The organism is Pseudoalteromonas sp. CF6-2, assembly GCF_021729425.1.
Taxonomy (GTDB): Bacteria; Pseudomonadota; Gammaproteobacteria; order Enterobacterales; family Alteromonadaceae; genus Pseudoalteromonas; species Pseudoalteromonas arabiensis.
Window position 1 is genome coordinate 461,371 of the sequence record NZ_CP091443.1, and the last position, 57,671, is coordinate 519,041.

The window sequence follows — 57,671 nt, forward strand, 5'->3', positions numbered from 1 at the left end:
GTGTGTTCTTTAGCGACTTGCAAGGCTATTAACTCACAAAAGCGTGCCCTAACAACACAAAGCCGAGTTAACTCGGCTGGTTTTGATTGCGCACTATGGGCGGTAATTATAAGACTTACAAACTTTTTCAGTCGTTCATTACCCAAATAAACAAGTGCCTGTTTCAAAGACCCTATTTTGCTTTTTATTGGAAAAACACCACTGTTGATCAGTCGCAATAGTTTATAGGCAAGGGCTGTATCAAGAGAAAACAAACCTGCCACTTCGTTAATATCGGGTGAAGGTCGCATAACTTCAGCGTAAATCGACAACACTAAGGCGTAGTTATAGTTAATGTCACGCTGTTGAATCATGGTTGGTTTTGCAAAAAAATAGCCTTGGAAAAAATCAAAGCCCATTTCATAGGCTTTTTTGTAATCTTCTTCTGTTTCAAGCTTTTCAGCGAGTAGTTTTATTTTTTTGTGCTTTTTTAGCTTATTGACGACAGGAGAAATTTCTTCGAAAGGCGTTTGTTTTACATCAAACTTTATTAATCGTACTAATTTTAAAAAACGATCCCATTCTGGTTGATAAACGAAATCATCCAGAGCAAGCTTAAAGTTATTATGAAAAAGTTCACGACAAAAAGCGTAGTTTTCGTCTGTTGGCTCCATGGTTTCCAACAGTTCGATAACAACATCTTGGTTAGGCAAAAAAGCGCATAAATCCAGTTTCAAAGACTCTGGACCAATATTAATTAACGCTTTTTTCCCCGATGTAATATGACGTGTACCTAAGTTGAGCTGATTTTCCATAATGAGTCGTGCTGTCGCAGTACTTTCAGCAACATTCGGAAAACAGTTTTTCTCACTATCACGAAATAGTAACTCATAGGCGACAACTTGTTGACGACGATTAAAGACAGCTTGCCTAGCAACAAATACAGCCACTTTACCTACTTTTTATTTATTATGTAACACTAAGTAATTAATAACTGAAATTGAAACAAAAGTCACCCTATTCCCAATAATAGTCCATTTTTTATTGATATAAGTCCGATAAATAATTTGTGGCGACTTGCTGCCAAGTAAAACGAGCTCTTTTCGCTCGCTCGCAAATTGTACACCACAGCTCAGAATCTGTTTCCCTTAACGCTAATACCTCACTAAAACGATTAATGAGTGCACTACTTTGCTCGCTAAGATTAGCGCCTTCAAAACTAAAACCATTTTCTGAATCAACGACTGTATCTTTAAGCCCCCCCACACTATGAACAAGACATGGTTGGCCTGCTCGCATCGCTAGCATCTGGCTTATACCACATGGTTCAAACGAGCTAGGCATTAAGAATAAATCACCTAAGTGATACAGGTATTCGCCTGTTAAGTGTGCATACCCTTTTAAATATAATAAGTTAGCATTTCGTGCCATCGCCGCGGTCATTAATTGCTCAAGCGAGTCATCACCGGAGCCCAATATAATCATATAGCCATGGTATGTACTTAAACGAGCACACAATTCATCAATAACACGATGTTGATTATAAGGTTGCCGCAACAGCAAGGCTTTTTGATCCGTTAAACGGCCGACACTGGTTACTAATGGGCCTGAAAAGGAACGTGTTTTAAACTGTAAAAGCCGTTGATGCGCAATGTAGTGGGTTGAGTCAAGTATCGGACTTTTTGCCATCCATTGAAACAATGCCAACTCGGCATGCTGATACAGGCTAGCCAGTGTGCAATTATCAGGCTCTGCGACTGAGTATTCACAGCCATTGAGTATGCCAACTACTCGCCCTTCTTTATTAGCCGCCTGTAAGTCTTGCTCTAATCCTTCGCCACCAAAAAAACCATTGTCAGCATCGCTTGCTTTAAGGACCTCTTGGCAATAAGTTGGAGACACCAAGTGAACTTTATCAACTAAATTAATCGCTGTGCGCATCGGGTTAAAACAATCTGGGTAGCGAGGATCACACAATGTTTGACCATCGTAGCCTAAACTTGGAAACCATGCTTCTAAGCTCGAGCTATCCCCCTTAAATGGGCGAATACCTTGTAGCGCTAAATTATGAACCGTGTAGGCTAAAAAGAGGTTTGAAAACCGATTAAATCGCTTATCTGTTTTTAATAACAATGCGACACACGCACTATGCCAATCATGTAGGTGTAATACATCTGGGGTATTAATAACCCCTTGTAATAAAGCCTCACAGACTGCCGCATTGAACAGAGCAAACTTACTGGCATCTGTTGCAAATGGGCGGCCTATTTCATCATTACAATACACAGCACCGTGATGTCGGCTAAATTCCCAATGCGAAATAACAAGTTGCTTTATGCCCTGTTCCGACTGAGCTAGCTGCCACACTTCTAATTGCTCTATTTTGCCTGCAAATGAAACCGAGATACTGCCTAAGTGCTGACGCTCCAAATAATGGAAACCATAGTCAGGTATAACAACATCAACCGTTAAGCCTTTTTCAATCAAAGCCTTTGGGCAGTCTCTCACAACATCAGCAACGCCACCTACTTTGGCATTGGGTAACGCATCATTCTCTGCAGCCACCATCAACACATGCATGTTTGCAGTACTCCTTTTGAATATGTTTAAATCATGCAGCCACGGCAATACGCGCTAACTGCATGAGCACGGCATTAAGCAAGACGTTTGTTATCCTGCTCTTGTTGCTTTAGTTTCTTGGCAAGTTCATGCAACATGTCGCGGGTAACAAGCACAATGCCTTTTTTGGATACCCTAAAGCCATTTTCTTTGTCGACCTTATGATCGTAGCCAATTTCCAGTCCTGCCGGAATTTCACAGCTACGGTCGATAATTGCGCGTTTAATTCGACAATTACGCTGAATTTTTGCACCGGGTAGAATCACCGACTGTTCTATTTCACAATAAGAGTGTACATGCACATTCGAAAACAGCAGTGACTTTCTCACTAACGAGCCCGAAATAATACACCCACCTGAAACAGTGGAATCCACTGCCATACCGCGCCTGTCATCATTATCGAAAATAAATTTAGCAGGTGGAAGTTGCTCTTGGTATGTCCAAATAGGCCAACTTGGGTCATATAAATCAAGTTGCGGTTCAGGCATTACTAGCTCCATATTGGCTTCCCAAAACGAGTCTAGGGTGCCAACATCGCGCCAATACGGCTGACCTTCAAAGCCTGGATCTCTAAATGGATACGCATACACATTATGCTCTTCGATTATGGCAGGAATAATATCGTGGCCAAAGTCTCGGCCAGAGCCTTCTGTTTCAGCATCTTTTTTTAGCTGTTCAAATAAAAACTCGGTGTTAAAAACATAATTCCCCATTGATGCCAAACATGTGCCTGGTTTGCCAGGCACAGAGCTCGGGTTTGCTGGCTTTTCATCAAAGCGGCGAACCCGTTTAGTATCATCAACTGTCATCACACCAAAAGTATTTGCGGCTTCTTCACAAGGTACTTCAATGCAGCATACTGTCATATCAGCCCCTGTTTCCACGTGCTTAGCTAACAGGCCGCCATAGTCCATACGGTAAACATGATCCCCAGACAAAATCATTACATACTTAGGTAGTTCATGGCGAATAATATCCATATTCTGAAAAACAGCATCCGCAGTACCACAATACCACTCATCACCATAACGCTGAGATGCGGGCAGTATTTCAACTGATTCTCCCAGCTCTTTCTTAAAGTGCCCCCAAGCACGATTTACATGACGAATTAATGAGTGTGATTTGTACTGAGTAGCAATCCCCACTCGACGAATTCCTGAGTTTATACAGTTGGACAATGGGAAGTCGATAATTCGATGCTTACCACCAAAGTACACAGCCGGTTTCGCTCGCCAATCTGTTAATTCGTGTAAACGTGAACCTCGCCCACCCGCTAAAATTAGGGCATACGTTTCTCTTGTTAAACTACTTATATATCGATTTGCATAACTTGGCATAACTCTCTCCGTCTTAAGTTAGCTACTTTTTTCTGTGTGTTGCTGTGTGCGAGTATCCAAAAGTGGTTCCAAATGCCATATGTCGTCACTGTATTGGCTTATGGTTCTATCGCTCGAAAACATACCACTGGCGGCCGTATTCAAAATGCTCATTTTGGTCCAATGTGATGTGTCTAAATAGGCTTGCTCAACATGTTCTTGCGCTTGTACAAAGCTGGCAAAATCATGGGCGACTAACCAAGGATCGTGTGGGCTTTTAATCGCGGCAATGATGTCGTCAAATAAATTGGGTTCAAAAAGATTAAAATGACCACTTTCAATGAGCTGCATCACCTTATATAAGCTGTCAGTTTGTTGAATAATTTGCTCAGGGTTATAATGGGCTTTAATATCGTCAATTTGTTCTGCGCGGGCACCAAATAAGAAAAAGTTGTCTGCACCAACCGCATCTCGAATCTCAATGTTTGCACCATCTAATGTGCCAATAGTCAGTGCACCATTCATCATGAATTTCATATTACCCGTGCCTGATGCTTCTTTACCTGCTGTTGAAATTTGCTCTGATAAATCCGTTGCAGGGCAAATAGTTTCCATTGCGGTGACATTATAATTAGGCAAAAACGCAACACGTAAGTAGGGCTGAGCGAGTGGATCTTTATTGATAACCTCAGCGACGTTATTAATTAACTTAATGATCTTCTTCGCCATGTAATAGCCAGGTGCTGCTTTGCCACCAAGTAACACACAGCGTGGCACGATATTGTCTGTGTGGCCTTGACGAATTCGATCATATAAATGAATGATATGCAGTACATTCAAAAGCTGGCGTTTGTATTCATGAATACGCTTAACTTGCACATCGAACATCATTGAAGAATCAAACTCAACACCACAGCGAGCTTTAACTAAATCAACTAAACGCTGTTTGTTAGTGCATTTAACTGCTTGCCATTGTTTGTGGAAGGCTTCATCGTCGTAATAACGACGTAACTGGCTAATTTTGCTGAAATCAGCAACCCAATCATCACCGATTTTGCTGGTAATTAATGTGCTTAACGCAGGGTTACAATGAGCAAGCCAGCGACGAGGAGTTACACCATTTGTCTTGTTATTGAATTTGTTAGGCCATAACTGATAAAAGTCATTAAATAAGCCAGCTTTCAATAGTTCAGTATGCAGGGCTGCTACACCATTGACGGAGTAGCTACCAACAATCGCTAAATACGCCATACGAATTTGCGGCTCGCCACCTTCTTCAATTAACGACAAAGCTTGTTGTTTGCCAACATCGCCTGGCCACGCTTGTGCAACCTCAGCTAGAAAACGAGCATTAATCTCATAAATAATTTCTAAAACACGGGGCAGTAAACGAGAAAATAATGACACCGACCACTTTTCAAGTGCTTCAGGTAACAGTGTATGGTTTGTGTATGCCATTGTTTTTGTGGTAATTAGCCACGCTTCATCCCAATCAAGCTCATAATCATCGACAAGTAGTCTCATGAGCTCTGCTACAGCGATACTAGGGTGAGTGTCGTTTAACTGAAATACATGATGATCGGCAAAGTCAGAAAAGTCTTCACCGTACTGATTAACCCAAATATCAATGATGTCTTGAATACTGGCCGATGATAAAAAGTATTGTTGACGTAAGCGCAGCTCTTTACCGTTTTCGCTACTATCGTTGGGATATAGCACCATGGTAATTTGCTCTGCTAAGTTCTTACGTGCCACAGCCTCAGAGTAACTGCCTGCATTGAACTCACTTAAATCAAACTCATCGGTGGCTTCTGACTTCCACAAACGCAAGGTGTTAACTATGTCATTTTTATAGCCAGGAATTGGCACATCATAAGGTACGGCGAGTACGTCTTGGGTATCAAGCCACTGACGATGTACTCGTCCTTGTTTATCTGTATAGCTGTCTAGGTGACCAAAAAATTTAACCCGTTTTGACTGCTCTGGTGCGCTTAATTCCCACGGATGCCCTTCTCGTAGCCAGTTATCTGGTTGCTCAACTTGATGACCATTTTCAAGTGCCTGATTAAACATACCGTATTCGTAACGGATACCATAACCAATAACAGGCAGAGCAAGGCTGGCACAGCTATCCAAAAAACACGCTGCAAGACGCCCTAAACCGCCATTACCAAGCCCTGCATCGTGTTCAGCTTCTGCAACTTGTTCAAGCTCAGTACAATATTGCTGCAATGCTTTTTCAACTTGCTCATCTAAATCAAGATTCAAAATTGCATTGCCAAGTGCCCGTCCCATTAAAAACTCCAGTGATAAATAGGCAGTTTTTCGACGCTTTTGCTCATGTATTTGCTGCTTAGTAACACGGCAGCGAGCCACCAGTCTGTCACGTATTGTTAATGCTAACGCATGATATAAATACAGTTGTGACTTGCCGACTTTGTCACGCCCTAAGGTGTAGTAAAAATGGCGTGATAAATCATCCTCTAAGGTGCTTTCATCAATAATTGGCGCGTCTTGCCACCCTTTTACAACACATGCTTGCTCAGCATTTTTAGTCATGACTTTAGTCCTCTGAATTGGCGGTAAAAACCCAGCTACTCATTGCAGCTATTTGTTGTTTCATATCTTCATTGGCGGATATTGGATGAATACTGCTAACAGCGAGCTGCCACTTAGCTTTTTCTAAATGAGGAAGTTGACAGCTAACAGCCTCAGACCCTGCATTTAGAATGATTAAGAGTGCTTGGTGTGTATGTTTATCGGTTAAGCTATACATTAGGAACTGACGCTCAGCTTCATGCCAGTCGTCCTGTTGCATTGCGTTACCCTCTTCGGTAAACCATGCGACGTCATACCGCGTGTCATCATCGTGCACAAAGAAACGGTGCTTAAAGACACTAAATTGTTTGCGTAAACGCAGCACATCATCAATGAATCGAGTCAATGGGTGGCTTAATTGAGAATCTTTCCAAGCAAGCCAACTGGTGCGGTTATTTTGGCAATACGCATTATTATTACCGCCCTGTGAGTGAGCCATTTCACTGCCCGACGCAAGCATAGGCACGCCTTTGGAAAGCAATAAAGTTAGCAACATATTTTTTTGTTGTTGTAATCGTAATGAGCTTACTTTTGCATCGTTAGTAAAGCCTTCAACTCCACAGTTAAATGAATAATTAGCACTATGACCATCACGATTTTGTTCGCCATTAGCTTCATTATGCTTTTGTTCGTAACTGACTAAATCTGCCAGCGTAAATCCGTCATGGCTAGTGATAAAGTTAATACTGTTTAAAGGGCCTCGTAAGTTATGCTCAAATAGATCGAAAGAACCATGTAAGCGTTTTGCAAGTTCACCAATTAAGCCAGGCTCTTGTTTCCAAAAACGTCGAACGGTATCGCGGTATTGATCATTCCACTCACGCCAAGGCGCAGGGAAAGCACCAAGTTGATAGCCTCCAGGCCCAATATCCCAAGGCTCAGCAATTAACTTTACTTTATTAAGTACAGGGTCTTGGTTTATTGCCTGTAAAAATGAATGGGCTTGATTAAAACCGTTTGGGTTGCGCCCTAAGATAGTCGCAAGATCAAATCGAAAACCATCCACGCCCATTATTTCAACCCAATAGCGTAAACTGTCGAGTACCAATTGCAATGTGCGTGGAGAGTCAATGTTGAGCGTATTGCCACACCCCGTGTCATTAATATAATGTGATGGTTTTTCAGGCACTGTTCGGTAATAGCCTAGATTATCTAAGCCTCGCAGTGATAACAAAGGACCATCCGTGCCAGCCTCGGCAGTATGGTTGTAAACAACATCTAAAATAACTTCAATGTCTGCTTTATGAAGGGTTGCCACCATATCTTGAAATTCACTGACATCATCTTTAACCAAGTAATCTTTATGGGGAGTGAAAAAGTTTAAGGTGTTATAACCCCAATAATTTTGTAACCCTTTGGCAGTAAGAAACTGTTCACTGATAAAAGCTTGCACAGGCAATAACTCCAAGCAAGTTATGCCCAACGTACGTAAATGCTCAATGAAACGAGGATGGCTCAAGCCTAAAAACTTTCCTTGTAATGGCTTTGGAATGTCTGGGTGTCTACATGTTGCCCCTTTAACATGGCACTCATAAATCACGGTTTTGCCCCAGCTGTGATTTGGTCTTTTACCCGAATATGGCTTAACTTCTCCGACACGCGACTTAGGCATATCAATGGCATTATTCACTTCACTTAAGGTGCCTACCGGCATTTGCCCATAGTGGCGTTCACTCCAAGTAAATTCACCGTAAAAGTCCTGCGTATATGGGTCTAACAGGAGTTTGTGTTTATTAAAAAACACTCCTTTATCAGGTGCATATTCACCATCGGCACGAAAGCCATATAACGCTCCTTTTTTTAATGGGCTGACCAAAAGTGTCCACACACCTCCTTCGTTCATATTCATCGGTAGCGTTAATACTTCCGAGTGACCACTACTATCAAACAAGCACAGTGAGATATGCTTTGCCTGTGGCGCATAGACGGCAAAGTTAACCCCCTCTTCAACAACGGATGACCCCAGAGGCTGCGTAAAGCCGATTTCCAACCGCACACTATGACTCATGATTCACCTTTTTAAGGTAAATTGTGGCAAGGCCAGGTAAAGAAATACTCAAACTTTGTTTAAAGCCGTGACTTAGCGTCGTTTGCGTACTTATTGTTTGATTTGCCATGCCTGTCACTTCTACACCTGAGCCAAAATAATCTTGCTTATCGGTGTTAAAAACAACCTGATAATCACCCGCTTTAGGTACACCAACGATGAAGTCATGATAGACCTGCGGGGTTAAATTGCTGATCACAATTACAAAATCATCGGCTTGTTTTGCATAGCGAATGAAACTAAAAATACTTTGCTTTGCATTGTTGCTATCAAGCCAAGCAAACCCAGCAGGGCTGGTGTCTTGTTCGTACAGTGCGGGCGTATTGCGATAGACCTCATTTAACTCTTTAATGGTTTGCTGCACACCACAATGACTAATATGCTCAAGTAAGTGCCAATCTAACGATTGATCGTGATTCCACTCGTTACGTTGCGCTATTTCAGCCCCCATAAAAAGGAGCTTTTTGCCTGGATGCGCCCACATAAACGCATAATAGGCTCTTAAATTAGCGAATTTTTGCCAATCATCGCCGGGCATTTTTTCAATAAGCGACCTTTTGCCATGTACAACCTCATCGTGACTGAGAGGCAAAATATAATTTTCACTGTAAGCATAAACCATTGAGAAAGTCATTTCGTGGTGGTGATGCGCACGGTATAGTGGGTCTCGCTGCATGTAGTGCAGACTGTCATTCATCCAGCCCATATTCCATTTGTAGCCAAATCCTAAGCCATCATGATCAACTTGGCGTGTAACACCAGGCCATGCTGTTGACTCTTCTGCCACCATCATGATGCCTGGATTGTTTGCGTAGCAGCGCATATTCACTTGCTTTAAACACTCAATGGCCCCGAGATTTTCACGGCCGCCATATTGATTAGCAACCCACTGCCCTTCTTCTCGGCTGTAATCTAAGTAAAGCATTGACGCCACAGCATCAACACGCAGGCCATCAATACCAAATTCATGCAGCCAATACATCGCATTCGCAATCAAAAAACTGCGTACTTCAGCCCGATCATAGTTGTAGATATAGGTATTCCAATCAGGGTGAAACCCCTGACGAATGTCTGCGTGTTCATAAAGGTGAGTGCCATCAAAACAATGCAAACCATGCGGGTCACTTGGAAAATGCCCAGGCACCCAATCTAATATAATTCCTAAGTTTGCTTGATGACATTGATTAACAAAATAAACAAAATCTTCAAAGCTACCGTAACGGCTTGTTGCCGCAAATAAACCTACCGGTTGATAACCCCATGAACCATCAAATGGGTATTCGCTAATTGGCATTAACTGTAAGTGGGTAAAACCAAGTTCTTTGGTGTAAGGGATCAGACAATCGGCAAGCTCTCGCCATGTTAGATATCGATTATTATCTTGTCGCTGCCAAGAGCCTACATGCACTTCATATATACTTATTGGCGCATCAATGCTATTGCGCTTGGCACGATTAGCCAGTGCGTGCTTGTCAAGGTGTACCTCTGCCTTGCTACACTGTAAAACAGAAGCAGTGCCAGGCGCCTGTTGCATTTTAAATGCAAATGGGTCCGCTTTTTCAAGCACTTCACCACTAAGAGTGGTAATCGCAAACTTATAACATTGGTCTACTTTTAGTGCAGGAATAAATAACTCCCACACACCACTTGCAGGATGAAACCGCATAAAATGGCGGCTGCGTTGCCAATAATTAAAATCCCCAATGACTGAGACACTCGCGGCGTTAGGTGCCCACACGACAAAACGGACTCCTTGTACACCCTGCTGATCTGTAAAATGAGCACCAAAGTGTTTATAAGCATGCTCGAGGCTGCCCTCATTGAACAAATACATTGCCTGTTCGTCGAGTGTGCTTACAAAGCTATATTCATCGTACTGTTGCTCGCCCCCTTGCTCATAGTTGACGTCAAGTTTGTACTCAGGAGCAAACTCTGTATGGATTGTCGCAACAAACAAATCACTTTGCCCTTGCCTGTATGCTGGTACAATGAGTGAATCGAGCACAACGGATACTGTTTTTGCTCCTGGTAAAAAGCAACGTACTTCATAACTTTCACTATTCACTTTATGTGGCCCTAAAAAGCTGAATGGATCTTTAAAGCAGCCAGCAGTTAAAGCCGTGATCTGTGCCTGATAAATCAGTGGTTGTTCAATGTGCTCTTGGCGGACACGACTTTGCATTTATTGCTTCCTTATGGAGATTAAATTGGCTAACAATGATGCTTTAGAATCGATAATATGCTTTGCCGAACGTGACAATAAACGCCGCCAATTTGGGTATTCTTGATCAGTGCCAGGGATGTTTACGGGCAATACTTGCTCGTCTAAATCATCTATTTGAATGGTAAATAACTGTGCAGGAGCCTTAGCAAGACATGTCGCTAATGCTTCATACACTTCTTGTGCCTGTGCATTAGGGCTTAACTCCTTCGCACTTTGACGATAAATAAAATGCAACATCCTTTGTTTTTCAATGTCTCGCGCTGCGATAAGTTCATAGCTCTCGGCCTCATTTATCAATCCATATTGCTGTTTTACAGTGATATCATAACCAGTCCACCAACCAGAAAATGGCGGGACATCATGATTGGCAATCATTAATAAACTGTGCTGCGAAAAATGTTCAGCCAAGAGGAATTCCCCATCCTGATCTTTTTCAAAATAAAACAAACCATTTGAATAAATAGCACTTGCTTCAAGTGCCTCTCTTACTTCATTAGGGACAACCCCTAAATCTTCACCAATTACGACACACTGATTAAGATGAGATTCTATTTTTAAAATGGCAAGAAGATGTTCAAATGGGTAATAAACATAACAACCATCTTGCTGTCCTTGGTTCTCAAAACACCACCATAATCTGCGTATAGCCATAACATGGTCAATTCTCAGTCCGCCTACATCTTCCATATTGGCGCGAATTAAAGAACGGTAAAATGCAAAGTGATCTGTACTGAGTTTTTGTGGGTCTAATGCAGGTAGCCCCCAATTTTGGCCTCGCTCTGCCCAAGGATCCGGTGGTGCACCAACATAAGCACCATGAGAAAATAACGTATATTGACTTTTAAACTCACTGCCATCTCCAGCGCAGCCCACTGCCAAGTCGTTTATTAAACCAATATCCATATAGCAATCAGCAGCTAGTTGTTGGCAAAAGTTTAGCTGAGAGTGCGCAAGCCACTGTAAGTAACTTGCGTATCGGCTATCTTCTGCATCCAGTGTTGCTAGGCTTTGGCTATGTACGTTACAAAACTCGTCGAATTGGGCTTTACGTTCGTCCGATGCGGTATTGCAAAAGTGTGCGTATAAGCAATCGAACACGTTATATTTAAAATCAGTGACTAGGGTGTAATCTATGAACTGTTCTGAGTTGATTGGCAGCTCAGCCAATAATTTTTCAAGCTTAGTATTGTGCTTTGCGTCCTCACATAGAGACACCGCTATATACAGCGGGTTTAACAAAGCACGGCTGTTTGGGCTGTATGGGCTTGCCCGCTCTGGGGTGTGTTCAAAAAGTAAATGTAATGGGTTGAGTAAAATATAATCCATCCCATGGCTGGCCGCATCACGAATAAGGGAAGCCAAGTCAGCAAAATCACCAATACCAAAGCCTGCATGATTCACTAAACTGTAGAGCTGAATAGATAAACCCAAACGTTTTTTATCTTCAACTTGAAAACATGTTTGAGGGGTTATCCAAAGTTGACTACGACTGTGTTGATCTGCCACAGATATATACGCATCATGATAACCAATAGGCATAGGCGGCACAGGTAGCGCGACCTCGATATAACGAACACCATTTAAACCATAGTCACCTAATACATCTAAACCTACAAAGCTTTCTCTGTTAGCGGTTATTCCGAGTGACGGGATTGATAGCTCACAATGATGCTCAAGTAAGCGCTCATCTATACGCACTTTTAATAGTCGGTTGTCAGCGCTGACAAGGCTTACCGGCGGCAATAAATTGAGCCAATTACCTGCATCAAGCGTAAAGTTTAGCTGTTCAATTGTATTTATGTCGTCAGTATGAATACCGCAGCAACGTAAGGCACAAGCGCGAGTATTCTCATCGAAAACAACATGCTCGCCTGTGTACTTTGTATACTCGTAGCCAATACCATAAAGATAAAATAACTGCGAAAGTGACTGCATTAATGCACCTATTAAGCGCGTTGAGTGTTTACAACACTATTTTCAGTACCAAAAACATTAGGAGTATAAGCGTCAGCTTGATGGTCGTTATCCCAAACATGACCATTGATGAGGTAACGAAAGTGAAATTGTTTATCGAGCGGTAAACGCTGCTTGCACTTGAAAACCTGTTCTTTTTTGTTGTATTTCATTGGCACTGGCTGCCAATCTGTAAACTCTGCAACTAATTGCACATTTTCAGCGTCTGGGTGCTGAAATTCAAAAGTAACTTCGGTTTCGTCTTTGGTTTTAAAAAAACGTTTACTTAACATAGTGGGCTCCAATTCAACCAGATGGTTAATTAATCCTTGCCACAGTGCCGTGTTCAACTACTCAACAGTCGGGGCTGTGTATTACATGCGCTAAAAACTGCCTAAAAGAACATGTACCTTACTCAGTAAATCAAATCTTTGTTTACGCATTATGACAGTGCAAAATATTTGTGCACGCACCATAAAAGTGCATAAAACAAACAAAAACATGATTAATCAAACTTCTAACCTTAAGTCAGCAATAAACGAACCAATTTGAAAGTTAAATTCTCATTTACTCTAAATACTGAACTTGAGTCATTTCTCAGTAAAAAGTAGTTAATAAGTAAGTGTTGGTAAAGTGAATTAAATTGAAGTTAATCGTGTAGTACAAAGTATTTTTAAGAGATTAAAGACCTGATTATTGCACTCAACAAATACAACTTTTTACTTACTTAATAGATTAACATTCTAATTACATTACAAAAGGTTTGTCTATTTTAGTGACAAGCCATATACTGAAAAAATTAACTTACGGGTTGGTAAACAATATAATAGTGCCCAGGACGGTAGTGAATAATGGCCAATGCTCTTCGTATAGTATGCAGTTGTATGATAACCATAGTAGCTTTTTTTTATGGTTTAAACATTTTATTAGTTAAACAGGTTAACGATCTTTCTTATCAACCAAATACAACTATGCTTTCCACTTTCGCAATCCCCCCATCAGGTATAGCACCGGCCCCTTGGTACAACATTCTTTTAACTGGCCAATACACAGTCACTCATAACAAGCAAAATTACGTTGTCGTTGAAGCCGATACAAAAACAGTCACGGCTATTGAGACAAAGCAGCTCATTACTTCTACTTTGATGGCGCCTATTAATGTTATCATTTTGTTGCTGTTAATTATTGCTATCACCTGGTTGGTCAGCCTAAGACGTCAAAGCGATAGCATAAAACAGACGATTAAAGAACTTAACGTTCAAACTTCAGCCCTACTCTCCAACCTAAACCTTACTAACACACATTCAGCTTCGCAATCTACACTTTGTAATTTACAAGCAAATGTTCACGCTTTGAGCGCGCACATTACCACTTACACCCGTGAATCTCAGGCGAGTATTTGCCAAGACAAATTGACCCTACTGATAGACCGCCATGCATATTTAGAGCATTTAGCCAGACAACTAAGTGTTGCAGAGATAGATAAACTCAATTGTGCACTTTTATTTATCGATTTAGATGGTTTTAAACAGGTAAATGATTCATTTGGCCACAGCTTTGGCGATGAAGTACTTATTCAGGTAGCTGCTCGCTTAACGGGTGTGCTTCGCCATCACAAGCTCAACAATATTTCTGCCACCAGCCAGCTTGAACAAAACTTAGCTCGTTTGGGAGGAGATGAATTTTCTATCTTTATTAATCACCTGACCTCAAAAGAGCAAGCACTTGAAATTGCTAAAAATGTTTTAAAAGAAATCGAGAGGGATTTTGTACTCGGTAATAAGCTGATTAAGATCAGCGCAAGCATAGGCATTGCAACCTACCCTGACAGTGCAGCGACACCTCACGCATTACTGCAAATGGCTGATGTGGCGATGTATCGTGCCAAAACTGATGGCCGTGGTATTTTTAAAGTGTATTCCCCTGAAATGGGCAATAAAATGCGTCGCTATCATTACTTACTTGAGGAAATGCGCCTTGCAATTGCCTCTGAAAACTTTCATTTATTCTTTCAACCGATTGTAGATGTTGACGATTGCGCAATCGATTATTTTGAAGCTTTGGTACGCTGGGAACATCCAGTTGAGGGCGCTATTTCTCCTGTTGAGTTTATTCCTATTGCTGAAGAATCGAATCTTATTTTAGAACTCGGCGATTGGATCATGCTTGAGTCATGTCGGCAGATGGCTGCATGGTATAACGCGGGGATGAAGAAAGTGAAAATATCGGTGAATATTTCTGGCATTCAGTTAAAACACCGGGCAATTTATGATTGGGTAATGGCCAAACTTTCTAAAACAGGACTGCCAGCAACTGCTATTATGTTGGAAATAACAGAGTCGACATTAATCACCGCAAGTAAAAAAATTATAAACGACCTAGAGAAATTACGCCGTGAGGGTATCACTATCGCCATCGATGACTTTGGTACTGGTTTTAGCTCTTTAAGTACCCTTGCTGACTTACCGATTGATGTAATAAAACTGGACAGACTGTTTATTGCGCAAGCCAATGACAACCCAAAATATAATAAGATACTTCACTCTGTCAGTGAGTTAGGCCATAAACTAGGTTTAAAAATTGTGGCCGAAGGCGTTGAAGAGCTTGCACAATTTGAACTAGTTAAATCAATGGGTATTAGAAGTGTGCAGGGCTACCTTGTTAGCCAGCCCGAATCATCTTTTAATGTAGGCCACAAAGTACTCCACGATAACGTCAATTTTATTGCAACAACAGGCACAAGTGTTTGGAATATACAGAGACAACATTAATAAGCTATAATCACATTTAATATCTAAATCCCAATCCCTTGTTAATGTTGAAAAAAAGTCTATTAATTACACTAACCCTGAGCGTGACGCTTGCCGGTATTTTTATCGGTACATCAATTTATACTTTATACAGTAAAAAACGCTTATCTGTTGATCCTAAAGTCAAGGAAATATCAGGGATAGAATTTGATAAAAAGCATCGCCTTTGGGCAATTAACGATAGTGGCGACCAGCCAAAACTGTATCGTTTAAATGAGGATGGCTCAATCGCAAAAGAAGTGTTAGTCACCAATGCCAAAAACATTGATTGGGAAGATATGACTCAAAATAGGTTCGGGCATTTCTTTTTAGGGGATTTTGGCAATAATAACAATGACCGAAAATGGCTAACCATTTATAAAATAGAAAACCCTATTGATATAAAGGGTAATACAACACAAGCTGAAATCATAAAATTCACCTACCCTGAAATGGATGGCAGCCCAATCCTCCCCAATAAACGTAACTTTGACTTAGAAGCATTTGTTGCTTTTAACCATCATTTGTATTTATTTACCAAAAACCGTACCGAGCCATTCGATGGCATTACCAATGTTTATAAAGTAGGCGACCATGCCGCAAATTTCGATGCCGAATTAATTGACTCATTCAAAACCTGCACGACGATGGAAAAGTTATGCTGGGTCACATCTGCCGCGTTAAGCCCTGACAGAAGTAAACTTGTTTTACTTGATTCGACTAGCATCTGGTTATTTGAAAACTTTAAAGGCGATAAGTTCTTCTCAGGTGATGTGTCACGTATAGACTTAGGTATCGTCACTCAAAAAGAAGCTATCACATTTTACGATGATAACACCATCGTGTTTACCGATGAAGAATTTAAAGGTATCGGTGGCAATGCATATGTTATACAACTTGATGAAGTCGAAAAGAAAGTCATTCGCAAAGCACCTCAAGCAGATACAAATTAAATATCTATAGCCAAAAACTGAATGAGTAATTTCTGAACCGAGTAAAAACAATCTTGATCCAAATTAAGGGTTAACGTTTAAATTTCGTCTCTAAAATCACTGACGATGTAGTACGCTCAACCCCATCTAAGTTACCAATATCATCTAAAAGGTGGCTCAGCTTTTCAAGGTTTTGGGCTTGCACAACTGCAATCAAATCAAACTCACCGCTAATTGCGTAGAGCTGCGAAATGGCATCAATTTGCTTCAACTCAAGATTGGTTTTAGTGGTCAATTTTTGTTTTACTTTAATTGAAACGTGCGCCGATACCATTTGGCTCAAATAGGCATCACCATAGTCAACACTGTAGCCTTTGATCACACCTGTTTCTTCTAGTTTTAACATTCGGCTTTGCACTGTTGAGCGCGATAAGTTAAGCGCCCTGGCAAGGTCTGAAATACTCGCACGGGCATTTGTTCTTAGTATAGATAATAGCTTTTCGTCTTGTGGCGTTATCACTTTGACTACTCTTTTCGTTAATTTGCTTTTTATTTTAGTCATTTTTCACAAAATAGCACTGCAAATTTAAGTTTCTAACCCAGATAATAGTAAAAATAGATAAGAAAAATAATCTCATCGTGCTTAATTAGGCAGGAACGGCTTAACTGACCTATTTTTTGCAATTTAACTTTTTTCATACTAAGCCATATTTAGGTGCAACAAATGCAAGTAACAAGAGAACTTTTCAACGACGTAATGGTACCAAACTATAACCCATCTGAGGTTATCCCTGTTCGCGGAAAAGGCTCACGTGTTTGGGATCAAAACGGTAAAGAATTTATTGATTTTGCAGGTGGTATTGCCGTTAACTGTTTAGGTCATTGTCACCCAGCTCTTGTCAATGCGCTTAAAGAGCAAGGTGAAAAAATTTGGCACTTATCAAACGTAATGACAAACGAGCCTGCACTGCGCTTAGCTAAAAAGTTAACGGACGCTACATTTGCAGATAAAGTGTACTTTGCAAACTCAGGTGCAGAAGCCAACGAGGCAGCATTAAAATTAGCGCGTCGCTGGGCATTAGATGTACACGGCGAGCAAAAAAACCAAATCATCGCGTTTAACAAAGGTTTCCACGGTCGTACATTCTTCACTGTTACTGTAGGTGGCCAAGCTGCTTACTCTGATGGCTTTGGCCCTAAACCTGCTGCCGTTGATCACTGTGACTATAACGATTTAGCTGCGTTTGAAGCACTTATCAGCGACAACACATGTGCCGTAATGATGGAGCCATTACAAGGTGAAGGCGGTATCATTTCACCAACAAACGAGTTTATTAAAGGTGTTCGCGCGTTATGTGACAAACACAATGCTTTACTTATTTTTGATGAAGTACAAACAGGTGTTGGTCGTACTGGCGATTTATACGCATACCAAGGTTTAGGTGTAACACCAGATATTCTTACTACAGCAAAAGCGTTAGGCGGTGGTTTCCCAATCGGTGCAATGATCACAACGGCGAGCATTGCAGAGCATTTAAAAGTAGGCACACATGGTTCAACTTACGGTGGTAACCCGCTTGCATGTGCTGTAGCTGAAGCGGCTTTTGATACTGTCAATACTGAAGAAGTACTCGCAGGTGTTAAAGAGCGTGAACAGCTTTTACGCGACGGCTTTGCTGCAATTAACGACAAATACGATGTATTTAGTGAAGTACGTGGTAAAGGTCTATTATTAGGTGCGGTACTTAACAGCAAATTTGAAGGCCGTGCACGTGACTTCCTAGTAGCAAGCACAAAACACGGTTTAATGAGCCTTGTTGCGGGTACAAATGTTGTGCGCTTTACGCCATCTTTAGTTATCCCTCTTGAGGATATTAAAGAAGGTTTAGCTCGCTTTGAAAAAGCGGTTGCAGACGTTGTAAACGGTTAATTCTAGTTGGCGTGCTGCTAAACCAGTGCGCCATCGGAGAGCAATGAATGCAAGTATTACGTCCTATCACAGCAAATGATTTTGCCGCGTTAAAGCAAATAGCGATGGAGTCTGGTCATGGGTTTACCTCATTACCTGTTGATGACACCTTGCTACAAGAAAAAATCGATCGCGCCGAGCAAAGTTTTGCAAAAAACATCAATAAACCACAAGACGAAACCTATTTATTTGTTTTAGAAGACAGTAAAACGGGTGACGTTATCGGCACTACAGCGATTGAAGCCGCTGTAGGTATGTCGGTGCCTTTGTATCATTACCATCTTGGAAAAACTGTTCACCATTCACGTACTCTCAACGTGTATAACACCGTTGATATTCTGAGTATGTGTAATGACTACACAGGCTGCTCTGAGATTTGTACCTTGTTCTTACGTGAACAAAACCGCAAAGGCTTAACAGGTCGCTTTTTATCGCGTTCGCGCTTTCTATTTATGGCGCAGCACAGCGAACGTTTTGCTGATACCATCATCGCAGAAATGCGTGGCGTAAGTGATGAAAAAGGCCATTCACCTTTTTGGCAATGGTTGCAAGAGCACTTTTTTAGCATTGAGTTTCCACAAGCTGATCACCTAGTCGGTTTAGGCGATAAAGTATTTATCAGCGAATTAATGCCTAAATACCCAATCTATGCCAACTTACTGAGCAAAAAAGCGCAAGCTGTGATTGGTAGGGTTCATGAAAAAACAAAGCCTGCACTTAAACTGTTAGAAAAAGAAGGGTTTGAGCACCGTGGGTATGTCGACCTTTTCGATGCAGGGCCCACTGTTGAAGCAAAACTTGGCAATATTCGCAGTGTTCGTGAGTCACAAGTGTGTCCTATCACCATCGGTGAACTTGCACACATTAATGAGAAAAGCTCAGATACATTAGCTATTTGTAATCAAGGCGTGAATGACTTCAGAGCAACATTCACCAAACATGCTCATTATAACCACGCTAAGCACACGCTAATCATCAGCCAAGAAGTGGCCGATGCACTTAAATTAAAACAAGGGGATGCAGCACGGTTCTTCCGTTTGTAACCACTTAAGGAGTTTAAAATGAGTGTCACAACTCAACTTATCGATAACCAATGGCAAGCTGGCCTTGGTCATGATTTTAGTTCTATCAACCCAAGTAATGGCGAGGTTGTGTGGCAGGGTAAAACAGCCACGGCTGGACAAGTAGCTGATGCAATTAAAGCAGCTCGTAGTGCGCAGCTAGGCTGGGCTGATATGACCCTTGAAGAGCGTATTGTTATTCTTGAAAACTTTGCAGCAGAGCTTAAAGAGCATAGCGAAGAGTTTGCAACAATTATCGCCCGTGAAACAGGTAAACCACTTTGGGAAACACGTACCGAAGTAGGCGCAATGACAGGTAAGATTGCCATTTCTATTAGAGCCTATCACGAACGTACGGGTACCACAGAAAACCCAATGCCTGGGGCGAAAGCGTTTATACGTCACAAGCCACATGGTGTTGTTGCAGTGTTTGGTCCTTATAACTTCCCAGGTCACTTACCGAATGGTCATATTGTGCCTGCTATTTTAGCGGGCAATACGGTTGTATTTAAACCATCAGAACTCACCCCTCATGTTGCAGAGTTTACCTTAAAACTTTGGCTAAAAGCCGGCTTACCTGCCGGTGTCATTAACCTTGTACAAGGTGAAGTCGACACAGGTATTGCACTCGCTTCTCACCAAGATATAGATGGCTTATTCTTCACGGGTAGCTCAAATACAGGTCACCTATTACATAAGCAATTTGCAGGTCACCCTGGTAAAATCTTAGCGCTTGAGATGGGTGGGAATAATCCACTTATCGTAAAAGATGTTGCTGATGTAAGTGCCGCTGTTCACGATATTATTCAGTCTGGTTTTATTACGTCTGGCCAACGTTGTACCTGTTCTCGTCGTTTATTTATTGAGAACTCGGCAAATGGCGATGCAATTTTAGAAAAGTTAATTGCTGCAACCAAACACATTAAAGTAGCCGACAGCTTCAGCGAAGATCAACCGTTCATGGGTGCAATGATCAGCGAAAAAGCAGCACTCGGTATGGTTGCAGCTCAGCAGCAATTACTTGATATGGGAGCAACCTCTCTTGTCGAGCTTAAGCATCTTGAAGCGGGTACCGGTTTTGTAAGCCCAGGTATTATTGATGTAACGGCTGTTAAAGACATGCCTGATGAAGAGCACTTTGGTCCGCTTATCAAGGTATACCGTTATACAGATTTCGATAGTGCGATTAATGAAGCAAATAACACCTCATTTGGTTTATCTGCTGGTTTATTAAGTGATGATAGCGATGACTACCACCATTTCTTAAAACGTATTCGTGCCGGTATCGTTAACTGGAACCGACCAATTACAGGCGCATCAAGCGCTGCACCGTTTGGTGGTATTGGTGCCAGTGGTAACCACAGAGCAAGCGCTTATTATGCTGCTGACTACTGTGCATACCCTGTTGCTTCTGTTGAAGCCGATAAAGTTAACTTACCACAGACCCTTGCGCCGGGCTTAATTATTGAATAATTGTTTGGCGGTCTCGCCGCCTTAATTGAAGGAATTAAACATGCACACAGATGTAAACGCCCTATTTGAAAACCTATGGGACAACTATTTATCAGTTACGCCATCGGCGGTAAAAGTACATGAGCTACTAGGCTCTACACAAAAAGATGACGTGATTAACGATCACATCGCTTTACGTACCTTTAATCATGAAAAAATCGGTTTAGAAAAACTAGCTGCGCACTTCTTAGCAGTTGGCTACAAAGAATGCGGCGAGTATCACTTCGAAGCGAAAAAACTATACGCTAAACACTTCGAACACTCAGATCCGAAGCAACCTAAAGTTTTCATTTCTGAATTACTTGTTGAACAATGCTCAGAAGAGCTTCAAGCTATTGTTAACGACATGGTTGCACAGGTTGACGAAAACGCTGTAACAGCGGATAATTTCCTTTACTCAGGTACGCACTGGCAAGTAAGTTCAGACACCTACAAAAAACTGCTTGCAGAAAGCGAATACGCGGCATGGATGTCGGCGTGGGGTTACCGTGCTAATCACTTTACGGTGAGCATCAATGAATTGGCGAAATTCGATGATATCGAAAGTGTTAACCAAGCACTTAAAGATGCCGGTTTTGCACTAAATACATCGGGCGGCGAAATCAAAGGTTCGCCAGAGGTATTACTTGAACAGTCTTCTACGCTTGCTGATGATAGCGAAGTTGAATTTAGCGATGGTGTTGTTGCCGTACCGAGTTGCTTTTATGAGTTTGCGCTACGTTATGCAAAACCGGATGGCGAACTCTACACTGGTTTTGTTGCAGCATCAGCTGACAAAATTTTTGAGAGCACCAATGCTCGATAAATAATTAAAGGATATGCATGAGACTAGGTTTGCTTTTTTTAATAATGCTGACCTTAAGCATAGCTTTCGCTAGTGATAAGAGTAAGCTTATAATTCTATCTCATGCATATTTCGACAATGAAACTGATAAAAATAGCGTTAACTACCATCTAGTCAAAGCAATTCAGCCAGCACTCGGTAATGAGTTCCATCTTAAGCTACAGTTTACAAATCATGCACGCCAAATTAAACGTTTATCAAGTAACGAACCTAGCTGTACTTTTAATGCGATAAAAACACCAGAACGCAAACAGAACATGTTGTTTTCAACAGTTCCAACATTTATGCATGTGCAACGACAGTTATTTGGTCTTAAAAATGAACTAAAAAGTAAACCTTCTGACATTTCAGTGGAACAACTCCTACACAAAAACTATATTTTCGGAATAATTGGATCCACAAGTTATCAACAACTGGACAAATTGTTTGCAAGTAATGCCTCAAATGTAGCTGTTATATATGGTGAAAACCCATTTTTACAACTAAGTAATCTACTCATGAACAATCGTATCGATTTCATTATTGGTTACCAAGAAACGTTATTTGCTCATTTAACCGTTGAGCAACAGTCTCTTATTGAATCCCGTCCTATTATTGAGTTACCTAAATTTATAAATGGGTATTTTGCTTGTAGTAAAACACCGCAAGGTCGCAGGGCCATGGAATTAATGAACAATTACATGAAAACCCATGATATGGCTGCCTACCTTAAAGAAATCCATACTAATAATAGCCGCCCAGAAGATACCCAAGCAATGCTCGACATTTATACTAAAACATACGGGATAAATTTTAAAAACGCCCCTTCGCCTGTTCAAAAAACACACTGAAAATAATTCAAAAAATCTTTGAAATAATGCTTGCGCAAATAAAAAAGCAGATCTATTATCTCGCCGCTTCTTGATGATAGCCAATCCGAGTACATTGCAAACCTAGTTTGTAGCAAGGCGATAGAGCAACTATCCAAGAGTGTATTTGATTGCACAGAACATACGGTGCGCTTAATAACACTCAACTGACTTGGACTTCCATTTTTTTCCGAGCAGTTGCTTAATTGCCGGAGAGTAAAATGGCTATTTCAACACTTACACAAGACTTAACAATCAAAGTACCTGCAGCATCGGTTGCTGCAAACGAATCAATAGCACAACCATCAAATCAATTTATTGAGCAACTTGTTGCCCAACATGGTGCGCCATTAATGGTGCTAGATTGTGAATCTGTACGCCACCAGTACCGTGCACTAAGCCGTGCTTTACCTGGTGTTGTTTTACACTTTGCATTAAAGCCACTTCCTCATGCAGCAGTTGTTCGCACGCTTTTAGAAGAAGGTGCCAGCTTTGATTTAGCAACCAGCGGTGAAGTTGACTTAGTTGCCAGCCAAGGTGTACCAAGTGATCGTACTATTCACACGCACCCTATCAAGCGTGACCGTGATATTCGTGATGCCCTTGAATATGGTTGTAACGTGTTTGTGGTTGATAACATCAATGAACTAGAAAAGTTCATTGCATACAAAGACCGCGTTGAGTTACTTGTTCGCTTAAGTTTTCGTAATGCAGAGTCATTCGCGGATTTATCGAAAAAATTTGGCTGTAGCCCTGCAATGGCTATTGAGATCATTACTTACGCGCAACAACTAGGTATTCGTATCAAAGGTTTGTCGTTCCATGTTGGTTCACAAACAGCGAGCCCTGCTAAATACGTAACAGCAATTGCTGCATGTAACCAAGTGATTAACGACGTAGCTGCATTGGGACTACCTGCACTTAGTACGCTTGATATCGGCGGTGGTTTCCCAGTGCCGTATAACAAAGACGTACTGCCAATTGATGAGTTTTGTGCCCCGATAAATGATGCCTTAGCACAGTTACCAGAGACAGTTCGCGTCATTGCAGAACCAGGTCGTTTTATTGTTGCCTGCGCTGTAACCAGTGTTGCATCGGTAATGGGTCAAGCTGTACGTAAAGGTAAACCTTGGTACTACCTAGATGATGGTATTTATGGCTCATTCAGTGGTTTAATGTTTGATGAAGCCTCGTACCCTATCGACTCGTTAAAACAATCGAACGAACGTGTAGAGTCCGTATTGGCAGGCCCAACTTGTGACAGCATCGATGTGGTGAGTGAGTCAATCATGCTACCTAAATTAAGCAACGGTGATTTAATCATCAGTCGTATGATGGGTGCTTACACATTAGCAACCGCAACAGATTTTAACTTCTTCAAACGTGCTGACGTTATTGTACTGAATGATGTAGTACAGGTTGATGCACTTACTGGTTAACAATTTCCTCGACTAAAAGCATGTAAGGCTACATGCTTTAGCTTTACAAAACGCAGCTGCTCATTCCAGCTGCGTTTTTATTTCATGCAATTAAACAGTACCTTCTAAACACTGTTTCTTTCTTAGCTGATCTTCGATTACTAAAGGGCGTTTCAGCTCCTTGGTAATTACTTCTGAGGCTTGATTACCCGTCTCTTTATCTGCGAACCAAATAGAAATTTTATCTCCCTTTACTTCACGGTTTAGCGTGTAGTTTCCGCCTTCTTTAAAGTTCATATCAAATCGAGCAAAAGCATTCTTTTCAGAAGATGGGAAATCTCTTTCACTAATTACGGCTTTAACCCAAAGAACGTGGTCGCCAGCTTCGTACTGCCTTGCTTGCTCCCAAGCTGAAACAGACTTGCTATTACACATTAAGTACACATAATCTCTTTGCTTACCATGCTCATATTGAAAGTTTTCAACTCGAAACTTTCCTTCGTCTATATCCTTTTTAATAGGCAACGCACTACATGCTGTCATTAAAACTGCTGAAACTACTAGGCTTGAATGTTTAATCATATTTTTTCTCCATAAAAAAAGCGCCCTCTTATAAAGTAGGCGCTTTCTGTTTAAAAATCAAGCAATAAGCTTAAGTTTTTAGAACGTCATGTTGAAAACCATTTCAACAGTACGTGGTGTCTGCCAAGAAACTGGTGAACCGAACTGTGCATTACCATTGAATGCAGCTTCCGATTCAGCAACCTCTTCATAGTTAGTTACATTGCTCGCATCGAACAAGTTTTCAATTTGAAGAGATACGAAAGCAGAATCAAATACGTCTAAGTAGCTAAGGTCATACTTGAAGTTAACATCTACTGTCGCAGTCCAAGGAGTTCTACCAAAGCTACCACGTGAGAATTTAGTGTCACCTACATAGTAAGTATCACCATAGTGATAGCTTCCTTGGTCTGGGTAGTAACCAGCACCCAGTGCGTTACGAGGACGGCCTGAAGTTAGACGCGTATTCATACCAACGATTAGATTGTCTGATATCGCATATGAACCAAAGATTTTCAGTGAATGGCGACGGTCATTAGGTAAGTAACCATTAGCGCCGTCCATTAGGTATGGGTAATCCCAGTCTGTTGTTAGACCAGCATCATCCTGACCGTTATCAGATTTAACGTAACCTTCCGCATTACCATAGCTTTGTGACCATGTGTAGTTCGCTTTAAGCATCCATTGACCATCCCATGCTCTTTCAAGCATTAAGTCAACAGCGTTGTAGTTACGTTTTGCTTCTGGGTAACCTAGCTGTTCAGCTGTGAAGTTATAGTCTTCTAAAACACCGTCACCGTCAGCGTCATATTGGAAAGATGCGCCTTTACCTGGGTTAAGCAATAAGAAATGATCATCATCAATACCGATGCTTTCAAATGCTTTTTCTGCACTCGCATCATCAATTACACTCTTAAGTTCGCGACGAGTATATTTGATACCTGCTGACCAGTCTTCATTGATCATACCTTGATAACCAATGATGAATTCATCTTGATACATTGCTTCAAGGTTTGAAGAACGAACACTTACAGGGCTAGGTGCTGTACCGTCACCAAATACAACTGTGTCACCAAGCTTACCACCTAATTGTGGAACATCATCTGAGCCGATGCTGTCAATTTGGTAATAGTCATGTGTATAAAGCTCTGCACCTGCTAAACGAACGTTAGTATTTGATGCTACTGGTAAATGATAACGACCTGCATTGGCAAATACTTTATGCTCACCATCTGCAAAGATGTCGTATGCGATACCTAAACGAGGAGCAAACTGATTGCTCATTTCAACGAATGTTTCACCGTCAGCATTTAAGTTTTCGAAACTTTCCCAACGGAAACCGATGTTTAGAGTTAGTTGATCATTTACATTCCAAACATCTTCAATGTAGAACGCTTCATTGTTGATATCAAATTCGCCACCAACTTCATAGTTACGTACACGAACATAACGACCAGACTCTTGGATTGTATAACCATTTGGTAATACAGCACCTGCTTCATAGTTTTGGTATGCGTAGTAGATATCACCAGAAAGGTTTACAACACTCGTTGATGTATTTTTCTCAGCGTCGTAACCGAAACGCAAGTTGTGATTGTCTGTTACTAACCAGTCAACGTCAAAACGATATTGCTTACGTTCGTCACTATTATCTTCAATAGTAAAAGACGCCCAACAACCTAAGTTTTGACCAGATGAAAGGTCATAAATTACTGGACAATCTGCGCCATCAGCTGTTGTAGTATCCGTAAACTCAACTTTACCTGCCATTGCAGAGATTGATAAATAATCTGTGATGTTACCGTTATAACGAACAGACCAGCTTTTACCACCAGACAAGGTTTCAGAATTTAGAGCCGTGTCTTTGATGATATTGCCATCTGCATCCAAGTCGTAATCAGTAGTCGCAAGAGTACTTTCGTCTTTGAACATCCATGCAGATAAAGAGTGATCTTCATTAATATTCCAATCTAAACGTGCCAAGTAATAAGGGTCATCATCCTTACGAATACGCATACCGTTACCACGATTGATAAGATCTTCGTATTCATTATCACGCATTTCATAAAGACCATAGAAGAATAATGTATCTTCAATTAGAGCACCACTTGCAAAAATATCTGTTTTGCTTGTTTCACGCGCATCACGGCTATTATCAACAATAACGTCACCAACACGGTTAGCACAGGTCTCAACTATGTCACCGTTTACAACTTTCTGTTGACAGTCATCGGCTTGATAATACGAACTAGGGCGGTCACCGTATAGCGAGCCAAGATCTTGTCTATGTTGTAGACCAAATTTAAACTCATTAGTACCCGATTTAGTTACAGAGCTTACTACACCACCTGTTGAGCGACCAAATTCAGCTGAGTAACCACCCGTTTTAACTTGGAAAGATTCATAAGCTAAGAAAGGAATAGTCGCACCACCAACACCATTACGGAAGTTTGTCATGTTGAGACCGTTCACGTAATAAACGTTTTCAGCTTGAGATGCACCACCAAAGCTTGCAAGTGAGTTACCTTTCGCATCTTCGAAACGAGAATCACCTAAGTTAACACCTGGAGCAAGTAATGCTACTGATGTGATATCAGGCGCAACTGGTAAACGGTTTAGTTCATCAGCAGAAATATTGAAAGAAGCCTCTGAGCTTGTTGTATCAACGCGAGCAATTCGGCTACCCGTTACAGAAATAACCTCTAAGTTACCCTCTATCATCTCTACTTCAAGCGCTGCAACTTTACCAATTCCGATTGTTACGTCTTTAAGTTCAGATGTTTGATAACCACTTTTTTCAATGCGGATATTGTAAACACCTACAGGAATTGAATTTAAGTTGAACTGACCTCTAGAGTCTACGATAAGCGTTTTCGTGAAACCATTTGTCTCGTTCGTAATAGTAACAGTTGCACCGGCAATTGGTGCATCGCCTTGTTGCTGTGTTACTACCCCTTTAATTGCACCATCAACGTTACTTGCTAGTGACTGCGCACTGTAAAGTGTTAAAGATGAGCAAACGGCAACGCATAAAGCCGCTTTTTTGAATATGTTGTTTTTATGTATCATAATTTTCCCTGAATTATTATTTTAGTTACTTTCGCACTTTCGATGTAACAAAATATTTTTACCATTAACACGTGGTATATACAAGTGTTTATTGAAACTTTCTGATAACATTTCATTAAGAAAAAAACACACTATATTCAACAACATCTATAAAAACACCTTTTGTTCCTGATAACAAAACAATATAAAAATTGTAAATATGAGGTTTACTAAAAAGATTTTCGAGGGAAAAATCAGAATGAATTAGGTATCACTTTATGCTTGAAATGACTTTTTGGTACATAAAGTTAACAAAAATTTTTGTAGTTTGAATTAAATAATCACTTGAGAGTGTGGAGCTAAATAAATTATCGCCACTCCACATTTAAATAGATCAAATAAACAATGGTTTGTAATCGTTTTCTAATTGCTCAAACGACAAGTTGCCAATAAAACGACCAAAGCTCAGCCACGTTGCTAGGCCTCGCAAGTCTTTAAAGTGTGGCGGAATAAATTTAGGGTCTTCAATCACACCTAAATCATGCAATTGTGATATCAGTCTGAAATCGTCTATTGAGATTTTACCAACCAATAGCAAGTGCAATTGATCAATTCGGCCTAACTGAATGGCAACTCGTATTAGGTTATACACCAACACGAAACCTTTAATATAGGCAATATCTTTTGTAAAAGGTAAGCCTGTTGCTGTACTTCCTCTAAACACGCGTTGAGTGAGTGTGTAGCTGTCGTCCTTGCTCAAGCCTTGTGCTACATAGTCACGATAAATGTCTACAAATTCAGCGCCATCAATAACCTTGGTAATCCCTTGAATACGGTTAACTAATTTTGCTAAACGTCGAGGCGTCGACTTTAAGGTAATAATTTCGGTCAACACCGCAAGGCCTTCTTGGGTAACCGTAGAGCTCGGTGTGCCTTTACTTAAACAAGTTAAATAAGGCTGCGCAAGACCGTTTTGGGTCGTCCCCACATGGATCCAGCCTTCATGCACTTCAAGAATATCAAGCTCCCGCTGTGAAAACTTAACATCTTGATTAAGTTTAATGTTGTTTGCACCTGCTGCCGCATCACTAACAATACCGTCGCTCAGAATGACCTCAACATCGATACCCGGCATTGTTTGAGCCACTTGCGATGCTAAAATTTTAACCGCATCTTCTGCATCAATATTTTTGGGATCATCAGGTAATATATCGGCATCGAGCATACTCTTTAGCGGCTGCTCAAGCATGGTGGCAAGCTCAGCAAGTGAAGGCTCTCCAGCATGGAATAAATCTTTTGGATGACCAAATAGTTCAACAGAAAGATCATGAAATTCAGGCGTGCCACGATACTCAATCATACTAAGTACAGTTTTATATTCAGTACACATCTTGCTCATGTATTGGGCTATCGGATTGAGTTGCCCTAACTGGCTGATGATATCGCGATTTAAATCAGAAAACGCACGGCGTAACTCACTTGGTACAAAACCAAGATCACGTTGCTGGTAATAAGCTTGATCAACCGTTGGGTTTTTCTGGCATTTATGCTTAAAAAACTCTTCTTTGATCTGTTTATCCCAATTGATCGCATCAAGAATACGAATGGGTGTTTGCAGTGCGATTAATCGGTCAGATAACTCGCGTGTTTTTGCTAATAATGCCTTATCTATCATGCTCTAGGCTCACTGTGTAATGAGCCTAGAGCATAGGCTAAATTTGTATAATTACAAAGCTAAATTAATCGGTTTTTAGCTAAAATTTAGCCTGTGTAGTGGCTAACTTTCCATCGTTGTAGATAAGTAAAGTTGGTACCGAATTAATGCCATTTTCGAGAAATAAATCGTTACCATAATCGATTGAAACCGGCATACTTGCAGAGAATTTATCAACATATTCTTGCACTGCACTTTGATCGGTCCACAGCTGGCTCACTTTAACTTCCACATCAATTCCTTGCTCTGTCAATTTATTAACATGTTGCTGTGCTAATACACATTGCTTTGCCATAGCAGGGCGAGTGTCGGCTAAGTACCAGTCGCACCACGTTGCGGTGAATAGCACTGCTTTTTTGCCTTTTTTCGGAATAGTCAATGGAGTCGCTTGGCCTTGTTTTTCGCTAAGCAGTCGTGCTTTTTCAACTTTGCCATTGTGTGATAACAAACGTAATGTGTTATCAAGCGGCTTATCGGCTTCGTGGCCTTGAAAAATCACTTTCTCATCGCTATCAATTAACACATGAAAAGGGGTGCCCATAAATTCATAATGTTTCGCAACTTGGCCTGTGTGATCCGTAAATAGTGGCATACTAAGTGAGAAACGCTCTTTAACCTCAGCAACAGCGTGTGCATCATCATTGAGGTCGATATTAATAGCTACAAATTGAATTTTATCGCCATATTGCTCATAAGCATGCTGAAAATGCGGCATCTGCTCCATACATGGCTTGCACCACGTAGCCCAAAACTTTAAGTAAACTGGTTTCTTGCCTAAGTAACTGCCAAGTTTAACAATTTGCCCTGCTTCATTTTCTAAAACAAGGGGGGCTGTATTCGCCGATATTCTTTGGCTAACAAGCAACAAGCCTGTTAGCAGCACCAAAGGAAAAAACTTATATTTCATTGTGCGATCCTCAAATAAAACGTAGCTTAAGCGTAAGGTAAGCCAAAGGATTGTAAATTTTCGACATCAGACATGCTAATGTCATTTTAATGATTTATCGCAAAGTAAAGCTTATTAACACTCAAAACATTAAGAATAGCACTAAACTTTTTATAGATAGTAAACGTATTACACCAAAAAGGAGTCATCATGAAAAACGAGTTAGACGGTAAATTAATTCTTTCTGTGTATGAGAAAATTATTCAACACGGTGAAGATCACGAAGACGGTAAACTCTATGAAGGTATTTGCGCTTTTTCAGATATCGATGGCTATACAGTATATCTAAAAGGCAGCGGTGTATTACTGCGCTTTGGTTTTCACAATACCTATCACCTTGACTATCAACACGAAAAAAATAAAGAGGACTTTTTAAAGAAAGTGCTTTATATCGCAGAAAAGGAACTATGAATACATAATGAAACGACGGGTAAAAGCTGAGTCAAAACAACAGACTGTATTTATCAATGAGGTTATTAATGAACTTAAAAGTAATCCTGATAAGTTAGATATCATCCGCGATAATCTGAGTTACTATCGTGAGCAACAGTTTCTTAAGCGTGGTTTTCTGCTCGCTATTGAGCGCTTTGATTGGGTGTTTGAAGCAAGCAATGATGTAGAGCAAATTTGCGCGCAAATTCTAGCTGATGATTATATTGGTAAACGTTTGCGCCGCTACCCCTTGCTATATAAGGGTGTCATTGAGCGTAGTTAGAACGATTCCCACCGCTAAAACATGATCTGTCCGGTAAAAAATGCTAGGTTAGCGCCATTTTGAAAATACGAGAACTGGACATGTCAAAAACAATAAACTCTCACAACACCCATGAGGGTGGTAACAATGGGTTATTTAACCGATTTTTAGCCACCGTTGAATTTCTGGGGAATATGTTACCCCACCCTATTACATTATTTGCAATGTTCTGTGTTGCGATCATCGTATTCAGTGGTATTGCCGATTGGTTTGGCCTAAGTGCCATCGACCCACGCCCAGAAGGTGCTGCCGGTCGCGACCCTGATGGTGTAATTGAGGTTGTCAGCTTACTCAGTGCCGAAGGCCTACAACGTATCGTTACAGGGCTTGTGACTAACTTTACCAGCTTTGCGCCACTTGGTACGGTACTGGTTGCTTTATTGGGCGTCAGTGTTGCAGAGCACTCAGGTTTACTCTCTGCAGCTATGCGTGGCATGGTAATGGGTGCATCTAAACGCCTAGTTACCTTTATGGTGGTGTTTGCTGCGATTTTATCAAATACGGCATCAGAGCTTGGCTACGTAGTACTTATTCCACTCGCTGCAATGATCTTTCACAGCCTTGGCCGTCATCCGCTTGCGGGTCTTGCTGCCGCATTTGCGGGTGTTTCAGGTGGGTACAGCGCTAACTTATTACTAGGCACCATTGACCCTTTGCTGGCTGGTATCACTACGCCCGCTGCACAAATGATTGATCCGAACTACCAAGTTGGCGCTGAAGCTAACTGGTATTTCATGATGATTTCAGTATTTTTAATCGCTATTTTGGGTACTCTCGTTACTGAGAAAATCGTTGAGCCGCGGCTTGGCAAATACAACCCAGAAGAAGCTAGTAATGATTTGCCAAAAAATGATATTGCCGGTTTAACCGATAAAGAAAAGTCAGGCCTTAAGTGGGCTGGTGTTTCATTGTTAGTGGTTTCATTATTACTTGCATGGACAATTGTTCCTGACGACGGCATTTTACGCAACCCAGAAACAGGCCTTGTAGCACACTCGCCATTTTTAAAAGGCATTGTAGTATTTATCTTTGTGACTTTCGGTATCCCAGGGTTTGTTTACGGCCGTGTTGTTGGCACCATGAAAAACGATAAAGATGTCATCGATGCCATGAGTAAAAGCATGAGCTCGATGGGGATGTACATTGTGCTGGTATTCTTTGCAGCACAGTTCGTTGCCTTCTTTAAATGGACCAACTTAGGCACAATTTTAGCTATTAACGGCGCTGCTCTATTACAAGCGCTAAACCTAACTGGTCCTGAAGTTTTCGTGCTATTCATTTTAATGTGTGCGCTAGTAAACTTAAGCTTGGGTTCTTCATCAGCACAGTGGGCTGTCACTGCACCAATCTTCGTACCAATGTTAATGCTTATAGGCTACGCACCGGAGACTATTCAAGCAGCGTATCGAATTGGTGACTCGGTAACAAACCTTATTACTCCAATGATGAGTTACTTTGGATTGATACTAGCTGTTGCAACTAAATATAAGAAAGACATGGGTATTGGTACATTGGTTGCGACCATGCTTCCTTACAGCATGATATTCTTTGTTGGTTGGGTCGCGTTATTCTACTTATGGGTATTTGTACTGGGATTACCTGTGGGCCCTGAATCACCGATTTATTATCAGCCTTAAGTAAGCACCTCTTCTGAAGAAAAAAGCCAAGCACTCGCTTGGCTTTTTTGCCTGTGTAATTATCCTGTGGCACTCAGCTTTATAGTAAGAATCAGTTAGCAGCTTCGACAATCGAGTTTGACTTCAATCAAATTTAAGCCCATTTTTTAAACACAATCTATATAAACAGACTATATTCTTATATTGCTCAAAGACATAATTAATAAACAAGGACGCTACACATGAATTATCACCTCACACTCGCTTGTTCATTACTCGCCTTAACGGCCTGTGATAAAGCCCCTGTGCAAACAGCTAAAACTCTGCCACTGCAAGTTAGCTATGCAGATGCTATTTATTATGGTGGTGATATTCTTACTATGACCGATGATAAACCAGAGTACGCACAAGCAATCGCAACAAAAGGTGAAAAAATTATCTTTGTGGGTAATAAAGATAAAGCACTTGAATATAAGCTTGGCAAAACAAAGCTCATTGATCTGCAGGGTAAAACTTTAATGCCTGGTTTTGTAGATGGCCATAGCCATGTATATGGTGTTGGCTTGCAAGCCATGGTCGCTAATGTTCTACCTAGCCCAGATGGTGATGCCAATAGCGTTGAGCAAATCGTCAACATCCTAAAAGCAGCACAACATAACCCTGACTACACTACATTTATCGAAAAAACAGGAGCAATTTTAGGCTTTGGTTACGATGATGCTGAGCTTGATAGGTATCCAACTAAAATGGATTTAGACCTAGTTAGTACAGATAAACCTGTAATTATAATTCATACCTCAGGCCACTTAAGTGTTGCAAACAGTAAAGCATTAAGCATGGCTGGCATTGATGCCAGCACTAAAAATCCTGATGGCGGACTGATACGCCGAATGCCTAACTCACAAGAACCAAATGGTGTACTCGAAGAAAACGCACACTTTGCTTTATTGTTTAAACTCATGCAATCTTTTGATCCTGAGTTACAAGACATGATGCTTGAAGAAGGCCAAAAAATGTATACCAAATACGGCTACACAACGGCGCAAGAAGGCCGTGCAACCCAAGAAGCTTATGATTCAATGGTAAGGGCATCAAAAGCGAATAAATTCGTGATTGATGTGGTTGCTTATGCGGATATGGCTACGAGTAGTAGTTTCATGAACTCAACTTATAATAGTAAAGACTACACCAACCATTTTCGCATCGGTGGGGTAAAACTAAATTTTGATGGCTCACCGCAAGGTAAAACTGCGTGGTTAACTCATCCTTATTTAAAAGCCCCTGAAGGCCAAGAGCAGGGTTATGCAGGCTACCCTACTTTTAGCGATGAGCAAGCCTATAAATATGTTGAAACAGCCTTCGCTAATGGCTGGCAAGTTATGACCCATGCGAATGGTGATGCCGCCATTGAACAATTTTTAAATGCTGTTGAAAATGCGAATAACAAGCTTGGCAAAAAAGACCGTCGCCCTGTGCTCATTCATGGTCAAACAATTCGTCAGGACCAAGTTAACCGCCTTAAAGAGTTAGGCGTTTTTCCATCACTCTTCCCAATGCATACCTTTTATTGGGGCGACTGGCATGTAAACTCGGTGCTTGGTCACCCCCGTGCAGATTTTATTTCACCAACCCATGCGGTTCGCAAGCAAGGGCTAATGTTTAGCACCCATCATGATGCGCCAGTGGCACTGCCCAATGCTCTTCGCGTATTAGATGCAACGGTTAACCGCACAACTCGTACTGATCAAGTATTAGGTCCTGAGCAACGGGTTTCTGTGTATACTGCATTGCAAGCAATGACAATATGGCCTGCGTATCAACACTTTGAAGAAACCTCAAAAGGGCAATTAAAACAAGGGATGCAAGCGGATTTAATTATCCTTGATAATAACCCTTTAAAAATAAAGCCTGCAGAGCTTCATAACTTACACGTGTTAGAAACCATCAGCCGTGGTAAAACCGTCTACAGTAAAAATTAAACACATTTGAAGGAATAATATGAATAAGTTCATACAGTTAGTATTAGCCTCAATGCTGTCATTTTCAGTATTAGCAACACAAACAATCACCACAGAGCTAGATATTTATAACCTGAAAGCTCAATCTGAGTATGTATTGACCTCAGGTCAGCCGAATCAAACCGATTTTGCAAAATTAAAAGAGCTGGGAGTTAAAAATATCATTAACCTACGTGGGGATAACGAAACTAATTGGTCTGAGCAAGATTTAGTCACCGAGCTTGGCATGAATTATTACCATATTCCTGTGCAATCGAAAGCTGATATTACGATTGAAAATGCCACTAAGCTACAAAGTTTGCTCAATGAACATCAACAGCAAACAACCTTGTTGCATTGTGCTAGCAGCAACCGTGTTGGTGCACTTGTTGCGCTTTACAATGCTATTACCTTAAAACAGCCAATTGATGAAGCTGTCGAGATTGGAAAGCAATGGGGCTTAAAAAGCCTTGAAGGGGTTGTAAGAAGTAAAGTAAACGAAGAAATTGGTCAGCCCTAAGCTGACCAATTTTTAACTGAAACTAAAGCTGCCACGCATAACTTAACTTTGTAAAAAAGGTTCGTTGGTCTCTTTCTAGCCCTTTAAGAGAGTCATCCTCATACCCTCTATCTGAGTAGCCTAAGTAAAATAAAGTTTGGGCATTAATTTTGTAGGAATAGACCAGTTGACTACCATAGTCACGATTCGTTTGGCTTACATCATAAAGATAAGCTTCATGATTTCGATCCACATCTTCAAATTGTAAAACGAGTTTAAGCATCGAGCGCATATTAAATTTATAATAAACTCGCAAATCCGTTAAGTTAGCGGTATAAACACGGTCGTTTTGTTCGTTATCTAAATAGCTGTAACTGTGCTCTAATTGGACTTGCCAATGGTCGTTAATGTCCCATGTCATTTCTGGCTCAATTCGTACCATAGTACCAAGGGCGGCATTGCTATAATCTATTTTGCTACCGTATTGCGCATACAATAAGAAACGCACGTCACGAATTGGCCTAAAACCACCGTAGATATAGCCAATATTTTGATTAAAGAACTCACCAGCATAAAACTCATTACGGTGAATAAAACCAATTTCTGTTTGTGACTGCATTTTGCCTTTAAAAGTAATAAAGCCATCGTACTCTTCTTCGAGTAAATCACCATTTTGCGCCCACGTTTTATCCCACTCAGCATTATAACTGTACTCAGTAATTGCATCCTCGGCGTCACGATACCAAGTTTGACCTCCACCTAGTTGAACTTGCTCATAGTCAGCCTTTGCTTGATAACCTAAGTCAGAGCGGTAATCTTTGCCTATATTTTCATAGTTTGCGTAAAGCTCGTAATCACGTTTATTGCGGCTAAACTCAATATTGTAGGCTTGGTCTGATTGATTTTTTTCAAGACCATACACATCAACTAAATAATCAGAGTTCTTAGTGTCTGTTGTTACAGCTTGATATTGAAGGCTATCCGTTTGATTAAACCAATAACTACCATCAAGGGATAAAACTGTGTTGTGATAATCACCACTTTCACGGTGTGTTGTCATCACCCCAATCGTCCCCTTTTGGCCTATATCAAGTTGATAACGTCCTACAGCTGAATGTGTTTTATCACCAAGATTGGCAAAACCAGAGCCTTGGTTAGTCGGTAGCAAAACGCTGGTATTTTCATCATCCGCATACATAAAGCCATAGCTGTGCGTCCCTGTTTTACCTGTTAACTTAACACCGACTTCTGGCTCTGCAATGGTACGTGTATACAGTAATTCAAGTTGGTTAGTGTCAAAATAAGACGCACCATCTAAGAAGAATGGACGTTTTTCGGCGTAGTAAATTGAATAAGTGGTATTCACATCAAGCTCAAGTGAGTCAGCCTCAACTTGCGAAAAATCAGGGTTAATTGTAGCGTTAATGACCGCATCTTGAGTCACACCCCAACGTAAATCAAGGCCAGCCTCAGTGTCGATATCTCCATTTTGCCAATCTCCTGGCACAGTGTCTTTTGTATCATGGCGAAGTGCTGTTAATGTCGGTGTGAGCTGAATATTTTTACTCTCACTCATATTTCTAAAACCAGTTAATTTATCAAATTGACAAAAACTGCACTTAACATCACGGTCAAAACCGACATTCGACATTTGATAAAATACGTCTCGCGGGTAGTTACGCCAAACAGCAAAGCTCCATGTCAATTGCTCTTGGTTTTTAGGAAAGCGTAATGCAGTAAAAGGAATTCGCATTTCCACCACATAGCCGTTTTCAGTGATCTGCCCTGCACTATCCCAAATTGCATCCCATGAAGGGTCTTCAGCCCAATCATCAGTGTCTGTCATACGCATATCCCCTTGAGCACCAAGTGGATTTACATAAAACTCATACCCTGTACGCTCGTCGTTAAAGGTATCGATCATTAAGGCCACATTGTCATCTTGCCACAGCGTATCACGGTCCCGAAGTGCTGCACGAATTTGACTAGGATCATTATCTTTGGCAACAAATCCAACATACAAATACTTACCATCTTCATACATATAAGCATCAGTTTGTACAGGTGGCTCACCTTTTTCATTGGGTTCGTTTTGATATTTAAGAGGTATCTTAGTTGCGTGCTGCCAATGTGCTTCGTCCATGACACCGTCGACACGAATAGACTCATTGATATGAGCTAATGAAAATTCGACTTTATCATAAGCAACAGCTTTGAGGGGTACATGTGCAAGGCTAAAAAAAATGCCAGGTAGAATAGCACGGGTAATTATTTTTCTTACGTACTGCATAAACATCCATTTAAATACAAGCGTGACCTTCACGCCATTTGAGCTTTTCGAAAAGCGATTGTAATTCAACGAGGTAGAATTGTTAATGATTTTGTCTATAAAAATTAACAAATAAGTAATTTTTATTAGTTTTGAATAGGTAACAAAAAGCCCCGTAGCGTATTCGCGACAGGGCCTTTCAAAATTAACTAAAATTCAATTAGTTATTTTTTTAAGCTTAGTTTTCCGCCTTTTAAGGACTTACGTACATTGGCAATACGCGAGCGATTTTTAGCACGTGCTTCGCCTGTCGCCTGACCAGACGGCTTATTTGTACGACTACGGCGTAGATGCGCGGGCTTTTTACCAATTTTATCAATCAATACATCACGATTACTCACTTCATAGCCGGGTAACACTATGCGTTTAATGCGCTGGCCGATTAACTTTTCGATATCGAATAGGGTATTTTCTTCTTCACGGCTAACGAATGAGATAGCTTGTCCTGGTTTACCAGCACGGCCTGTACGACCGATACGATGTACATAATCTTCAGCAAGCCAAGGCAGGTCAATATTAATAACACGTGGTAAGCCTTCTATATCAATACCGCGGGCTGCCACCTCAGTTGCAACTAATACGCGAACTTTACCCTCTTTAAATTCACGTAATGCACGACGGCGATTGCCTTGGGTTTTATCGCCATGACATACAACCGCAGGAATACCATCTAGGTTTAGCTCTTTAACAAGCTCATCGGCGGTTTCTTTCATGTTTACGAAAACCAAAACCTGTTGCCAATTTTTCTTACCAATAAGCTCTGACAACAACTCTTGTTTACGGCGCTCTTCTACTGGATAAACTACGTGCTGAACGGTTTCGGCTGTACTGTTCGTTTGATCAACATGGATAATTTCAGGTTGCTTAAGTACTTTACTTGCAAACTGCTTAATTGCGGCAGGAAAAGTCGCCGAAAACAGTAAAATTTGACGTGCTTCATCACAGCCATTAATGACTGTTTGCATGTCATTAATAAAGCCCATGTCGAGCATGCGGTCAGCTTCATCAAGTACAAGGTGTTTAACACTTGCTAAGCTGATATTACCTAAACGTAATTGATCTAATAAACGCCCAGGGGTTGCTACGACAATGTCAACACCTGCTTTAAGAGCATTTGCTTGGCCGGCTAGGTTAATTCCACCAAATAAACACACTGTTTTTAACTCAGTGTATTTTGCAAATGCTTTAAAGTTATTGGCAATTTGCTCTGCAAGTTCACGAGTTGGCGCAAGCACTAAGGCACTCGGCGCATTATTATCACTCAGTGTGGTCTCTGACAGCTTTTGAATAAGAGGCAGTGCAAAAGCAGCTGTTTTACCCGTACCAGTTTGCGCACTGACAAGTACATCTTTGCCTTTTCTTATTGCAGGAATAGCAGTACGTTGTACGGGAGTAAGCGTTTGGAAATTAAGTTCTTCTAACGCCTGAAGAATCTCAGAAGAAAAACTAAATGATTTAAAATTCATGCTGTATAACCTGCGGCCATCTTATCAAGGGTCGCAAATTATACAGAAAAAAAATGGTTTTAGTTAGTTATAACTTAACTAAAGTGCCTTTTAATGCTACGCCAGCGATAAAAGTACCCGCACCACACTGATATTCAGTCTCACTCACAAACTCGCGCTTTTTATAATAAGATTGAATATTCACGACTGCATTCATGCCTTCACGTTTAGCACGCTCTTGTAGAGCCTTAAGCGCACTTAACATTACCCACTCACATGCTTCGCGGTCACTTTTGTTAAACGCATTGGTTTTTTTATTTGTTATCACTTCACCATAACTGCTTTTGATTTTGCTATGACTTTGACTGGCAAAATAAAGAGGAATATCAAGCAGCGCATTTTTTGCTTTCGTTGTTTGCAATAATGCTTCAACTGGTAGTGTTTGCAGATCATCGCGCGCAGCGCTATTAGCAGAAAATAAACAACCGATAAGAGCCAAAGTGGTAATAATTAATTTCATTTAAAGTTCCTTTTGTGTCGTTTCCATGCACGCTTTAGTGAAATAGAGTTGTTGTTATTCTGTTTCACTAAGACTTGCATACAGTTCGATGTTGTCGATAAATCTCATTTAACATTGCAGTAGGTTATGCCTGCCACTTCTTAAAAATCAGCGAAGTATTAATGCCACCAAATGCAAAATTGTTACTCATTATGTAATTAGTTTGTATGTCTCGGCCACGACCTTTTATGTAATCAAGGTCTGCACATTGACTATCAACTTGACTCAAATTGATAGTCGGTGCAAACCAACCATCATTCATCATATTAATACTTGCCCACGCTTCAATCGCACCACAGGCTCCTAATGTATGTCCTAAGTAGCTTTTTAGTGAACTAATCGGCTTTTTACCAAGCGCATTATAAGTTGCATGAGACTCAGCAATATCGCCTTTGTCTGTTGATGTACCATGGGCATTGATATAACCAATATCATCTGCGGTAAGATTGGCATCGGTCATTGCCATATCAATGGCCACTTGCATTGTATCAGCAGTTGGTTGGGTTACATGCTGACCATCTGAATTACAACCAAAACCAACTAGTTCAGCGTAAATAGCTGCACCACGCGCAATTGCGTGTTCATATTCTTCTAAAATTAATGTCCCTGCCCCTTCACCGATCACAAGACCATCTCTATCTTGGTCAAAAGGACGGGGAGTTGTTTTCGCGGCATCATTTTTAGTACTGGTGGCATATAATGTATCAAATACAGCCGCTTCGGTAATACATAGCTCTTCAGCACCACCCGCTACCATCACTTTTTGACGTCCATACTTAATTGCTTCATATGCATAACCAATGCCTTGTGAGCCTGATGTACACGCTGAGCTCGTTGTAATAACACGCCCTTTTAAGCCAAAAAACACACCAACATTGACCGGTGCAGTATGTGCCATCATTTGAATATAACTCGTTGCTGTCACCCCCGTCATTTCGCCTGTTCGCATCATGTTTGCAAAAGCAAGTAGCGGCGGTGTTGACCCCGTTGATGAGCCAAAAGCGATGCCCGTAGAACCATCGGTTAAACTTGGGTGCTCTAAAAGTCCAGCCTGTTCAAGTGCAAGTTCAGTGGTGCGCGTAGACATCATAGCAACGCGGCCCATTGAGCGTACTTGCTTACGCTTATAATGACTAGGCTTTGTAAAGTGCGTTACAGGCGCAGCTAAACGTGTATTTAAATCAGCAGCACAATCCCATTGCGACATGTATTGAACTGCGTTCTCACCTTTTTTAAGCGCACCTTTAAACTCACCCCAAGTATCACCGAGTGCAGTAATTGCGGACATACCTGTAACAACAACGCGCTTCATTACACCATTCCACCGTTAACTGAGATAACTTGTCGAGTAATATACGCGGCATCTTCAGAGCATAAAAAAGAAACCGTGCCAGCCACTTCGCTCACCGCGCCCATACGCTTCAATGGAATCATTTTTAGCATTTCATCGACAGGTAAATCATCTGTCATTGCCGTTTCAATTAAACCAGGAGCCACACAATTGACGGTAATTTTACGCTTAGCAAGCTCTAGCGATAATGCTTTTGTGGCACCAATAATACCCGCTTTCGCCGCGCTATAGTTAACCTGACCACGGTTACCGGCAATCCCCGATACAGATGCCATCGTAACAATACGTCCCCCCTTACGTGTTTGCACCATAGGCATCACGGTTGGATGAACCACATTGTAAAAACCATCAAGCCCTGTGCGAATTACTTTATCCCAATCATCGCCCTGCATCGCTGGAAATGCCATATCATTGGTTATCCCAGCATTACAGATCACACCGTAGTAGGCACCATGCTCAGCAATATCTGATTCTATTTGTTCTTTTGCTAATGCTCTGTCACATACATCAAATTGTAATAAACTGGCATGCCGACCCAATGCGATAATCTCGTCGCACGTTTGTTTAGCTTCAGCCAAACCGCTTCGGCAATGTACGGCAATATCAAAGCCGTCGCCTGCTAATCGTAATGCGATTGCTTTACCTATACCACGGCTAGAGCCTGTCACTAAAATACGTTTTGTCATTAACTTTCTCTTATAAACTGCATTGGATCTTGTGGCTGAAACACATTGATTTTTGCTTCTGCTAATAGCGTTTCGTTGTGGTGAATTTGACACTCAAAGACACTTAATCCTGACTCTTCTTGATACAACTGTGTAACCGTTACCTTAAGCGTTTGCCCTTTTTCAAAGATCGGTGCATAGGTTTGGTATTTACGCGTACCAATTAGAAAACCTATTTGTACATCGTTCCCTTTATCTTTTGCCAGCGCACCCGCATATGCGGCAATGGTTTGTGCCATATATTCACAACCAATATAACTGGCAACCCCGTGTAAAGACGTGTTGTAAAATGGACTCTGAGGGCTAATATCTACCTCACAACAAGCACTCTCTTCAGTATAATTGGCAAGACGATTGAGCAAAATCATAGGCGCACTATGAGGTACAACCTGCTCAATTTTATAATTCTTCATTCAGATGTCCTAGTACTACACTGACATTATTGCCACCAAAGGCAAATGAATTTGATAAACAATGGCTAACCTTTACGTGTGTAGGCTGAGTTATCAGGCCAATATCAGCTAGTGTTTCGTCAGTTTCGATTTGATTAAACACCATACTCGTAAATTCAGGATAAGCTAAGTACAACCAGCAAAGGCCTGCCTCTAGCGCACCGGCAGCACCTAATGTATGACCCGTCAGATGTTTTGACGAACTGACTGGCGTATTGTTGCCAAACACATCATTGATTGCAAGTGACTCCATGGCATCATTTTGCGGTGTTGCGGTGCCATGCGCATTAATGTATTGAATATCTGAGGGGTTAATACCTGCCTCATTCAATGCAGCTTTCATTGCTGCTATAGCGCCTGAACCATCAGGAATAGGCGCTGAGATATGATGGGCATCAGAGCTCTCTCCTCCACCTAGAAAAGCAACACTGTGATCACTCAGCTTTTCTTTACTCATTACGAAGAACGCCGCAGCTTCACCAATATTGATGCCTTTCCTATCCTTACTAAATGGCTTACAGATATCATCACTGATTGAAGACAGTGAATCAAAACCGTTAATTGTAAGCTGGCAAAGACTGTCTACCCCACCACATATCACCACATCTGCTATATCCGCACTCAATAAAGCGCGAGCACTTATCATCGCTTTTGCGCTTGAACTACAGGCTGTAGAAATACTGTAATTTGGCCCTGATGCATTTAGCTTTTTTGCGATATAGGCAGCGGGTGCAACTAAAGCTTGATCATAATAATCAAATTGGCTTGGCCACTGCCCACTTTCAGCTTGTACTTTTCTGGCTCTTTCGCCCTCTTGTATGGCAGCTGTACTGGTACCGATTACCACTGCAATACGTTCATTTGGGGACGTGATTTTTGCTAAAGTATCGGATAACTGTGCAAGGGCTAAGTCAATTAACTTATAAAAACGCATCGATTCAGATAAAGGTATCTCATTGACTAACCCCACACAGGTAGGTCGCTTTTCAAATGCCAGTGAAGTAACTTCTGTTAGTGTTTGCTTAGGCTGAGCACACACACTTTGCATAGTTTGCTCTTGCCCTACGCCCATCGCGCTAACAATTCCTAAGTCATTTAGCCAAAATGGCATAATTAATTAACCCTTTGAAAAATTATTGAGTAGTCTCGCTCGTAGTTAACAAGCTTGGTTTGACTGTCTAAAAATTGAATTTCGCTGATCAGCCGTTTTCCTTGGTAAAGGCGTCGTGTTGTCCCTTGCTCATCAATTACTAGGCCATAAAGCTGTGCATTAAGTACATCTATAGGCCAATGCACAAGCATAATGTCAGCTAAAATATAGCGTGGATCAACCCCACTAATCGGCAACATTTTTTCACTTTTGACCGCTCCTAATGGCGCTTTTTCGAGTTGAAAAATTGGCATGCCTTGCACCGTCATTACGACTAAATTTATACCCGTTTCACTGCTCAAATTTAACTGCGCTAACAGAGTATGTTGTTCTGTATTATGTTTTACTGTAAGCACTTGCTGCCAATTATCAACGTCTAGAGAAACAGGCGGATCCGATAGATAGATACCTGCGTGAGGTGCAAGATCAAGCCCTGTTTTAACTGCATACTCACTGGCACAGCTAACTAAAAATAAGCTACAAATTACAATGATATAACGCATTATTGCTGACATAACTCGACCAAGGTGTTTAAACGTTTATCGCTTTGTTTAACAAATGGGTTATCAAGATCCCACGCATAACCCGCTAAAATGGCACTGATCATTTCGCGTATTTGTTGATTTTGTTCACTATAAAAAATGACATCCTGAAATGAACCATTATACCAAGCACTCACATAGGTTCTAAAGCAATTGACGCCTTGTTGCAAAGGGATGCTGTACTGCTTTTCAAAATCAACTTTCTCACCCCGTAAATAGCTATCAACCAAAGGAGCCACCAATGAAGCTGATTTTAAAGCGATAGTGACACCAGATGAAAAAACAGGATCTAAAAACTCCCCCGCATTCCCCAGTAACGCAAAATGCTCACCATATAAAGACGACACATTCGCTGAATAACCTTTAATGGCACGCGCCTCACCCTTTACGACACGATTTGCCAGTAATTTACTTAAGTAAGCATCTTGTTCAATAAGCTGATTTAAGCAAGTTAACGGTTCTTGCTGCTCAAACTGACTCGGTTTGCCAACCACACCGATGCTTGCTGTGCCATCGCTAAATGGAATAAGCCAATACCAAATATCTTTAAATTCGGGGTGAATATTAATGAGTATTTTCTCGCGGTCAAACTGCTCGTCGCGAATATTATCCTTAAAATGACTGAAAAAAGCCCAGCGCACCGGAAAGTTTGACGGTGTTTCTAAGTCAAGTAGTCTTGGTAACACTCGACCAAAGCCACTGGCATCGAGCACAAATCGACCTTTAATTTGATACCTTTGCTGATTTTCATCAATAACGCTAAGTAGAGCACCATCTTCACAATCCGTGTAAGCTGATACACTATGTTGATAGCGAATTTCTGCCCCCTGTTGCATCGCACCATCCGCCAAGCATTTATCAAAATCAGCACGTTTAACTTGAAACGTTGTGCTTGGGCCCGCACTGAATTTTTCTGTAAAGTCGATATGTGTATGCTGGCCACGGCGCTGAAACGCCGCGCCGTTTTTAAACTGAAAACCTAAATCTTGAGCCTGCGACTGCACTGCCTCTTCAAGGTTTGCTTCAGCTAAAAAGCGCATGCATTGGGGTAACAAGCTTTCACCTATCGAAAAGCGAGGGAAAACTTGTTGCTCCAATACCACAACACGCCACCCTTTTTTAACCAATAAACTGGCTGCCACGGCTCCTGATGGACCCGCACCAATGATAATCACATCTGCCTGTTGAATTTGCGTATTCACCTATTATTTTTCCTTATTATTAGGTAATGCAACACTAAGTGGTGCGAGTATATAAATACACATTAGCCCCACTAAAACCGTTAAACCAAAGCTAAAAATAGCGGGGGTTTTTGACACTGCGAGCATACCAAATACCCACATTGATGATGCTGCTGACAAACTAATTGCCAAAACATTACTCGGTACCAGTTTATTGATTTGATAAAATACGAGGTAATCAATTGCTAACGCTAAAATCAATAAACAGCCCAATAAGTTAAAAATCGATAATTGGCTTTGTATCAAACTGCACAACAATAGTACTGCGGTTAAAGTTAAAGCGAGTATCAAGCCTTGTTTGCATGCAGTTTTAAACCCAAACTTAAAGGTAAATAACAAAACAGCGAAGGTCATAGCAATCAGTAATGTGACTAATAATGACTGTGAGTAATGACTCAGCCCCTCAGTGATCAGCGCAACTTTATCATACACAATTAAATCGCTGTCGGCGGCTGCCCACTGCTTTAATTGCTGTTTTTCAATGCCAGTTACCATGAACCAACTGGCCACAAATGAGTTGTTTATAAACACTTGATTATGTATCAGTGGTGCTAGTGCTGAATCAAGTGCGCTCTCTAAAGTTAAGGTCGACTGGCTAAACTGCACGGGATTGGCGGTCATTTGGCTAACGATATTTATAGCAGCTTGATGGGTTAATAAATCCGCTTTATTCTCGCGTTGTCTATGAGTACTTGGTACAAGATCACTGAGCATCACAGCCTTGCCTTTATACTCATTAATTTTGCTTTTTAACGTTTCTTGCTTTTCTAAAAGTTGCTGTGCATTTTCAGCAAATAAAATCATTATCTGGCCATTGTCTTTTCCTAACAACGTCATGTGCAGTGCTTCGTTATCCATCAATGCTTTTGGGCTTGCATTTAATAGTTTTACATCATCATTTACTACTGGAGGTTTAAGTAGTGTAAATACACTTAACAGCACTAGTAGTCCTATTATTAGTGCTGTTTTATACTCGTTTACCTTCTGTAATTGCTTGCTAAGAGATGAAGTAAGATGATTAGCACTTTGACTCACTGCTAACCTGTTTTGCCAGTGGGGTAGTAAAAATCGCGTGCTAAACCAAGCAGTAACAAGCCCTGCAACAACAAATACACCGACTTGAGTTAACAGCTGAACGGGCGAGAAAAATAAACTTGCATACCCCATAGTCGTAGTCAGTAAAGAGAGCGCTAACGCAAGCTTGAGTCCACGACTAAAACCGCTTTTATGCTGCGTTAAATCAAGCATGCCATGAAATGCATAATCAATAGCAATGCCAATCAGTGTGACCGCAAATACAAGCGTCAGTACATGGATCTGATTAAATAAGCTAACGAGCACTATCGAGCCACCAAGTGCAGCACTGACCACAGTCACCGATGCAAGCCACAATGCATTCACTGATCTAAATACCCACACAACCATTATGAACAGTGCAATTAAGCTCAAGGAGCCAAATAAAGTCATTTCAAATTTTGCTTGTTTAGCATTTGCAGCGGTATGAAATAAAGCCCCTGAATAATGGACGGTTGTATTTGGGTACTGACTTTCTAATTGGGTAAGTTTAGTTAATATTTCATCATTTAAAGCGATTGCCTTATTAATCGAAAAGGCATTATTCGTGCTGTGAACAAACAAAAGTAAGTAATCTTCGCCTTGGTAGTTAGCTGTTATTCGGCCATCTTGTAATTCAAATTGTTGTATATTGGCTAAAACATGCCTCAAAAAACTTGCGGTACTAAGCGTAGGATCTTGATTGATAGTGCTAGATACAAAGGGATCAGCAATTTGGCTCAATTGCCCCAAATAATACTGCTCGAAAACTCTAGGTTCACGTAGGCTTTGTTGGTACTCGGGTGCCAACAAGTAACCTGCGTATTGGCCATAAAAATGGGCAAGGGTCTCAATCTTCGGCAGTGTAAAGCGCGGTTGAATGTTTTTGCCAGCTAACCAACTCACCATTTCGTCATAAGCTTGGGTATTATTTTCACCGCTAAACGAAAAGCTCAGTTGTTGCTTGTTTGCTGAAAAAAAGTGCTCTTCTACCTGTTGTAACCTTGGCTCCGACTTGGGCAGCAAGGCTAAAATGTCATTATTTAAAGCTGGTTGTTTTACCGCAAAAACAACAACTAACATAACAGTGAGTAAAGTTAGCCAAGATAATGTAATTGCCCACGCTTTCACTTTTGCTGCTCATTTTCAGTATATGAGAAACGCAATAAGGTAAAATTCTCATTTGGCTCTTGTAAGCGCACGGTAGTCACCTTATTAGCATCAAAACAAAGTTCAAACTGACTAAAAACGTGTTTTAGCAATGCTTGGTTAGGCAAGAGGATTTCGCAATTAGGCTCAACGCTTTTATTTATTGTAAATTGCTCTGCTAACGCCGCTCTGTCGTGTTTTAAAATTGCTCGTAGCAGGCTCACATAGGGCTCAGCCCCTTTTTGTAATTGTTCGTTTCCTTGACTGTCAAGAGTATATACTTGACCCTGTTTAATAAATAAAGTGCTTTTTACCGGTGATTGCACTTGCCACGTTAAGCCCTCTTCATTAAGTTCAAAAATGCCTTTTGAAATAAAGGGCTTGCTAAAGCCCTTAAAGTGTTTTTCTTGGCTGAATGAGCCATGCTCTATCACATTCTTAGCAAGAGCTGGCGTTATAAAAAACATACTACATAGTAGAAAAATGCTCATTCGCATTAGATCACCTTTTGTAATTTCTCATGCAGTACAGGCGGTGATACAAATTGCATCTCTTTGTTTTCTATATCAACCGCCACCTGAATAGTCGTCGCTTTCGTTAACTTTTTGCCCGTCGCAACATCGCTGATAATATAATCAATACGTAATCGCGTTTCATATTCTTTCAAATATGCATCAATCCGTATCTTTTGCGTAAACAATGCAGAACCCACATATTTAATATGCATATCAATAATTGGCCACGCATAGCCAGACTCCTGCATTTGCCCGTAATCATAATCAAATAAACGCAGCAATTCGCAACGTGCCACCTCTAAATAACGTGGGTAATTACCATGCCATACCACGTTCATAGGATCACAATCATGAAAAGGGATTTCAATTTCTACATAAGTACTCAATAAAGAGCCACGACTATGCATATAAACTCCAACGTTTAGTTTGAATAGCATCAACGGTAAAACGTAACACCGCCTCAAGTGGGCGATCTTCATCAAGCTGTGGGAAAAACTCACTAATGTCTTGATACATACTCTGCACTTCTGGGGTTAAGCTTGCGTAGTCAAGCTCACCGTTATTAATACGCAAACGTAAACCTTGAATACACGCTAACAATGTACTGGCAACCACTTGTTCGGTTAACTGCAGTACACGTAAACAATCACGTGCCGCAATAGTTCCCATGCTTACTTTGTCTTGATTATGACATTCGGTTGAGCGCGAAAACACACTGGCAGGCATGGTCAACTTTAATGCCTCAGCGGTATAGGCACTGGCACCAATTTGCACCGCTTTAAAACCATGATTAATATAACGACGTTCATCTGTACTTGCTGACAAGTTTGAAGCTAAACCATTGTTATAACGAGTATCGACAAGTGAAGCGATTTGTCTGTCTGCTAAGTCAGCTAAATTAGCCACCGCCGTTTTCATGCTATCCATTACCATTGCAATGTGGCCACCATAGAAATGACCGCCATGCAGTACGTGCTCACCTTCACCATCGATGATTGGGTTATCATTCGCCGAATTAAGCTCATTCTCGATCATTTGCCTAAACCAAGGTAGGCTATCTTGTAATACACCAATGACATGTGGTGCACAGCGGATTGAGTATCTATCTTGTAAGCGGTCAGCATTACGTGGGTGCTCTACATGGTTTAAGTCACCACGGATCCACGCAGCCACTTGCTGTTGACCTGGGTGAGGTTTTACCGAAAACAAAATATCATCAAAATGATGACTATTACCTTTTAAAGCAAGACTGGCAAGCGCTGTAATTCGGCTGGTTAATTTAGCAAGGTAATCGGCTCTATCGAAAGCAAGGCATGCTAAAGCAGTCATTACTGCGGTACCATTCATCACCGCAAGCCCTTCTTTAGGGCGAAGCGTTAATGGTTTTAAGCCAAGAGATTGCATAACCGCTAAACTGTTTTTAATTTCGCCTTTGTAATATACATCACGCTCTCCCACCATTGCGCCAGCGACATAAGAAAGCGGTGTGAGGTCACCACTGGCACCCACAGAACCTTCTTCGGGAATAACTGGCACGATATTGTGATTTAAAAAATCACGTAATAAATTGAGCATATCCCAGCTAACGCCTGAGTATCCTTGCGACAGTGATGCTAGGCGAGTCGCTAAAATAGCGCGTCCTTGCGTTAAGTTAAATGTATTGCCTAGACCACAACCATGAAATCGAGTTAGGTGAAGAGGTAGTTCATTAACCAAATCAAGGGGTACTTTTACAGTCACCGAGTCACCATAACCTGTGGTGACACCATAAATTACGCCATCGTCTTCTAAGAGTTTATCTAAAAATGCTACGGCACTGTCGATTTTTTTGGCAAATTGGTGATCTGAAGTTAATGCAACAGCCCTTTGTTGTAAGGCAATATGAACAATATCTTCAATCGATAAACGTTGCTCACCAAATAATGTAGTCGTGTACTCTGACACTTTAGTTCTCCTTGTTTTGGTCACGAGACACTTGCTCGTCATTTTGCCAAAAATCATAAAAATTAAACCATTGATATGGATAGGCAGCTGCGTAATAACTCAACCTTTGTGCATAATCGCTCACAATTTTTTGTAATGTTTGCTGTCTAGTTTTACGTGGCAGCGCTAGTTTGTCTGCGTATTTTTCAAATACCACCCGATAAACTCTCTTTCCACCGGCTAATTTATCTTTTAAACAGAACAAGTGAAAAACAGGGCAATCTAATAACGCAGCGAGTATAAAAGGGCCCTGTGAAAATGGCGCTGGTTTTCCTAAAAAGTCAGCCTCAACCACACGTCCGGCTGTTGTAGTACTGGTTCTATCTCCTACAATGACAACGATTTCGCCTTGCTCTACTTTATCTTTGAGCATAATCGCCATATCCGGTCCAAGATCAGTGACTTGAATTAAGTTAATGCCTACATCAGGGTTTATACTTTTTAGTAATTTGTTAAATTCGACCGCATGATGAGTAAATACCAATACATTGATGACTTTACGATAGCGATGCTGACTAAGCGCACGACAGACTTCTAAATTACCCAAATGTGAGCCAATAAAAATAGCCCCTTGCTGTTGCTCGTCAAGCTCTTTAAATAATGCCTCATTAGTATAGATAATATCGCTTTGCTGAATACGGCCAAGCCAAGCATCAATTTTATCAAACGCACTGTCAGCAAAAGAACGAAAGTGGCGAAAGCTGTCACGCCATGTAACCGCTTTATGGTTACCATTTACCTTACGTGCTTGAGTTAAAAATGCATAAGATGCTTCACGAGCTGTTTTACCTGTTAAAAACAAATAAAACACAACTGGAAACAATACGAACCATAAGCCTGAACGGCCAAAAACACGATAGCAAATTAATAAAATTTGCATACCGAGCCAATTGCCACGCTCTTGCATTTTAGACCAGTGCTTAACAGCCATCAGCCAACCACCTTACGCCAAAGTAGCTTAGGTGAACGCAGTAACATGCCGAAGAATAAACGCGTATGCAGCCAAGAAATACCCACGTTATCATGTAAGGCTCGAAAGTGAGATACGCCATTTTCGGGGTAGATCACCTGCGTTGGCAAGAAAGTAACCTTCACACCTTGCCAATATAATCTAACTAAAATTTCGATATCAAAGTCCATGCGTTTGCCTAACGTCTGTTTAGACATTAAATCTTCAACAGCCGAAAGTGGATAAACACGAAAGCCACACATACAATCAACAATATCAAAGCTTAAAGTTTCAACCCACACCCAAAAATGAGTAATGTAGCGACTCAAATAACGGTGTTTTGGCACAGAGCTATCATAAATAGGGCAGCCACTGATCACATTGTTGGGTGACTCATTACTCAATTCTATCAACCTACTAATATCTGCTAACGAGTGCTGACCGTCCGCATCAACTTGAATCGCATGACTAAAGCCGTGCTTATGTGCATACATTAAACCGGTTTGAACAGCACCGCCCTTACCTTGATTTTGAGCATGGGTGAGCAAAGTTAAAAAATCGTACTCGGCGTCAAGTGCTGAAAATACTTGTTTCACACTTTCGTCACTGCCATCATCAACCATAATAATCGGCAATTGTAATGCCTTTAGCTCATCAAGTACCGCAGCGATAGCATGGGTGTGATTATAATTTGGAATAACAATACAAAACTGGTTCATTGTTTAATCACAAAATACGATTCGGCCAGATGCATGCTGCCCTTTATCTGAGGAATAACTAAATAAGCATTTGCCTTTTGCATTGCGTTCTAGGCTTAAGTTAACCGTCATACCAGGCGTAGTAACCACTTGAAATTTCAATATTTCTAGATTTTTTACTAAAGAGCCAAAACCAAGGTATTGCTGCGCATATTTAACGGCCCAATCTAACTGTACGACCCCTGCTAAGATAGGCGCATCAGGAAAATGTCCACGAAAATAATCTAAATCAGCCGTAATCGTTAACGCTAAGCTGACGCTATCTTTTGCTTGTGATAAAACGCTCACCTGTGGCGTAACATTATTCAGACTTGGCAAAGTACTGCTCCAATATTTTGATGCTTAATTTAGCTTGGCTGTTAAAAGGAAGCGCATCGATATAGCGCCATTTACGTGGCAGGCATATGCGTTCAAACCGATTAGATAAATAATTTTGTAAAGTACGGTTTATGATTAGTTTCCCTTGTTTAAGGCGTTCACTATTTCCATCATCTGTTAATACAACAACAGCACCTATTTGTACTCTTCTCGCGGGTAAAACGACAACTTTAGCCTCTTTTACCCAAGTATGACTTATTAAGTAATTTTCTAAGTCGTCTAAATTTAGGCGTTTTTCTTCAATTTTAATGGTTCTATCAATACGTCCTAACAATTTAAATTGGCCATTGCTGTGCACATGTGCCCTGTCATCTAGCGCAAAGCCAGATTGCTCTAGAATATAAGAGTCGAGTATTAAACGGCCTTCTTGATTAATTGATAAATAATTACCGCTAAAAGGCTGCCATGGAACCTCAACCGCTGCTTGAGTAACTTGCCTATAAGCAATGCCGCCCGTTTCTGTACTGCCAAAAACTTGTGTGACTGGACGAGCCAATTGATTAAAAAGCGTCTCTGCGTGCTGATTATTTAACGGACCACCCGATGAGAAAAGCCACTTTATGCGTGCTCGCTCGGGTATCAGTACATTGTCTAAGCATAAGCGTCCAAGCTGTGCGGGGCTGGAAACTAACACGGCTTGTTGGGTCTTTTTCAGCTTTTGCACTATGTGCTCTGGGTACTGGATTTGTGTGCTATCAATAATGTGCCCTTTTGCCAAGGGCCAAAGCAACCTAAATAACAACCCATAAATATGCTGATGTGACACCGTTGCTAAAAATGTAAATTGCCCTTGTAAATCAAAGGCCATAGACAACACTGACAGCTCACGATTTAACACTCGCCATGGCTTAACAATCGGCTTGGATTGGCCAGAAGAGCCTGAAGTATAAAAAATCACCGCCGTGTTTGTTGGCCACTGTAACTGAGTTAGGGGTGTAGGCGCGCAAGACGCTTGCTGCTCAAGATTAGTAATAGAAAACTGCGTATCTAAATCTGCAGTATCTCCTGCAAATACCGGGGTTTGAGCCAACAACAAGCGTAATGTTTCAGGCTGGCCATTGGGCGGTAAAATGACATTATGCCCAGCACAAGCAAGTGCAAACAACCGAACGGCAAATTGATAAGTATCAGGGTGAAATAAAACGACATGACATGGACTTTTTAACGTATGTAATTTCGCTTTAAAGGCCGCTATGTCAGCAAAAAACTGCTGCTGGTTAACGATTTTATCTGAAACAACAAAAGCACCGCTTGGGTGAAATTGTAAGTTATTAGCCAACATTATTTTTTACCTTTTGTCGGATCAACCACTCAACTAGCATTAAACCAGCGATAAGTATGTATGCGATTAAACCATTGTAAAGCGTCCACACTGATAACGAGGTGAATAGACATGTATATAAAGCCACTGAGGCGTTAAGCAGGAAAAATATGCTCCATACTTTCGTCACTTGACGCGTGTAACGTACACCGTTTTCATCAAGATCACCTTCCTTTAACCGCGCTAAACTCTCTATAACTGGAGGCCCCTTTTTTAGTGAATATAAAAAAGTAGCTGCCATGACGCTGTTAATTATCACAGGATAAAGCTTTAATCCTAATTCGCTATTAAAAACCTGTGTTACCACTAACGCCACAATTGCTAGTAAAGAGGCTGGTTTTATCCATGGCATTTTATTCGCTAAGCGCTTGCTAAGTATCAATCGTAAAATTAATAAAGCAATCAGTACTAGACTAACCTGCTTAATTGAACTGTGCTGCAAACCAAAATACACAATGAATGGGTATAAAGATAAGCCGATGATAATTAACGTAGTGGTAATTGCTTTAAGCATGTTGCTGTATTAAGAAACTAGTTTTTCTACTTCGCTAACAACATCTTGCACTGTGCGTACTTGCTTAAACGCATCTGGCTCAATTTTTTTACCCGTAATTTCGCGTAATTTAACGACCAAATCAACAGCATCAATACTATCAAGGTCAAGATCTTGATATAAATTTGCATCAAGGCTAATTTCATCCGCATCGATTTCAAATTCATCGACTAAAATGCCCTGTAAAACGGTGTAAATTTCGGCAGCGGTTTTCATGCTTTTTCCTACTTCTAAGTCTATATTACGATTTGTTTTGATTAATAAAATCAGCAAGTGCATCTACTGAAGCAAAATGCGCTTTTGTTTGTTCCGAGTTCGCATCAATTTTCACATTAAACTCTTTCTTGATAGCTAAACCAAGTTCAAGGGCATCAATACTGTCCAGCCCTAAGCCATCAACGAATAACGGTTGATCATTCTCGATATCATCAATGCTAATATCTTCAAGGTCTAAGCTGCTAATGATTAATTGTTTTATTTGGTTCTTTAGTTCAGTCATAGTTGCCTGAGTTCCTCTGTAAAATAATCCTGTAAATCACGGGTTAATTGTCGCGCTTGCATTGCAGGCTGCTCATCTTTAAAAGAATCTGTGTATGCAAATTGTTGATTAGCAAAGCGCATCTTAAAATACGCCTTCGTGGGAGCGACTTTATACCAAGGTGTGTCTTTAGTTAGTGTACTTGGCTTCATACTAATCACTACTGTTGTTATGGGTGCTCGACAACGTGTTGCAATATTCGCAGCACCACGTTTGAATTTTAATGGTTCATTAGGCGTTGTTCTCGTTCCTTCAGGAAAAATAATCAAATTATTACCTGATGCAAGTGACGCTGCACATTCCTCTAGTAACTCTTGTGGATCTTCGTTACTAATATACCCCGTGCCCTTTATAACTCCGCGCATAAACGGGTTTTTAAATAAGTGTGCCTTAACGACACAATCTGCATTTTTAATCACTGATATGAGAACAACGACATCAATCAAAGATGGATGATTAGCCAACACCAGTTGACCTTTAAGTTGTTTGAAGCGCGCCCTATCATGCACAGAAAAATGAATAGCGCCTGTGTAGTGCATCAAAGCAACAAAAAACTTAAATGTGTAATGCACTGTGATACGTGCTTTTTGCTTTTGTTTATGGGCTGAGGGCTCAATACAACGCTGCAAAGGGAATACCAGCAAGGTTAAAACTATGCCACCCATACCAAATACAACAAAACAAAACCCAGTTGCAAAGATACGCCAAACTTTACCCAATAAGTTAAGAGCCATGGTATTGAAGCATCCAAGCCGACTGCTGATGTACAAGCACTGTTTTCGGTTCCTTGCGAATAAACGCATCTGCAAGTTGCACGCTCAATGGTAAACAATCGCTAGGAGGAGACACATCATGATTTGATAACTTGTTTAGTTCAAAATATGCATCGTTACCAAGTTGTGTTGAAAGCAAAAACGAGACACTATGATCCACTTGCAACTCATCAGCAAAGCAAAGATATTCTTCAGGCAGCACACTGTCTGTATGATTGATTAGAATTTGACTTTCAAGACCTGATTTGACGCGGGCATAACCATCTGTAATAGCATCAATGATACTCTCTGCACCGCCGGCAATGGCATTCATAGCTGCTTTGTTTTGACCTGTTATCGAGAAAATACCCGTGGTCGCATTATGCACACTTAGCCCAAACGCAGTAGGAGATAAAGGCGCTTGTTCAACGAGGGTATTGAGTAACTTAGCTGTTTTAGGTAAGTCACCATGACGTGATGAAAAATTCACAGCAACTTGAGTGTGTTCTGCTTTTGCGTTATGTAAGGTATGCAATGCCATTTTCATGTAAGGGCTTAACCTACGGCGTTGCATGGCAGGGATCCAGTTTAAATCAAGTTCGCTGGAGCTTGATACTAATCGTTCAGGTATTTGTTGCCCGGGTGCAACCCAATAACACAGATTATTAACAACAAATTTCACAAACGTTTATTCTTTTAGCGCTAATCGATTGCTAATTTTACCCATTGTCCACAAAAAAGTAAAACTTTGACACTTAATTGTAACCAAAATTAAGTGTCAATTCAGTTTTATCGTAAGATAACGCCTTTTTCGTTTAAAAGTTGAGCTTTATCGCCCACAATATCAGCAACATTAAGCTCATTAATTAGGTGTTGTCCAAGCGCTTGTTGTGCTTGCGTTAACGGCACATACGGTAAACGGAAAACACTGTTTACTGCACCAGTCATCATTAAAGCGGTATTAATAGCAATTGGGTTTGGTTCACAGAATAACCATTGCATTAACGGCTGTAACTGAGTGTTAAGACTATCGTTTTTGTTATCCATTAACTGACGGAACAAGCCTGGAATTAAGTTGGAAGTTACCGAAATAACACCATGAGCATTATAGATATGACGAGCATCATGACTTTCATCATCATTGCCTGACCAACACGCAATACCTTGTTGTTCATAATGAGCAATTCGCTCATTACCACCACACTCTTTAACACCGATAAAATTTTCATGCGCTGCTAGTGGTTCAATAATATCAGGTGTAAGGTCTTGCCCTGTGCGGCCGGCCACGTTATAGATAAACGCAGGACCAATATCTAATAAGCGTTTAAAGTGCTCTTTCACACCAAGAATAGACGTACGACCATAATATGGATTAATTTGCAGTGCTGCATCCATACCAGTTGCAAAGCCATATTCGGTAGCTTTAATGGCTTCACGGGTATTATTACTACCTGTGTTACCTATGATAACTAGACGATCTGAAAATTTACTTACACTATGTGCAATAAGCATCAAGTGCTCTTCCCAATTCATTAGTTGGCCTTCACCTGTGGTACCACCAACAATAATCCCATCGACTCCTGCTGAAATTTGTTGTTCAACAAGCTCATCGTAACAAGCCAGATCAATATCACCGTTGTTGAGATAAGGTGTTTTAATTGCTGTGATCAAACTTGCTTGTTTAATTGTTTCTAGGCTGCGCATAACTATTTTTATGTTTGGAAAATTTGCGCTAGTTGTAACATAAATACAGGCATTTTCCGAGTAGTACATGCTAATAAATAAAAATACTTGATAAAATGTTTAGGGTAAGCCAGAATTAAACACTGTACAAATAAACAGTATTTACTGCGAGTAATTGATAATGCAACTTTCAAAATTTTTGGCTAATTACTTTTACACCACAGAGGAGCTTTGTCATGCACTATCAATTGATGAAGAAACACTAACTGATTGGCAACAAAAAGGGCTATTCCCGAAACCAAGTTACTGCTTACAAAGCCAATTAGAATGCAGCTCTTACTCAGGTATTTATCAATGTGAGGAATATCAAGACTTTTATCCTCGTGGTGCGTCTAGCTGGGGCCAGCACATTATTAAACATGATGTAAAATCATCATGCCAAGCCTTCAATCACTTTGCCCAACAATATTCGACTCAACTTAGTAAACTGGCCGAGCAAGGTTACGCCCTTAATGAAGACTTATTTGGTTCTGAGATTGACGAACATTTGCAACAAGTTTGGCAGCAGTTTTTATGCAGCAAATATGGGGTATTAACCCAAAATGGGTTGATTGAAGAAGCCGTGCAACTTGATGTAGCAAAGCTACTCATTGATGATATTACCGAACTTCGTACGAAAACAGGCTTAACAGTCGATGAGCGCCAAGCACTTCACAAAGCTTTAAAACTTATGAACAAAGCATTGAGTCACGGTACTGGCAACGAAGGTAAAAACACCCTGCGTCACAAATATATTGAAGAAGTTGTCTGCAAATATGATCTATCTGTAAAATAAATAAAGCCGCCAAATGGCGGCTTAACCTTATTATTTATTGATCCCACTGTGGTGCAAAATCAGGGTTCGCTAAACGTTTGTTTTGGTCTAACGCATTAATTCTATCTATGTCTTCATGATCAAGTTTCACTGAATCATCAAAATTATCAGCCAAATTTTCTCGCTT

General features: G+C 40.9%; 51 protein-coding genes (2 of these 51 only partly in view). 14 read left to right on the plus strand and 37 right to left on the minus strand.

Annotated features, from left to right (window positions below; translation table 11 throughout):
* From L3Q70_RS18785 to L3Q70_RS18820, 8 genes are all read right to left on the minus strand, one after another.
* Nucleotides 1-929, minus strand: the 5' portion of a protein-coding gene (locus L3Q70_RS18785) for an HDOD domain-containing protein (RefSeq protein ID WP_237115308.1). 286 nt of this gene lie to the left of the window's left edge; 929 of the gene's 1,215 nt are visible here — the first part of the coding sequence; its start codon is at nucleotides 927-929; the stop codon falls past the left edge of the window.
* Between the two features lie 91 nt (nucleotides 930-1,020).
* Nucleotides 1,021-2,559 (minus strand): glycogen/starch synthase, encoded by a 1,539-nt coding sequence (locus L3Q70_RS18790; RefSeq protein ID WP_237115309.1) that lies wholly within the window; start codon nucleotides 2,557-2,559, stop codon nucleotides 1,021-1,023.
* A gap of 74 nt (nucleotides 2,560-2,633) precedes the next feature.
* Nucleotides 2,634-3,935, minus strand: a complete 1,302-nt coding sequence (glgC, locus tag L3Q70_RS18795; RefSeq protein ID WP_237115310.1) for a glucose-1-phosphate adenylyltransferase — start codon at nucleotides 3,933-3,935, stop codon at nucleotides 2,634-2,636.
* Between the two features lie 18 nt (nucleotides 3,936-3,953).
* Nucleotides 3,954-6,473 (minus strand): glycogen/starch/alpha-glucan phosphorylase, encoded by a 2,520-nt coding sequence (locus tag L3Q70_RS18800; protein WP_062567098.1) that lies wholly within the window; start codon nucleotides 6,471-6,473, stop codon nucleotides 3,954-3,956.
* 4 nt (nucleotides 6,474-6,477) lie between these two features.
* On the minus strand, nucleotides 6,478-8,520 hold the full coding sequence (glgX, locus tag L3Q70_RS18805) for a glycogen debranching protein GlgX (protein ID WP_237115311.1): 2,043 nt from the start codon (nucleotides 8,518-8,520) through the stop codon (nucleotides 6,478-6,480).
* On the minus strand, nucleotides 8,510-10,741 hold the full coding sequence (glgB, locus tag L3Q70_RS18810) for a 1,4-alpha-glucan branching protein GlgB (protein WP_237115312.1): 2,232 nt from the start codon (nucleotides 10,739-10,741) through the stop codon (nucleotides 8,510-8,512). Before glgB ends, glgX begins: the two co-directional genes overlap by 11 nt.
* Nucleotides 10,742-12,718, minus strand: coding sequence for a 4-alpha-glucanotransferase (gene malQ, locus L3Q70_RS18815; protein WP_237115313.1), 1,977 nt, complete (start codon nucleotides 12,716-12,718; stop codon nucleotides 10,742-10,744). It lies immediately after the preceding gene.
* Between the two features lie 11 nt (nucleotides 12,719-12,729).
* Nucleotides 12,730-13,029, minus strand: coding sequence for an isoamylase early set domain-containing protein (locus L3Q70_RS18820; protein ID WP_062567102.1), 300 nt, complete (start codon nucleotides 13,027-13,029; stop codon nucleotides 12,730-12,732).
* A gap of 591 nt (nucleotides 13,030-13,620) precedes the next feature.
* Between L3Q70_RS18820 and L3Q70_RS18825 the strand changes: the two genes are divergently transcribed.
* Nucleotides 13,621-15,507, plus strand: a complete 1,887-nt coding sequence (locus L3Q70_RS18825) for an EAL domain-containing protein (RefSeq protein ID WP_237115314.1) — start codon at nucleotides 13,621-13,623, stop codon at nucleotides 15,505-15,507.
* A 44-nt stretch (nucleotides 15,508-15,551) separates the two neighbouring features.
* The gene (locus L3Q70_RS18830) at nucleotides 15,552-16,478 is read left to right on the plus strand and encodes a hypothetical protein (protein WP_237115315.1); all 927 of its coding nucleotides are present in this window, start codon (nucleotides 15,552-15,554) and stop codon (nucleotides 16,476-16,478) included.
* Between the two features lie 70 nt (nucleotides 16,479-16,548).
* Here L3Q70_RS18830 and L3Q70_RS18835 read toward each other — a convergent pair whose 3' ends face one another.
* Nucleotides 16,549-16,977, minus strand: a complete 429-nt coding sequence (locus L3Q70_RS18835; RefSeq protein ID WP_062567105.1) for an Lrp/AsnC family transcriptional regulator — start codon at nucleotides 16,975-16,977, stop codon at nucleotides 16,549-16,551.
* 204 nt (nucleotides 16,978-17,181) lie between these two features.
* Here L3Q70_RS18835 and L3Q70_RS18840 point away from each other — a divergent pair, with 204 nt between their 5' ends.
* The 6 genes from L3Q70_RS18840 (at nucleotide 17,182) to L3Q70_RS18865 (ending at nucleotide 24,130) form a co-directional block, all read left to right on the plus strand.
* The gene (locus L3Q70_RS18840) at nucleotides 17,182-18,387 is read left to right on the plus strand and encodes an aspartate aminotransferase family protein (RefSeq protein ID WP_062567106.1); all 1,206 of its coding nucleotides are present in this window, start codon (nucleotides 17,182-17,184) and stop codon (nucleotides 18,385-18,387) included.
* Nucleotides 18,388-18,434: 47 nt separating this feature from the next.
* On the plus strand, nucleotides 18,435-19,469 hold the full coding sequence (gene astA, locus L3Q70_RS18845; RefSeq protein ID WP_237115316.1) for an arginine N-succinyltransferase: 1,035 nt from the start codon (nucleotides 18,435-18,437) through the stop codon (nucleotides 19,467-19,469).
* An 18-nt stretch (nucleotides 19,470-19,487) separates the two neighbouring features.
* On the plus strand, nucleotides 19,488-20,960 hold the full coding sequence (astD, locus tag L3Q70_RS18850; RefSeq protein WP_237115317.1) for a succinylglutamate-semialdehyde dehydrogenase: 1,473 nt from the start codon (nucleotides 19,488-19,490) through the stop codon (nucleotides 20,958-20,960).
* Between the two features lie 40 nt (nucleotides 20,961-21,000).
* The gene (locus tag L3Q70_RS18855) at nucleotides 21,001-21,804 is read left to right on the plus strand and encodes a DUF1338 domain-containing protein (RefSeq protein ID WP_237115318.1); all 804 of its coding nucleotides are present in this window, start codon (nucleotides 21,001-21,003) and stop codon (nucleotides 21,802-21,804) included.
* 17 nt (nucleotides 21,805-21,821) lie between these two features.
* Complete coding sequence (locus tag L3Q70_RS18860; protein WP_237115319.1) at nucleotides 21,822-22,673, plus strand: transporter substrate-binding domain-containing protein; 852 nt, start codon at nucleotides 21,822-21,824, stop codon at nucleotides 22,671-22,673.
* Between the two features lie 239 nt (nucleotides 22,674-22,912).
* Nucleotides 22,913-24,130, plus strand: a complete 1,218-nt coding sequence (locus tag L3Q70_RS18865) for a type III PLP-dependent enzyme (protein ID WP_237115320.1) — start codon at nucleotides 22,913-22,915, stop codon at nucleotides 24,128-24,130.
* A 90-nt stretch (nucleotides 24,131-24,220) separates the two neighbouring features.
* Here L3Q70_RS18865 and L3Q70_RS18870 read toward each other — a convergent pair whose 3' ends face one another.
* The 4 genes from L3Q70_RS18870 to L3Q70_RS18885 form a co-directional block, all read right to left on the minus strand.
* Entirely contained in the window at nucleotides 24,221-24,691 is a 471-nt protein-coding gene (locus tag L3Q70_RS18870) for a hypothetical protein (RefSeq protein WP_237115321.1), read from the minus strand.
* Nucleotides 24,692-24,769: 78 nt separating this feature from the next.
* Nucleotides 24,770-27,739 carry a TonB-dependent receptor gene (locus tag L3Q70_RS18875; protein ID WP_237115322.1) on the minus strand — a complete coding sequence of 990 codons (2,970 nt, stop codon included), beginning with the start codon at nucleotides 27,737-27,739 and terminating at the stop codon, nucleotides 24,770-24,772.
* A gap of 373 nt (nucleotides 27,740-28,112) precedes the next feature.
* The gene (locus L3Q70_RS18880; RefSeq protein WP_237115323.1) at nucleotides 28,113-29,393 is read right to left on the minus strand and encodes a flavohemoglobin expression-modulating QEGLA motif protein; all 1,281 of its coding nucleotides are present in this window, start codon (nucleotides 29,391-29,393) and stop codon (nucleotides 28,113-28,115) included.
* A gap of 79 nt (nucleotides 29,394-29,472) precedes the next feature.
* Nucleotides 29,473-30,339: a redoxin family protein gene (locus tag L3Q70_RS18885; protein WP_237115324.1), complete on the minus strand. Its 867-nt coding sequence runs from the start codon at nucleotides 30,337-30,339 to the stop codon at nucleotides 29,473-29,475.
* Between the two features lie 189 nt (nucleotides 30,340-30,528).
* On the opposite strand from L3Q70_RS18885, the gene L3Q70_RS18890 reads away from it, so the two are divergent.
* The 5 genes from L3Q70_RS18890 to L3Q70_RS18910 all read left to right on the plus strand — a co-directional run bounded on the left by L3Q70_RS18890 (nucleotide 30,529) and on the right by L3Q70_RS18910 (nucleotide 35,265).
* Nucleotides 30,529-30,789: a DUF3081 domain-containing protein gene (locus tag L3Q70_RS18890; RefSeq protein ID WP_062567116.1), complete on the plus strand. Its 261-nt coding sequence runs from the start codon at nucleotides 30,529-30,531 to the stop codon at nucleotides 30,787-30,789.
* Between the two features lie 7 nt (nucleotides 30,790-30,796).
* On the plus strand, nucleotides 30,797-31,093 hold the full coding sequence (locus L3Q70_RS18895) for a hypothetical protein (RefSeq protein WP_237115325.1): 297 nt from the start codon (nucleotides 30,797-30,799) through the stop codon (nucleotides 31,091-31,093).
* Nucleotides 31,094-31,173: 80 nt separating this feature from the next.
* The gene (locus tag L3Q70_RS18900; protein WP_062567118.1) at nucleotides 31,174-32,769 is read left to right on the plus strand and encodes an AbgT family transporter; all 1,596 of its coding nucleotides are present in this window, start codon (nucleotides 31,174-31,176) and stop codon (nucleotides 32,767-32,769) included.
* A 221-nt stretch (nucleotides 32,770-32,990) separates the two neighbouring features.
* Entirely contained in the window at nucleotides 32,991-34,727 is a 1,737-nt protein-coding gene (locus L3Q70_RS18905) for an amidohydrolase (protein WP_237115326.1), read from the plus strand.
* Nucleotides 34,728-34,746: 19 nt separating this feature from the next.
* Nucleotides 34,747-35,265, plus strand: a complete 519-nt coding sequence (locus L3Q70_RS18910) for a protein tyrosine phosphatase family protein (RefSeq protein ID WP_062567120.1) — start codon at nucleotides 34,747-34,749, stop codon at nucleotides 35,263-35,265.
* 22 nt (nucleotides 35,266-35,287) lie between these two features.
* Here L3Q70_RS18910 and L3Q70_RS18915 read toward each other — a convergent pair whose 3' ends face one another.
* The 23 genes from L3Q70_RS18915 to dapA form a co-directional block, all read right to left on the minus strand.
* Nucleotides 35,288-37,540, minus strand: coding sequence for a carbohydrate binding family 9 domain-containing protein (locus tag L3Q70_RS18915; protein ID WP_237115711.1), 2,253 nt, complete (start codon nucleotides 37,538-37,540; stop codon nucleotides 35,288-35,290).
* A gap of 197 nt (nucleotides 37,541-37,737) precedes the next feature.
* Nucleotides 37,738-39,039, minus strand: a complete 1,302-nt coding sequence (locus tag L3Q70_RS18920; RefSeq protein WP_237115327.1) for a DEAD/DEAH box helicase — start codon at nucleotides 39,037-39,039, stop codon at nucleotides 37,738-37,740.
* 67 nt (nucleotides 39,040-39,106) lie between these two features.
* Nucleotides 39,107-39,538: a hypothetical protein gene (locus tag L3Q70_RS18925; protein ID WP_062567122.1), complete on the minus strand. Its 432-nt coding sequence runs from the start codon at nucleotides 39,536-39,538 to the stop codon at nucleotides 39,107-39,109.
* A 124-nt stretch (nucleotides 39,539-39,662) separates the two neighbouring features.
* Nucleotides 39,663-40,889 carry a beta-ketoacyl-ACP synthase gene (locus L3Q70_RS18930; RefSeq protein WP_237115328.1) on the minus strand — a complete coding sequence of 409 codons (1,227 nt, stop codon included), beginning with the start codon at nucleotides 40,887-40,889 and terminating at the stop codon, nucleotides 39,663-39,665.
* The gene (fabG, locus tag L3Q70_RS18935; protein WP_062567124.1) at nucleotides 40,889-41,614 is read right to left on the minus strand and encodes a 3-oxoacyl-ACP reductase FabG; all 726 of its coding nucleotides are present in this window, start codon (nucleotides 41,612-41,614) and stop codon (nucleotides 40,889-40,891) included. The genes L3Q70_RS18930 and fabG overlap by 1 nt, the downstream gene beginning before the upstream one ends.
* Nucleotides 41,614-42,066 (minus strand): hotdog family protein, encoded by a 453-nt coding sequence (locus tag L3Q70_RS18940; RefSeq protein ID WP_237115329.1) that lies wholly within the window; start codon nucleotides 42,064-42,066, stop codon nucleotides 41,614-41,616. The genes fabG and L3Q70_RS18940 overlap by 1 nt, the downstream gene beginning before the upstream one ends.
* Entirely contained in the window at nucleotides 42,053-43,216 is a 1,164-nt protein-coding gene (locus L3Q70_RS18945) for a beta-ketoacyl-ACP synthase (protein WP_237115330.1), read from the minus strand. The genes L3Q70_RS18940 and L3Q70_RS18945 overlap by 14 nt, the downstream gene beginning before the upstream one ends.
* Nucleotides 43,217-43,218: 2 nt before the next feature.
* Nucleotides 43,219-43,770: a DUF3261 domain-containing protein gene (locus L3Q70_RS18950; RefSeq protein ID WP_237115331.1), complete on the minus strand. Its 552-nt coding sequence runs from the start codon at nucleotides 43,768-43,770 to the stop codon at nucleotides 43,219-43,221.
* A complete protein-coding gene (locus L3Q70_RS18955) occupies nucleotides 43,758-44,999 on the minus strand; it encodes an NAD(P)/FAD-dependent oxidoreductase (protein ID WP_237115332.1) in 1,242 nt (413 codons plus the stop codon). The genes L3Q70_RS18950 and L3Q70_RS18955 overlap by 13 nt, the downstream gene beginning before the upstream one ends.
* Nucleotides 45,000-45,002: 3 nt before the next feature.
* Entirely contained in the window at nucleotides 45,003-47,222 is a 2,220-nt protein-coding gene (locus L3Q70_RS18960) for a transporter (protein WP_237115333.1), read from the minus strand.
* On the minus strand, nucleotides 47,219-47,731 hold the full coding sequence (locus L3Q70_RS18965) for an outer-membrane lipoprotein carrier protein LolA (RefSeq protein ID WP_167346326.1): 513 nt from the start codon (nucleotides 47,729-47,731) through the stop codon (nucleotides 47,219-47,221). The genes L3Q70_RS18960 and L3Q70_RS18965 overlap by 4 nt, the downstream gene beginning before the upstream one ends.
* A gap of 5 nt (nucleotides 47,732-47,736) precedes the next feature.
* Nucleotides 47,737-48,162, minus strand: a complete 426-nt coding sequence (locus L3Q70_RS18970; RefSeq protein WP_062567131.1) for an acyl-CoA thioesterase — start codon at nucleotides 48,160-48,162, stop codon at nucleotides 47,737-47,739.
* A complete protein-coding gene (locus tag L3Q70_RS18975) occupies nucleotides 48,155-49,699 on the minus strand; it encodes an aromatic amino acid ammonia-lyase (protein ID WP_237115334.1) in 1,545 nt (514 codons plus the stop codon). Before L3Q70_RS18975 ends, L3Q70_RS18970 begins: the two co-directional genes overlap by 8 nt.
* Before the next feature lies 1 nt (nucleotide 49,700).
* Complete coding sequence (locus tag L3Q70_RS18980; protein ID WP_237115335.1) at nucleotides 49,701-50,669, minus strand: acyltransferase; 969 nt, start codon at nucleotides 50,667-50,669, stop codon at nucleotides 49,701-49,703.
* Nucleotides 50,669-51,406: a glycosyltransferase family 2 protein gene (locus L3Q70_RS18985; RefSeq protein ID WP_237115336.1), complete on the minus strand. Its 738-nt coding sequence runs from the start codon at nucleotides 51,404-51,406 to the stop codon at nucleotides 50,669-50,671. Before L3Q70_RS18985 ends, L3Q70_RS18980 begins: the two co-directional genes overlap by 1 nt.
* Nucleotides 51,407-51,409: 3 nt before the next feature.
* The gene (locus L3Q70_RS18990) at nucleotides 51,410-51,763 is read right to left on the minus strand and encodes a thioester dehydrase (RefSeq protein WP_237115337.1); all 354 of its coding nucleotides are present in this window, start codon (nucleotides 51,761-51,763) and stop codon (nucleotides 51,410-51,412) included.
* Nucleotides 51,747-53,105 carry a class I adenylate-forming enzyme family protein gene (locus tag L3Q70_RS18995; RefSeq protein WP_237115338.1) on the minus strand — a complete coding sequence of 453 codons (1,359 nt, stop codon included), beginning with the start codon at nucleotides 53,103-53,105 and terminating at the stop codon, nucleotides 51,747-51,749. Before L3Q70_RS18995 ends, L3Q70_RS18990 begins: the two co-directional genes overlap by 17 nt.
* Nucleotides 53,095-53,658, minus strand: a complete 564-nt coding sequence (locus tag L3Q70_RS19000) for a septation protein IspZ (protein WP_062567137.1) — start codon at nucleotides 53,656-53,658, stop codon at nucleotides 53,095-53,097. Before L3Q70_RS19000 ends, L3Q70_RS18995 begins: the two co-directional genes overlap by 11 nt.
* 9 nt (nucleotides 53,659-53,667) lie before the next feature.
* On the minus strand, nucleotides 53,668-53,913 hold the full coding sequence (locus tag L3Q70_RS19005) for an acyl carrier protein (protein WP_062567138.1): 246 nt from the start codon (nucleotides 53,911-53,913) through the stop codon (nucleotides 53,668-53,670).
* A gap of 25 nt (nucleotides 53,914-53,938) precedes the next feature.
* Nucleotides 53,939-54,196 carry a phosphopantetheine-binding protein gene (locus L3Q70_RS19010; protein ID WP_062567139.1) on the minus strand — a complete coding sequence of 86 codons (258 nt, stop codon included), beginning with the start codon at nucleotides 54,194-54,196 and terminating at the stop codon, nucleotides 53,939-53,941.
* Entirely contained in the window at nucleotides 54,193-54,969 is a 777-nt protein-coding gene (locus L3Q70_RS19015) for a lysophospholipid acyltransferase family protein (RefSeq protein ID WP_237115339.1), read from the minus strand. Before L3Q70_RS19015 ends, L3Q70_RS19010 begins: the two co-directional genes overlap by 4 nt.
* The gene (locus tag L3Q70_RS19020; protein WP_062567141.1) at nucleotides 54,959-55,669 is read right to left on the minus strand and encodes a beta-ketoacyl synthase chain length factor; all 711 of its coding nucleotides are present in this window, start codon (nucleotides 55,667-55,669) and stop codon (nucleotides 54,959-54,961) included. The genes L3Q70_RS19015 and L3Q70_RS19020 overlap by 11 nt, the downstream gene beginning before the upstream one ends.
* A 107-nt stretch (nucleotides 55,670-55,776) precedes the next feature.
* Complete coding sequence (gene dapA / locus L3Q70_RS19025; RefSeq protein ID WP_237115340.1) at nucleotides 55,777-56,691, minus strand: 4-hydroxy-tetrahydrodipicolinate synthase; 915 nt, start codon at nucleotides 56,689-56,691, stop codon at nucleotides 55,777-55,779.
* 160 nt (nucleotides 56,692-56,851) lie between these two features.
* On the opposite strand from dapA, the gene L3Q70_RS19030 reads away from it, so the two are divergent.
* A complete protein-coding gene (locus L3Q70_RS19030; RefSeq protein WP_062567143.1) occupies nucleotides 56,852-57,505 on the plus strand; it encodes a DUF6058 family natural product biosynthesis protein in 654 nt (217 codons plus the stop codon).
* Between the two features lie 34 nt (nucleotides 57,506-57,539).
* Here the strand turns inward: L3Q70_RS19030 and dkgB are convergent, their stop codons facing one another.
* On the minus strand, nucleotides 57,540-57,671 hold the 3' portion of the coding sequence (dkgB, locus tag L3Q70_RS19035; RefSeq protein ID WP_237115341.1) for a 2,5-didehydrogluconate reductase DkgB. 684 nt of this gene lie beyond the right edge of the window; the window shows 132 of its 816 coding nt (coding positions 685-816); its start codon lies beyond the right edge, outside the window; it ends in the stop codon at nucleotides 57,540-57,542.

Bases quoted from the DNA above. Each gene is read 5' to 3' on its own strand.
- L3Q70_RS18865 (WP_237115320.1), top strand. From the start codon at position 22,913: ATGGCTATTTCAACACTTACACAAGACTTAACAATCAAAGTACCTGCA.
- L3Q70_RS18800 (WP_062567098.1), bottom strand. From the start codon at position 6,473: ATGACTAAAAATGCTGAGCAAGCATGTGTTGTAAAAGGGTGGCAAGAC.
- L3Q70_RS18930 (WP_237115328.1), bottom strand. From the start codon at position 40,889: ATGAAGCGCGTTGTTGTTACAGGTATGTCCGCAATTACTGCACTCGGT.
- L3Q70_RS18870 (WP_237115321.1), bottom strand. From the start codon at position 24,691: ATGATTAAACATTCAAGCCTAGTAGTTTCAGCAGTTTTAATGACAGCA.
- glgB (WP_237115312.1), bottom strand. From the start codon at position 10,741: ATGCAAAGTCGTGTCCGCCAAGAGCACATTGAACAACCACTGATTTAT.
- L3Q70_RS18945 (WP_237115330.1), bottom strand. From the start codon at position 43,216: ATGCCATTTTGGCTAAATGACTTAGGAATTGTTAGCGCGATGGGCGTA.
- L3Q70_RS18895 (WP_237115325.1), top strand. From the start codon at position 30,797: ATGAAACGACGGGTAAAAGCTGAGTCAAAACAACAGACTGTATTTATC.
- L3Q70_RS18910 (WP_062567120.1), top strand. From the start codon at position 34,747: ATGAATAAGTTCATACAGTTAGTATTAGCCTCAATGCTGTCATTTTCA.
- L3Q70_RS18970 (WP_062567131.1), bottom strand. From the start codon at position 48,162: ATGCATAGTCGTGGCTCTTTATTGAGTACTTATGTAGAAATTGAAATC.
- L3Q70_RS18920 (WP_237115327.1), bottom strand. From the start codon at position 39,039: ATGAATTTTAAATCATTTAGTTTTTCTTCTGAGATTCTTCAGGCGTTA.
- L3Q70_RS18890 (WP_062567116.1), top strand. From the start codon at position 30,529: ATGAAAAACGAGTTAGACGGTAAATTAATTCTTTCTGTGTATGAGAAA.
- dapA (WP_237115340.1), bottom strand. From the start codon at position 56,691: ATGCGCAGCCTAGAAACAATTAAACAAGCAAGTTTGATCACAGCAATT.
- L3Q70_RS19030 (WP_062567143.1), top strand. From the start codon at position 56,852: ATGCAACTTTCAAAATTTTTGGCTAATTACTTTTACACCACAGAGGAG.
- L3Q70_RS18855 (WP_237115318.1), top strand. From the start codon at position 21,001: ATGCACACAGATGTAAACGCCCTATTTGAAAACCTATGGGACAACTAT.
- L3Q70_RS18985 (WP_237115336.1), bottom strand. From the start codon at position 51,406: ATGAACCAGTTTTGTATTGTTATTCCAAATTATAATCACACCCATGCT.
- L3Q70_RS18825 (WP_237115314.1), top strand. From the start codon at position 13,621: ATGATAACCATAGTAGCTTTTTTTTATGGTTTAAACATTTTATTAGTT.
- L3Q70_RS18840 (WP_062567106.1), top strand. From the start codon at position 17,182: ATGCAAGTAACAAGAGAACTTTTCAACGACGTAATGGTACCAAACTAT.
- L3Q70_RS19005 (WP_062567138.1), bottom strand. From the start codon at position 53,913: ATGAAAACCGCTGCCGAAATTTACACCGTTTTACAGGGCATTTTAGTC.
- L3Q70_RS18965 (WP_167346326.1), bottom strand. From the start codon at position 47,731: ATGAGCATTTTTCTACTATGTAGTATGTTTTTTATAACGCCAGCTCTT.
- L3Q70_RS19015 (WP_237115339.1), bottom strand. From the start codon at position 54,969: ATGGCTCTTAACTTATTGGGTAAAGTTTGGCGTATCTTTGCAACTGGG.
- L3Q70_RS18875 (WP_237115322.1), bottom strand. From the start codon at position 27,739: ATGATACATAAAAACAACATATTCAAAAAAGCGGCTTTATGCGTTGCC.
- glgX (WP_237115311.1), bottom strand. From the start codon at position 8,520: ATGAGTCATAGTGTGCGGTTGGAAATCGGCTTTACGCAGCCTCTGGGG.
- fabG (WP_062567124.1), bottom strand. From the start codon at position 41,614: ATGACAAAACGTATTTTAGTGACAGGCTCTAGCCGTGGTATAGGTAAA.
- L3Q70_RS18950 (WP_237115331.1), bottom strand. From the start codon at position 43,770: ATGTCAGCAATAATGCGTTATATCATTGTAATTTGTAGCTTATTTTTA.
- L3Q70_RS18860 (WP_237115319.1), top strand. From the start codon at position 21,822: ATGAGACTAGGTTTGCTTTTTTTAATAATGCTGACCTTAAGCATAGCT.
- L3Q70_RS19010 (WP_062567139.1), bottom strand. From the start codon at position 54,196: ATGACTGAACTAAAGAACCAAATAAAACAATTAATCATTAGCAGCTTA.
- L3Q70_RS18940 (WP_237115329.1), bottom strand. From the start codon at position 42,066: ATGAAGAATTATAAAATTGAGCAGGTTGTACCTCATAGTGCGCCTATG.
- L3Q70_RS18915 (WP_237115711.1), bottom strand. From the start codon at position 37,540: ATGTTTATGCAGTACGTAAGAAAAATAATTACCCGTGCTATTCTACCT.
- glgC (WP_237115310.1), bottom strand. From the start codon at position 3,935: ATGCCAAGTTATGCAAATCGATATATAAGTAGTTTAACAAGAGAAACG.
- L3Q70_RS18830 (WP_237115315.1), top strand. From the start codon at position 15,552: ATGTTGAAAAAAAGTCTATTAATTACACTAACCCTGAGCGTGACGCTT.
- malQ (WP_237115313.1), bottom strand. From the start codon at position 12,718: ATGCAGTCACTTTCGCAGTTATTTTATCTTTATGGTATTGGCTACGAG.
- astA (WP_237115316.1), top strand. From the start codon at position 18,435: ATGCAAGTATTACGTCCTATCACAGCAAATGATTTTGCCGCGTTAAAG.
- L3Q70_RS18880 (WP_237115323.1), bottom strand. From the start codon at position 29,393: ATGATAGATAAGGCATTATTAGCAAAAACACGCGAGTTATCTGACCGA.
- L3Q70_RS19000 (WP_062567137.1), bottom strand. From the start codon at position 53,658: ATGCTTAAAGCAATTACCACTACGTTAATTATCATCGGCTTATCTTTA.
- L3Q70_RS18905 (WP_237115326.1), top strand. From the start codon at position 32,991: ATGAATTATCACCTCACACTCGCTTGTTCATTACTCGCCTTAACGGCC.
- L3Q70_RS18995 (WP_237115338.1), bottom strand. From the start codon at position 53,105: ATGTTGGCTAATAACTTACAATTTCACCCAAGCGGTGCTTTTGTTGTT.
- L3Q70_RS18885 (WP_237115324.1), bottom strand. From the start codon at position 30,339: ATGAAATATAAGTTTTTTCCTTTGGTGCTGCTAACAGGCTTGTTGCTT.
- L3Q70_RS18790 (WP_237115309.1), bottom strand. From the start codon at position 2,559: ATGCATGTGTTGATGGTGGCTGCAGAGAATGATGCGTTACCCAATGCC.
- L3Q70_RS18820 (WP_062567102.1), bottom strand. From the start codon at position 13,029: ATGTTAAGTAAACGTTTTTTTAAAACCAAAGACGAAACCGAAGTTACT.
- L3Q70_RS18925 (WP_062567122.1), bottom strand. From the start codon at position 39,538: ATGAAATTAATTATTACCACTTTGGCTCTTATCGGTTGTTTATTTTCT.
- L3Q70_RS18900 (WP_062567118.1), top strand. From the start codon at position 31,174: ATGTCAAAAACAATAAACTCTCACAACACCCATGAGGGTGGTAACAAT.
- astD (WP_237115317.1), top strand. From the start codon at position 19,488: ATGAGTGTCACAACTCAACTTATCGATAACCAATGGCAAGCTGGCCTT.
- L3Q70_RS18980 (WP_237115335.1), bottom strand. From the start codon at position 50,669: ATGGCTGTTAAGCACTGGTCTAAAATGCAAGAGCGTGGCAATTGGCTC.